We start from the raw sequence: 57,671 nt of genomic DNA, 5'->3' as shown, positions 1-57,671 counted from the left end.
CACAAAATAAACGAATTGCTGGACTTAGTAGCTACGTCAGAATTTTATACAAATCAACAGGGAATTTATGAAAGAGCATTATTTCAAATTGAGAATTTGCTAGATAAAGCTGAAGAATTACAACAAGTGTACGTTGGCTTTATCAGAGAAATGTTGATTGGCAGACAAATTGCAGGATATGACCCGAATTTGCTTCCCGATAAAGGCTTGGCTATTGATAATCAGTACAAAAAAATTAAAGAAGAATACCAATATATGAAGGATACAGCGACAGCCTATGCTGATCTGTTAAGCACCAGCCAAATTTAGCCTATTGCGATCGCATCCCTCATCAAGGCAATTCTATCATCTTTGTGAGGTGCGCTCTTGGTTGCTTACCGTATCGCTCTAGATTGCTTCTGATGTTCCAAACTCCGTAATCAAGAAACTTGTCACCCTTGACCTTGACTCGTTATTCTTCAGATAGGTGTTATGCTCTTAGGGAGAACCTCAAATGTCAACCAATACTTCTCTGGAAGAACGTCTTGCAGCTGTAGAAGCGGCAGTGACGGAGTTACAACAACAAGTAGCAGTTTCTCAACCAACAAATTGGCTGCAACAAATTACAGGTTCTTTCAAAGATGAGCCGGCGTTTGAAGAAGTACTCGCTTATGGACGTGCGATTCGTCAAGGCGATGAATCAATCATCGATGTTCAGGATGAGCCATGAAATATTTGTTGGATACAGTGCAGATTAGAAATGACTTGATTGTGCTTATTGAATAGACAAGTTAACCTCAGCTTATTCACTGCTAATAATCCTTTTACAAGTTCCACATAAATCTAAATTTTGCGCTTCGGCTTCTTTAATAGTTTTAAAAAACAAAATTTTTGCTTGATGTTCAGGCTTTTCTACACGAGGGTAATGGCTGCAACCATTAGGGAGATGGTAACAATACCTTCCACGTTTAGCTCTAACCGGATAATCTTTATAAATAGGGTCTTCGTTAACATCCATACTCAAGTTTCCAATACATGAGTAAACCCAATTCAGTAGACGTGATGTTTGAAACAAAGTTTTGAGCCTGGGATTTTTTGCCATTTTTTCGTCCAAGACTTCCAGCATTTCCTCTATATTTTCTTTGGAAGGCTCTTGATTTATATAGGTAATAAGCAAATCAGTTAAAATTTTCTCAATTCTTTTGAAACTTTTTTCTCGCCTAATTGCTTCAAAAGTAAAAATTGCGTAGCACGAATGCCAAGTATCTTGAATTTTATTTAATAAGCCATAATGTTTTCTTTTAAGAGGATTTAACCTATCAAGAATAAAATCTCTTTGTTCGTCTAATTCAGTTAACTTCCAATCAACTAAATCCCTGTCAGTGGTATTCACACCTACTGTAAGTAACTCAATAGCTCTCAGAAGTAGCCAATACTCTGAGTCAAGTTGGTTTAGTTGACTAGCTTCTCTCTTATCTGCCGTAGCAATTACTGACTCAGAGGTAGGAGTATGATGAAGTTTTGCTCTAACTTCTTGCCAGATTGAGTTAAGAGAGTGATCTACTGCCTTATTTAACTGCCATTGGTATGCCTGAAATCCACTAAATAAATAGTTGGTGAGAGATTGAATAAGGTCTATAGGAAAAGCATGACTCGCGGTGAATCCAAGAAAAAACCATACAAAAAATACTACAAAAAAGAATAGTAAAGTTGTTATATAGTTCCACATCTTCCTCCAAAATGACTTTAATCTTAAGTATTGAGGAAGCTCTGTTGGAGATGATTGAGAATTTGAAGAGAAATGTAAGTGAAGCTCTTCAGCCCCGAAAGTACTGATCTCCTCCTGCTATATATCCTGTATTTTGTGGAGCGTTAATATTTGAGCCAGAACCAGTAGAAATCTGATTAACAGTTCCACTATTTTGATTTCCCTCAATCTCGAGCAGTTTACTAACGACATCTTCTAGTTCTTCACGAAAAGTGATATTTGTCGGAGCCTCTGCTATGATTGCTTCTTTCAATACTCCTAGATTTTGTGTAGCTTGCTGAATTTCTTTTCTACCAGCGAAGTGAGTGTATATGACACCCACTAACTTTTGAAGGTAGTCTTTCGCATCCGCCCCTAACTTTTGCAAAGCTCCACCTGAAACTTGCAGTGCAAAATACTCCACAGCCTTGGTTGCTAAAGTTTCTAAAAGCATAGTTTGGGTAGATTTCTTAGATTGTGAACAAGAGTATTGGTTGTGATTATACCTTACTCTTTAAGTGTATTATTGTTATTTTTAACACAATAAGTGGTTGGATGGCAATATAAAATTCGTTCACCTTAGTCAGTTTTGGCAGATTATGTGGTTATAGCGCATGGAAGCAATGATCTAACTGCTGAGTTTCAGGTTGCTTGCTGTCACTAAACCGAGCCTTTATAAAGTTAGTTTAGGTTTGAGATAGCCCAGATGGATAATTCCTGCTTGCTTTTGCCGATTGCATTCCCCATCGCATTATCTCACCTCAAACAATTGACCCTTTGCAAAAGCCTTAATTTTTGCGAACTTCTTTGCGCCTTTGCGTGAAACAAAAAATATTTCAGAAATTAATCTAAAAAATGTCATTTAAAATGGTTTTTTATTTAACAATTTTAATTTAAGACTCATGCAAGCAAATTCTCAAAACCAGACAGAATAAGAGTTATATTGTTTAAAGCATCAGAAAAGATTGTTAGTCGATAACCCTACAACTTGCATTTAGGCTAGAAAAACAGTCTATTTTCTCCTGCCGCAAAAAAAACCTGGTTGCATCGCGAGTTCTAAGGACAATTGCTAGGTTCGGAGTAATCCCAAGAGTGCATTTGACGGAAAGGAAGACCCATCTTTTGGAAGACATACTTCTCTTTCACACCAGAAGCAATCAAATCTGGCTTGAGTGCTTTAACAAACTCTTCAAATTCGTAAGCGGTAACGTCGTCATAAACGATGGTGCCGTTTTCGATGTAGTGAGTGGTACGTTTGTAATCGTCATTATGAGCGAACTCATAACCTGTACCAATCATCTTCATACCCAAATCTTGGAAAGCGGGTACAACGTGGCGAGGACGCAAACCACCAACCATCATAGCGACGGTTTTACCTTCCAAACGGGGGCGATACTTCTTAACGATCGCATCCATTGTTGGCTGATACTTAGCAATAACCTTCTCAGCGTTTTCTTGGATCTTCGAGTCAAATTTAGAAGCAATTTCCCGTAAGGATTCAGCAATCTTGGTGGGGCCGAAGAAGTTGTATTCCAACCAGGGGATACCATACTTCTCTTCCATGTGACGGCTGATGTAGTTCATCGACCGATAGCAGTGGATGAGGTTCATCTTCACATTGGGGGTCATCAACATTTCGTTGATAGTACCGTCACCAGACCACTGAGCGACTACGCGCAAGCCGATTTCTTCTAAGAGGATGCGGCTAGCCCAAGCATCACCACCGATGTTGTAGTCACCAATGATGGCTACATCATAAGGAGTAGAGTCAAACTTGAGTGTGCCATCTTTCTTGGCTTGATCTGCTCTGGGGAATACCCAGTCACGAATCATGTCGTTAGCAATGTGGTGACCCAAGGACTGAGATACACCACGGAAGCCTTCGCAACGTACAGGTACAACAGGCTTGTTAATTTCTTTAGCTGCTTTCTTAGCAACTGCTTCGATGTCATCCCCAATCAAACCGATGGGACATTCAGATTGAATGGAAACACCACGGCTGAGGGGGAATAGAACTTCGAGTTCTTGAATCAGCTTGAAGAGTTTTTTGTCACCACCGAAAACGATGTCTCTTTCTTGGAAGTCGGAGGTGAAGTGCATGGTACCAAAGGTGTCAACACCAGTTGTACCAATGTAGTAGTTACGACGACCAGACCAAGACCAGTAACCGCAACCTACAGGCCCGTGGCTAATGTGGATCATGTCCTTAATCGGACCCCAAACCACACCCTTAGAACCTGCATAAGCACAACCACGGGCGGTCATTACACCAGGAAGGGATTTAATGTTAGACTTAACGCCGCAGTCGGACTTACCTTCTTCGTATACGTTTAAGTGCTTTTCCCGTTTTTTCGCTGCTTTTTCGGGATAGGCATTAAGAACTTCTTTAATTAGTTCTTTTCTTTCTTCAATGATGTTTTGATTTTCTGGAGGAGTCATCTTTAGTCTCTCTTGCTCCTAAGGAACCGGGATAGTTAGGGAAGGGGATTTCCCCTATGGGGTTGGGGACTCTAAGTCCCCGTGGGGGATAAAAATTAGATCAAAGGTAAAAGGGAATTGATGCAAGTGTTCCCTTTTCCTAAAACATAGTTTATTTAGCAGAAGCTCCTGCTGGTTTACCAATGATGTCTGCGTGCTTGGTATCGTCATCAAGGATACCGTACTCGATCAATAATGCTTCGAGATCATCCATTTCCATTGGTGTAGGAATGGTGAGATTGGTGTTGTTGATGATCTTCTTAGCTAATGCACGGTATTCATTACCTTGAGCGCTGTCAGGTGCATACTCGTTAACAGTCATCCGACGCAATTCTGCGTGTTGAACGATGTTGTCGCGAGGTACGAAGTGAATCATTTGGGTGTTCAAGCGTTCAGCCAAGGTTTCGATTAGTTCGATTTCCCGGTCAACTTTACGGCTGTTACAAATCAAACCACCCAAGCGCACACCACCAGAGTGAGCGTACTTGAGAATACCGCGAGCGATGTTGTTAGCAGCATACATCGCCATCATTTCACCAGAGGTAACGATGTAGATTTCTTGTGCCTTACCTTCACGGATAGGCATAGCAAAACCACCGCACACAACGTCACCCAACACGTCGTAAGATACGAAATCTAGGTCTTGGTAAGCACCATTTTCTTCCAAGAAGTTAATGGCGGTGATGATACCACGACCGGCGCAACCTACACCTGGTTCTGGACCACCAGACTCCACGCAACGAACATCACGGAAGCCGGTGAGCATTACTTCTTCGAGTTCTAGGTCTTCTACAGCACCGCGTTCTGCTGCTAAGTGCAGCACGGTGGTTTGAGCTTTACTGTGGAGCATCAAACGGGTGGAGTCAGCTTTAGGGTCGCAACCCACAATCAAAACGCGCTGACCCATTTCTGCCATAGCGGCGATGGTATTTTGGGAAGTGGTGGACTTACCGATACCGCCTTTACCGTAGAAGGCTATCTGTCTAATATTTTCGTCAGTCATGGTTCGTGTTTCCTGCAATTGGTTGGTTGGTGGGTCTTTTGCTTTTGTCTGTTGGGTCTCACGCCCGTTGGAGCTCGGAGTGAGTTTCGTGTAGAACGTCGCTTTTGGCGTTGGTACTAAGTATCAGCCGGGGGCGCGCGCTCCACAGCAAAAACTATCGGTAGTAAAGACATCTATGTTCCTCGTTCAAATTAAATTTTTTTTCTTTTATTCTTTGTTAATAGCCATGAAAATGACTATTAACAAAGGTAATTACGCACTTTACAAATACTTGTGAGTCAGAGATAAACACCTGGTAGGAGTTGACTGAATATCTTCGTCAACAATCAATCTCAAAGTCCTGTTACTTGTTCACAATAGAGCCTTTCAAGTTGGCGACGCGAGCCATTGCAGCGCTAGCATCAGCAGCCGGAACTCCACTTGCAGCCATTGCATCGCTGAGGTGTTTAGCAACAGCATCAAAGTGTTGGGGCTGTAAATTCATCCCTGTGTGGGTTTTGTCCATTGGGCGACCTGCATATTGCTTTGGCCCTTCGAGTAACTGAGCTACGAAAGCAACAAAGTGCGCACGTTGCTTCGCCATATCTGTTTTAGCGAAGAATGTATTAACACTGTTGTCTGCTAGAATCCGTTTGTGCAAATCCGCAACTACTTTCTCGATAGTTGCTTGTCCGCCAATTTTGTCGTATAGTGCGCTCATATCCTCATTCCTTTGAAGCGAGTTGGATTAGGGAATTCGCAATTAGGCCTTGAATACTTGCCTATGTGCTTTAGCTGTTTGTTGTCGGTAGGACTGAATTCATTGATGCGAAGTGAATTGTCTCAGTCAAATCCTACTGTCTCTTAGTTGATGCACATTAGGTGTATTTGTGCAGTGCGTAAGTTTTATAGCAATGGCTCGACCGCTTCGACTACAAGGTTCTTGCTGACACGATCCTGCAACCTGGCTTCTATGGCAATCTTGAGAGTTGCTGTGCTGCTAGAACAAGAACCACACGCTCCTTGAAGCAGAACCTTGACGCGATCGCCATCTACATCATAAAGTTCAACATCTCCGCCATCAGCAATTAGAACTGGTCTGACTTCTTCATCTAACACTTTTTGAATCAGTGCAATTTTTTGCACATTAGTCAGCGGACGTTGTGATTGTTTAGCAGTAGCAATATTGGTTGCAACTTTCACGCCATAGTTGTTGAGTGCAGGTGTAGCGGTCTCTTGTTGAACTTCTTTTATAATATCATCGATATTGGCTAAACAGGAACCGCATCCGCCACCAGCTTTGACATAATTTGTTACCTGTTCTGCATCCGTGAGGTTATTTTCCAAAATCACGCGCCGAATTTTGGATTCGCTGATGCCAAAGCAGCTACAAATTAGCGCTCCTTCATCATCGTCATCATGGGTAGCTAGGGGAATGCCACGATAATTATAAATAGCCGCTTCTAGCGCTTCTTGCCCCATCACAGAACAATGCATTTTCGCTTCTGGCAATCCACCCAGGTATTCTGCAATGTCTTTATTGGAGACATTGAGGGCTTCATCCAAGGTTAAACCCTTAATCATTTCTGTCAAAGCGCTGGAAGATGCGATCGCACTCGTGCAGCCAAAAGTTTGAAAGCGTGCATCGAGAATCTTATCGCTGGCGACTTCAACTTTCAGGTGTAGTCTCAAAGCATCACCACAAGCAATGCTACCTACTTCCCCAGTCGCCACCTTCACCCCAGCGTCATCAGCTTCTTCGATAACTCCCTGATTTTTGGGATTGTAAAACAATTCTAATACTTTATCTGTGTAGTCCCACATGGCCGATTTTAGATTTTGGATTTTGGATTTTAGATTGGGCATTGGGCATTGGAGAACAGTCAACAGTCAACAGTCAACAGTCAACAGTTAATTGTCCCCCTATTCCCCAGTCCCTAACGATGAGCCAATGTTTGTTCCTGGGCTTGCAGCCAACCCGCTTCATCATTTTTAAAGGGTGAAAGGGCGCGCAAACGTTCGACAATTTCCGGCATAACCGCAATTACTTGATCGATTTCAGCATCTGTGGTGTAGCGACAGAGGCTAAAGCGGATGGAACCGTGTAAAGTGGTGTAGGGTAAGCCCATTGCCCGCAATACGTGGGAAGGTTCCAAAGAGCCAGAAGTACAAGCAGAACCGGATGAGGCACAGATACCGTATTTATTTAACAGTAGCAGAATGGCTTCACCTTCGATATATTTGAAGCCGATGTTGGTGGTGTTTGGCAATCTCTGCGTAATATCACCGTTAACTTCACACTCAGGAATCTTGGCGAGTAAGGTTTGTTCCAGGCGATCGCGCAGCTTTCTTTCTCTTTTCGTCGCCTCTTCTAAATGTAACATTTCCAGTTCGGCGGCTTTACCGAGAGCAATAATCCCTGGAACGTTCTCTGTTCCCGCACGCCGCCCACGTTCTTGGTGTCCACCGATTAAGAAGGGACGGAATCTGACACCGCGCCGTACATACAAAGCGCCCATACCTTTGGGAGCGTGTATTTTGTGACCGGATAGAGTTAGCATATCTACGGTGCTATTCTTCATATTCAGAGGGATTTTACCCACTGCTTGCACCGCATCGACGTGGAATAAAGCACCATGCTCTTTCACTCGCAAGCCAATCTGCTCGATTGGGAAAACCACGCCTGTTTCGTTATTGGCATACATAATTGTCACCAAGGCGGTGTTACCTGTCAAGGAAGCTTCTAGCTCATTGAGATCTAATTGTCCTTGACCATTTACCGAAAGATAAGTAACACTATAACCTTGGCTTTCTAGTTGTTTGCAGACATTCAGTACTGCGGGGTGTTCAACTTGAGTCGTAATAATGTGTCGCTTTTCTGGTTGTGCCAACAGTGCAGCGCGAATCGCCGCATTATCACCTTCGGTTCCACAACTAGTGTAGACAATTTCCGACTCATCTGCTCCTATCAGGGCTGCAAGTTGTTCTCTTGCTGTTTTTACGGCTTTGCCAACTTGTCCGCCAAAGGTATGCATACTAGAGGGATTGCCGTAATATTCAGTTAAATAAGGCAGCATCACCTCTACAACTTCTGGGTCTACCTTCGTGGTGGCATTATTATCGAGATAAATGCAGTTGCTTTGCATTGGTTTTAAATTTATGAATTATGAATGAGGAAGCATGAAGGGTGAAGGGTGAAGGATGAAGGGTGAAGGATGAAGGGTGAAGGGTGAAACTCCCAGTTCCAGGTTCTCGGCTCGAAGTTTCCAGTTCTCAGCTCGAAGTTTCCAGTTCTCAACTCGGAGTTTCCAGTTCTTAACTCGAAGTTTCCAGTTCTCAACTCGGAGTTTCCAGTTCTTAACTCGAAGTTTCCAGTTCTCAACTCGGAGTTTCCAGTTCTCAACTCGAAGTTTCCAGTTCTCAGATCGGAGTTTCTAGTTCTCAGCTCGGAGTTTCCATTTCTCAACTCGAAGTTTAATACTTCATCCTTCATCCTTCATACTTCATCCTTCATACTTTATCCTTCATACTTCATTTGGGGTTGACGCTTTTGCAACTGCTCAGAGAATTTCTGAGAATAACAGTTAAACCAACGATCCCAATAATCTTCTTTGTTTGTTAACTTCGCTAAAACGCGGTTGTAGTTGGCAAACCAACCTTCCCAATAATCAGTGGATTGCTTAACGCAACCATCGCAAGTGGGGCAACCAGCTTTACATTGAGGTACTGTATGAATACTACCGACGCAGTTTGTGCAAAGTTCGGGGTCAATCCAGCGATTACCATCAACTATTTTAATAGCACCGGTAGGACATACAGACAGACACAAATCGCAGGAAATACATTGGCTAGTAATTGTGTAAGCCATGACTATTCTCCTTTGTGGGCATGGGGGAGGCAGTGCGTTGGGCGGCTTTGCCGACTTGTAGCAACTGCCGTCATGGGGCATGGGGGAGGCAGTGCGTTGGGCGGCTTTGCCGACTTGTAGCAACTGCCGTCATGGGGCATAGGGGAGGCAGTGCGTTGGGCGGCTTTGCCGACTTGTAGCAACTGCCGTCATGGGGTAAACTCTTTCTAATCTCTAGTCCCTAGCCCCTAGTCCCTATTTCCCTAGTCCTTCGACATATTGCTCGTAATATTCCAAAGCAACCTTCTCAATGACGTCGTAAGCTTCAACAGTCTGTATGCCAGCTTTGTGCAATTCTTCCTTGGGACAGTTCCCAATTTTGGAGACTAAAACCGCTTTGCAATCTGCGATCGCTTTAATAATATTGTCTAGAGTGGCTTCTTCTCCAAATCCACCTTGGCAATAGTGGTCTATTTTGCGGTGACTGATAAAGCGTACTTCATTACCATCCACTTCGTAAACCTGGAATTCCTTGGCATGACCGAAGTGTTGGTTAACTAATCCACTACCCTTGGTTGCGACTGCAACGAGGATTTTCGGATTGCTAGCAAATTTCTTGCCAGTTAGCGCCTTTTCTTTGGCTGCTTTAATTTCTTGTTTAAACTTCTCAATACCTTCGTGAACTTCTTGGCGTTGTTCTAGGTTATATTCCGGAGCCATTTCTAGGAATTTATCTTTGGTAAATTCTTGGCTGCGGTCTTCTCCTAATAATCCTACAGCATCGGCGCGGCATTGACGACAGTGTCGCATCATTTTCATGTTACCAGCGCAGTTATCTTGAACTTCTTTGAGTTCTTTGGTGGTAGGGCCACGCTGACCGGTTAAACCGAAGTGTGTGCCGTGTTCTGGCGCAGAAATCAACGGCATGATGTTGTGGAGGAATGCGCCGTTTTCACGAATAAATTTATTAACTTCTACCAAGTGCTGGTCGTTGATTCCCGGAATCATTACCGAGTTGACTTTGCACAGGATATCGGCTTCTTTGAGGGCTTGCAATCCTTCCATCTGCTTTTCGAGCAGAATTTTAGCTCCCTCAACACCTCTATAACGTTTACGCTTGTAGTGAACCCAAGAATAAATCTGTGCGCCGATTTCTGGGTCGATTGTGTTAAGGGTAATAGTAACGTGATCTATATTGAGTTGTTTGATGCGATCGACATATTCGGTCAGCATCAAACCATTGGTTGATAAGCACAGTTTGATATCTGGTGCTTTGTCTGCAATCAACTCAAAGGTGCGGAAAGTCTTTTCTGGATTCGCCAATGGATCACCAGGACCAGCAATTCCCAAGACTGTCATTTGGGGAATCTTACCTGCAATCACCAATACTTTATGTGCTGCTTCCTCTGGGGTGAGTAATTCGCTAACCACACCAGGACGGCTTTCGTTAGCACAGTCATATTTCCGGTTGCAGTAATTGCATTGAATGTTACAGGCAGGGGCGACTGCAACGTGCATTCTAGCGTAGTGATGATGTGCGTCTTCGCTATAACAGGGATGCTGGGCAATGCGTTCCTTGAGTTTTTCGTCCATTTCCACGGTGGCGCTGCTTTTGCTGTCGCATCCGCAACCACCTGATTTGGCTTGGGTAGTGGTCGGTTCCTGATTGGAGGAGGTGAGGAGTCCTGTAGACGGTAGTGTCATTGAATTTCGCAAGGGTCGGTGGACTGGCTTGCCATTGTGAGAGATGCCGTTGCTACTCTTGATGCCCAGGAATCGAAGTCGCAGCTTATACTCATATTGCTCGCAGGAACTTACTCTTGGGCGGAGTCATACAGTTAATACATCCGATTTGAGAGTAGGGCAGGCTGACAATCCTTGATTTTCGGCTGGTGTGTGTCAACGTTAGGGTCGTGGGTAGAATTTGTGCGTAAGCAGCGACTTCTATTCACTTCAGGCATGGTGCTATCTCATCCCTCCACTCACTTTTGGCTTTTGTTTTGTTTAGAAGCGTTAAGTGATTGGCGATATATGATTTATATCAGCCGTTTCTGAGGTCGGCGGATGTATGTAGAGGATAGAATTTATTGGATTTATTAAGCTTGTACTCAAATTTTCAAACCCTGAATCATTAGGCATTACAATAATTAAAAAAATTTTCTTCGGGTAGGGGTGCTAGTATTTTTCGATTGGGGTACAAGTATTTCTGGAGTGGGGTACAGGATTTCTTTGTACTCAGGCAAAATCCAGTCCCCACAAGAATTTGGGCGCTTTTTTATCTGATTTTTAGACTTTTTGGTATGTACTCAAACTTCCCCCAAACCTCACCCAAAGCCAGTAGTGATAGGGGATTGAGGGGGGAAAAACTGGAGTAGGCTACGATGTTCTACTCCAGATACGTGCGAAATTCAATTCTGTATCCAACATATCATTTTTTTTTAGGGAAAAATGTAATTCATAATTTTTTAATTTTTCATTAGAAATGATAGTCAAGAGCGCTGATAAAGCTTGCTATATAAGGCTTACAGATTAGTTATCACAACTCTATTAATGCAGATAATTTTCAAAAAATTTAATTTTTACTCAGAATTTTTGTTTTTCTCAAGAACTTAAAATAAGTATTTTGACTGCGCTTTGCGTGTCAATAGTCATTTGTCATTTGTCAATAGTCATTTGTTATTTGTCCCCCTTGTCTTCCTTGTCCCATTTCTCCCCAGACTCCCTACACTTCCCGCATCTCCCTAGCCACACAGCGATCGCATATTTTTTTAGTTGGAAGTCCCTAAGGCTGGGAATTCATTAAGTTAACGATCGCGCTGACGAGATTGTCTGGCTCGACTGGTTTAGAAAGATGCTGTTGAAAACCCACATTTAGTGCCTGCTTTTTGTCTATTTCCCCAGCATAGGCAGAAAGGGCGATCGCTCTAATCTGTCCGCCTTGCTCTGGTGGTAAGGCTCTCACCTGCTGCATTAGCATATAACCGTCCATTTCGGGCATTCCAATGTCACTAATTAGGACATCGGGTGGGGATGCGCTTAAGGCTTGCAATGCTTCAGTTGCACAGGTACAGGCAATTACTTTTGCCCCTGCTTGTTCCAATAAAAACACCATAAAGTCTCGTGTATCAGTATCATCATCTACTACCAAAACTTGAATTCCTTGCAAATTCAAGGATGATGCCGACACTTGAGAATCTGAATTGATACTTGGCTGAGTAGCCATAAGTGGCAGCTTCAGGGTGAATGTGGCTCCCAAACCTTCGCCCTGGCTATCCGCCTGAATCATGCCACCGTGTAGCTCGACTAAGTGACGCACGATCGCCAATCCCAAACCTAGTCCACCAAACTTACGAGTGGAGGCGCTATCTGCTTGCCGAAAATAATCAAACACATAAGGTAGGAAATCAGGAGAAATACCCTTGCCTGTGTCACTCACAGTAATTTGCGCCTGATTTTCCACCTGTGACAATCGCACTTCAACCCGACCGCCTGCGGGTGTAAATTTCACAGCATTGGAGAGCAAATTCCACATAATTTGCTGTAAGCGGGTTGAATCACCCAAAACCATTCCGATTTTAGGGTTCAAGTTTACTTCAATCCCAATGGACTTGGCTTCTGCTGACAGTCGCACAGTTTCCAGCGCCGCATTAATAATTGATCCGAGATTAATCGGGCTGCTGGTGAGACTGAGCTTACCTTGGAGAATCCGAGAGACATCTAAAAGGTCTTCAATCAGTTCAATTTGCAGTTTGGCATTACGCTCGATAGTTGTGAGCGCTTGTTTTGTTTTCGCTGCGTCTAGTTTGCCATTTTGCAGGAGCCGTGACCAACCCAAAATAGGATTCAGGGGCGATCGCAATTCATGGGACAGTACGGCTAAAAATTCATCCTTAATCCGGTTGGCAGCTTGGGCTTCTTCTCTTGATGCTTCTGCTGCTGACCTGGCTTGTTGTTCGGCTGCGTATAACTGGGCATTTTCCACGGCGACAGATGCCATTTGCGCTAACTGCATCAGGATGGCTTCGTCAGCTGGGGTAAATTCACCTTCATATTTGTCTGAAAGCTGAATCAACCCAATGTTTTGTTCGTCTCGCCCTACAAGGGGAGCAGCCAACCAGCCTCGCATCGGCGGATGGTTTTTTGCTTCTTTGCCAAAGCCTTGCCAAAGAGGATGTGCCTCTAGTTCGGCTTGAGTCATCCGCATGGGGCGATTCAAATGGCACACACAGGCATAAATACCAGACCCATCAGGCTGTTGATCGTAATTCTGCCTTTGAGCGTACTTCTCAGACAAGTAGATGGCGGTAATTGCCTGTGCCCAATCCCGATCAATTGTCATGCTGGTGACAGATTGGTGCGTACCAATAATTGATGCTGCCTGATCCGTGATTACCTGTAACACTTGTTCCACAGAAAAGGCAGAATTAATTGCCAGGGCGGCTGTGGTCAATCCCTGCAATTGTTTGATGTAGTGACGTTCACGAACTAGGAGGTGTTCCCGTTCGAGTTCAGCTTGTTTGCGAGCAGTAATGTCAGCCGCAAACACAGTCAATCCATCGGGTGAAGGATAAACCCGATGTTCATACCAGCGATTCCAGGCGGTGTAAAGATGCTCAAACTGGACAGGTGTTTGTTCTTTTAATGTGTGCTGAAATTGAATATAAATGTCAGTGCCAATAATATCGGGAAATAATTCCCAAATGTTTTGCGAAAGAATCTCTTGGCGCTCCATGCTCATGATCTCGCACAAGCGATCGTTGACATAGGTAAACCGCCAGTCGCGATCCAGGACATAAAACCCATCATTGATGCTTGACAAGATAGTTTCCAGATTCTGCTTGGCAATTTCTGCTTCTCGTCGCAGCATCTGCTCCTGTTGCATCGCATCCCGTCGCAGTTGCGCCAGCTTCAAAGTTGCTTCGACTCGCGCTAACAATTCCCGGGCAGAAAATGGCTTGATCAGATAATCATCGGCTCCAGCGGCTAATCCTTCGACTTTAGCTTCTTCTCCGGCTCTGGCAGAAAGCAAAATGATCGGAATTTCGCGGGTGCGATTCTCACTCCGCAACGCACTCAGCAGACCAAAGCCATCCAGACGGGGCATCATCACATCCGTCAGCACCAAATCCGGCAGATGATTGGCGATCGCTTCTAATGCTGCCATGCCATCAGTGGCAGTCTCTACCACATAATACCTACTCAGCAATCGCTTGACATATTCGCGCATATCGGCATTGTCATCCACCAGCAGAATATAGGGTGGGGAAGCTGAGGCGACTGGTGAGGAAAAAGAGTTACTGTCAAATAAATCTTCACTCCCCACACTCCCCACACTCTCTTCTGGTAGCCAGCGTAAGGCTTCCTCAATGTAAGGAGCCGCACCTAAAGCGGTGGAAACTAACTTTCGCGTTGCCTGAATTCGCTCAGGCGGTAAATGGGCTGTGCCAATGGGAATGGTGATGGTAAAGGTGGTGCCTTTGCCTTCGATACTTTCAACCTGTACCTGACCACCATGTAGCCGCACCAACTCCTGCACTAATGCAAGTCCAATGCCCGAACCTTCTTGAGTTCTACCCCGCGCTCCCTCGACTCGGTGAAACCGCTCAAACAATTGGGGCAATTCTGTTTGGGGAATGCCAATTCCGGTATCGCTGACTGTCAAGACAATCTGCTGCTGTATTTGACGCTGTGTCAGAGCGATCGCTCCTGTAAAGGTGAATTTAAACGCATTCGAGAGCAGGTTGAGGACAATCTTTTCCCACATCTCGCGATCAACATACACTGGTTCGCTCAGGGTTTCACAGATGACAATAAACTCTAACCCAGCCTGTTCTATGGCTGAACGAAAGACACTGGCTAATTCGGCACTGAAGGCGGCTAAGTCTGTAGGTTCATAAACCGCTTGCACCCGTCCGGCTTCAATGCGAGAAAAATCTAGTAGTGTATTCACCAGCTTTAACAGGCGTAACCCATTGCGCTGCATCAAAGCTAGCTGTTGCCGTTGTGTTGCATCAAGGTCATCTGTTGCCAATAGCTCTTCTAACGGACTCAACATCAGAGTTAGCGGAGTCCGAAATTCGTGGGAAACATTGCTAAAAAAGGTGGTTTTGGCGCGATCTAGTTCGGCTAATGCTTCTGCGCGTTTACGTTCTTCCTCATACGCTTGAGCGTTGGCAATGCTGGCAGCAATTTGCGCCGCCACCAGGTTCAGGAATCCTTGGTAGTTATCATCGAATAGCCGGAATGGGTTTAAAGCTGCCACTAATACGCCAGCTTTGCCCGTTCGTCCTGAGGGTGCGATCGGTACCACAGCTATTTGATGGGGCGATCGCTCCCAGGCTCCGGTTGGCAGATCGCTAAATTGCGATGCTAAATCAGAAATCACATAGGGTTCATGGGTTGTCAACACCTGTGCAAAGTGCCAGAGCGAATTATCATCAAGCGCAACGGTTTCCGGGACAGCTAAGTGTCCGCGCTCAATTCCGCAAGTTCCAGCTAAAGCGACGCAATGCTGCTCCGGCTCCACCAAATAAATCATTGCAAATGGCAGATCGTAGGGGTTGGTTGCCAAACATCTGATACTTAAAGTACAGGCTTCATCAAATGTGCGTGCGTCTGCTGTTTTGGCTGCTAGTTCCTTTAACAGCGCCAATTGCCGCTCCCCAATGATCCGGGGCGTATCCTCAGTATTAGCACAGATAATGCCACCGGTGCTGCCGTCATCATTGGGTACAGGGCTATAGGAAAATGTGTAGTATGTTTCTTCTGGGTAGCCATTACGCTCCATAATCAGCAGCAAAGCTTCATCGTAAGTGCCCTGATTTTGGAACAGCGCTGTTTCTGCACGCGGCCCCACTTGATCCCAAATTTCTCGCCAGACATCCGCAGCTTTTTGACCGAGAGCTTCTGGATGTTTGCCACCGAGAATGGCTCTGTAGGCATCGTTATACAGGTTGATCAGGTTGTCACCCCACCAAACAAACATGGCTTGGCGAGAGGTGAGCATAATGCGCACGGCTGTTTTCAAGCTCTGTGACCAAGTTTCGACTGCGCCGAGCGGCGTTTGCGACCAGTCGTGCGATCGCATGAGTGCCGCCATGTCACTGTCGCCGATAAAAAGATTTTCCGAGATTTTAGAGTTTATCTCATGGGTCACAGTTACAGCCCCCGAATCAATGTGCAAAGCATCGGTTGATCCAGAGCTATCGTCTTTTTAGCCGTAGCTATTAATAGGAAGCCGATATATTATATAGTGCCACATTGTATACGTAGCATAGATTTTCTGCCATTAGCAGAGACTAAGTAATCTATCCGTAGAGTGAAGTTTAAGTATTAAGAAAACCTACACCAATTTATCAACGGCTAGAGAGTTTTTTCCAAATACTCATTTATTTTTACTAATATTTACTGGGTTAAATCTGCAACATTTGTTTGTTACTTAAATATAAAAAATCAGGGATGTTAACAATTAAAGCTCACATCCCTGAACATCAGAAAATATCTTTATTTACCTTTAGGGACTTCCAAATAAAAAAATATTCCAATCATTAACCTACCAAACCCGCAACTTGTAGGGGCGGGGTTACCCATTGGTGTCAACTTAAGTCAAAACGCTTATTCCACAGGCATTTTACCCCACCCCTCAATCCCCTCCCCGCAAGCGGGGAGGGGAGGTTTTGCGCCAGCAAAACTGGGGTGGGGTAACGCGGATCTTGATGGTAGGTGATTTAATTCAAAATTAAGTCTTGATAAGGGTTTCACGTTAAGTTGACACAGGTGGGGGTTACCCCGCCCCTACAATTTGGCATAATTTATTTTTTGGAGTTCCCTTAGTTGATGCAAAATTCGACCGTTGGGAGAAGTGTGAATATTTAACGCCGTCTACCACCAAAAGCTGGTGCGCGACGACCACTACTACGTCCACCGCTACCAAAGCTACTACCGCTAGGAGTGCGTCTGGGCGATCGGGAATCATTAGAAGGTTTCAGTTCACTACCGCCAAAACCAGAACCACTAGGACGGTTAGTATTGGTACGACTTGGTGTAGTCCGTACCGACGATCCGCTAGGATATGTTCTTCTAATTGTTCCTGTAGTGCGGAATGCAGTGCGATTTCTCACGGCTGCTGGTGGTTCATTATAACGGCTGCGGTAGCTGGAAACTGCTTGGTCATAGTTGCTGCCATATCCACCATAGCCTCTCAAAACTTGTCCAGATTGGTAGACAGGCGGTACATAATACTGGGGTCTAAACAATAAACTACCGATGGCTTGACCCGCTATATTACCAGCCACAGCCGCAGCAAAGGGTGTCCAGAAGTTATTTTCTTGGCGGACAACAACTGTTTCTTTTTGTCCGGTTTGGGGATTAGTTCTGTTTTCTGTAACGTTATGGACGTACTCAATTTTAAAGTCTTCTGTTAAGTATAAGACGGGTTGTCCATTTTCTACTTTTAAGTAACTTTTCTTACCTTCTTTTATTTCTTCATCTGTCAGCCGAGCCATTTGTAAGTTCTCGGTGACAAAGGTTGGGGGCTTACTGTTAATCAAAAACAGCGTGTACTCTCCAGTACCATCATCGTAAGTTGCTTGCTGTAATTGATACTGCCCATCACTTAGCTTGGTAACCGTAGATGTTTGGCTAACGTTTCTACCTGAAGGGGTTGTTTGCTCGGAACCACCCCCACAAGCAACTGTTGTCAAGCACAAACTCATGGCTAAACAAACGGCTGTAAATCGACGCAATATGGTCATGATCATTGCACTAGTATCCTCATTTGAGCTTAACAATTTTTCACTACATGTAGTAAGTACGGACTACCTCACTGTCAATAGGAGATAGGGACAAGGGAGACAAGGAGGACAAGGGAGACAAGGAGGACAAGGGAGATAAATAAGAAATGCCCAATGCCGAATGCCCAATGACAACTTACAAAGGAATTAATTCTGGATAATATTGCAACAGCTGATCGTTAGTGAGTTCATCACCTAATTGTGCTGGTGAGAAATGTACCTGCACTGCCCGTAATTTATGGTTGTAGTGCAAATTGACTAAGGCTTTTAAACCTTCTTTCAAGGCTTGAATGTTGGATAAATCGGTTTCTAACTGCGGTACTTCTCCTTCAACAGCCACTGTAATCATCACAATAATATTGCGTGTTACAGGTATAGATAAAGGTTCATTAACTCCAGAATCAGAACTTAAATCCAGGTCAGCACCGTATCTTTCGGCTGAATCGCTAAAGAGTTCATTGACATAATCTCCCGCTTCGCCTTCGCTCCAAAATACATCACCTTCATTGGCGGCAGACAGCCAGTAATCGTCAGAGCGCAACAGGTTTTCACAGATTTCTACCAAGCCTTCTCCTAAAACTTGTAAGTCTCCTTCAGCATCGATTGCTTCTCTAGCAACACGATTAAATAGCCCTAAAATTGGCGCTACGTCCGAACCACCTAAATGCAGAAACAAGCGGCAGACTACATAGCGAGTCCGCCCAATCATTCTATTAAAAGTATCACGCATCTGTATCCTCCACAAATTTCTCAGTGATTGATGAACGATTATTTGACTAATAATTGTTCATTCTTCAATAAAATGAAAGCTTTTAACAAACTCTCTAATCATGTTTACTGAAGGTAAAAGATATTGGGTAGATTCATTGGTTATATTATCAAAAAATGTGCCATTGCTTTCGGGTTGATTAATAAATCGTTTACCGAAATAGGGATTGTCATACATAATCAAAGTTTGCGCACTAGAATTTGTTAATATTGTCTGGGTAGGAGTTTTAAAAAATTTTAATTTTGCAGCCAACTCCAGAGTCTTTTGAACTTCCTTAATTGACTGAGCCTGTATTCTAGCTTCTTCGATCGCCGCCCTTAATTTCCTCACCCGATGGGGTATTTTTACACCCAGGTGAGATATATCTTCGCCTTTGATCATATCCAACACATCCTCAATATTTTGTTGGGTGTTGCTGGCATCCCGAAATGGCAGAATAGCTATATAAGCAATGGGAAATAAATCTTCGTCGCGATCGACTCGGAATGTGAACACAGTCCGGCGGCGACCAATTTCCATAGCGGGTGGTTGTTGAAGTCGCCGATATTGCCGCCAAATGTGGTAATATGCGCCAGCCAGGGTAAAGTTGGCTTCATGTTCGAGGGGGGCATCGACGATAATCCGGATAATGGGCGAGGTTTCATTAAAAAAGTCCCGTGCATCTTCAGCATTAAACTTTTGAATGATGGAGCGATCGCCTGTGGGAGAAAGGTCAAGCCACTCACAAGTTATACCTTCAGTTTTTAAACCAAACCTAGAAGTGGCATAAAGTTTAGCGCCAGTGAGTACCGCTGCTGTCAAATCGGCTCCGATCCATTCTGCTTTAATTAATTTTGCTTGAGTTAAATCGGCGTGTACTAAACTAGCATTTGTTAAATTAGCATTACTTAAATCTGTGCTGATTAACTTAGCTCCACTTAATTTAGCGCCGCTTAAATCAGCCCAGCGGAGATTAGCCCCACTCAAATCAGCCCAGCGGAGATTCGCTCCACTTAAATCTGCGCCGCTGAGGTTTGCACGGCTCAGATTTGCTTTTCTCAGTTCAGCATCTCGCAAATTTGCGCCACTGAGGTCTGTGTGTACCAAATCAGTCCCGTGGAGATTAGCCATCTCTAAGTTTGCTCCCGTTAAGGAGCAACCCCGCAAAATCGCGCCACTTAAGTTGGCTTTGCGTAAATTTGCCTGTCGGAGTGTCGCTTCTCGCAGATCGGCGTTGGTAAGGTTAGCTGCAAACAGATCTGCACCACTCAGATTGGCACGAATTAACTCAGCCCTAATCAATGAGGCTTCTCTAAGTTGGGCATGATTGAGGTCGGCTCGAATTAAATTCGCAACGTTGAGACTAGCTTGGTTGAAAATTGCCTGAGCCAGATTCGCACCACTTAATCTTGCTACATTGAGTATGGCATTACTCAAGTTAGCTTTGCTGAGATTCGCACCGCTCAAATTTACCACACTCAAGTTAGCTTGAGTAAGATTCACACCAACAAGTTTGACCCCACTTAAGTTGGCTTCCGAGAGGTCAATACCGCTAAAGTCAAAAACTCCTGCCGTGTATTTTCTTAACAATTCTTCTACAGTCATAAATACTAACCCTCAGATACCAACTTTAATTAGGTGGTCAAGTACGCAGAAAATACTTAAAAGATGAACTAACAAAATCAAAAATGAAAATTGGGATTTTAGGACTCGGACTAATCGGTGGTTCTTTGGGCTTCGATTTGCGATCGCAAGGACATCATGTTTTTGGAGTTAGTCGTCGTGAAGCAACCTGCCTTAAGGCGGTATCTCTGGGTAGCGTTGATCAGGCCTCAGTAGAACTGAGTCTCTTAGCTACAGCAGAGATTGTATTTATTTGTACACCTATAGCTCTTATTGTTCCCCAAGTTCAGCAATTAATTGCGCACTTATCTGCTACCACAGTAGTCACTGATGTTGGATCAGTAAAAGCACCGATAGTTCAGGCTATATCTCCTTTATGGCAGAATTTTGTCGGTGGTCATCCAATGGCAGGAACCGCAGATAGTGGTATAGAAGCAGCACAGCGGCATTTATTTGTCGATCGCCCTTATGTACTGACACCAACAGATACAACACCAAATGCAGCAGTTTCAGTATTAGAAGAAATTGTGCGATCGCTTGGCTCAAAAATCTACCATTGTCAGCCAGAGCAACACGACCGCGCTGTCAGTTGGATTTCCCATTTACCCGTAATGATCAGTGCTTCCTTAATTGCCGCTTGCATGGGTGAAACCGACCCCGCAGTTTTGCAACTAGCCCAAAACTTAGCTAGTTCCGGTTTTCGCGATACCAGCCGCGTCGGTGGTGGTAATCCAGAGTTGGGAGTAATGATGGCGCAGTTTAATCAGCAAGCCTTGCTGGGTTCACTACAACAATATCGCCATCAGCTTGATCAAGTGATTCAGTTAATTGAGCAGGAAAATTGGACGGCTTTAGAGGAGAAGTTGCAGTCCACTCAAAAAGTACGACCAAAATTTGTTGAGTAAGAGTCCATACGTGTCAACTTAACGTGAAAGGCAATGTTTATCAAGATATTTGATCCCCCAACCCCCTTAAAAAGCTTGCTCAGATTCTAATTCCCCCCTTGGAAAGGGGGGTTAGGGGGGATCGAAAGTTTATGGTGCTAAGACAGAGATCCCCAAAGACTTACGCTGTATACATCTAAGCTTAAGTTGACACCAATGGTAAGAGTCAGCCCCCAACGCACTACCTCACCCGCATTTCTCACAAGCTTTAAGCGTTTGATGGAGCAGAGGGGCAGCACTTCGGCAAGCTCAGTGACCTAGGGGAAAGAACTTGTACAAGAACTCTCCCCTGCACAAGCGCAGGCTTTGAGAGGTGTGGTGAGAAATCCAGGCTCAACTTTGTCAGAGAGGGGCTTGTATCCTTGTGTTGTTCACAGAACTTACGCACTCTTATCCCCCAATCCTTTTCACCAGAGGCCTTTAGACCTTCCCCCCTTGTCAAGCTTGGGGGGATCTAGGTTTCAGGCTGAGAGTGCGTAAGTCCTATTTCAGTCAAAATTATTACCTTTAAATAAGTAAAACTAATATGAGTGATTAGTTTTACAAAACTATAAGTACTTGATTAACTTTTGTAAATGAATGTAAAGTACTATTACAGGCAAAGACAAACACGCCTGATTCATACATAACCAAACGCAATCATAAAACCATGACAGCAACTCTACAACAGCGCTCCAGCGCTAACGTATGGGATCGCTTCTGCGAATGGATCACCAGCACCAACAACCGCCTATACATCGGTTGGTTCGGAGTCCTGATGATTCCTACCCTCCTCGCCGCCACCGCTTGCTTCGTTATCGCCTTCATCGCTGCACCTCCAGTAGACATCGATGGTATCCGCGAACCAGTTGCAGGTTCTTTACTTTACGGCAACAACATCATCTCTGGTGCAGTTGTTCCTTCTTCTAACGCTATCGGTTTACACTTCTACCCCATTTGGGAAGCTGCTTCCTTAGATGAGTGGTTGTACAACGGTGGTCCTTACCAATTGGTAATTTTCCACTTCTTAACCGGCGTATTCTGCTACCTCGGTCGTGAGTGGGAATTGTCTTACCGCCTAGGTATGCGCCCTTGGATCTGCTTAGCATTCTCTGCACCAGTAGCAGCAGCTACCGCAGTATTCTTGGTATACCCCATCGGTCAAGGTTCATTCTCTGATGGTATGCCTTTGGGTATCTCTGGAACCTTCAACTTCATGATTGTGTTCCAAGCTGAGCACAACATCCTCATGCACCCCTTCCACATGTTAGGTGTGGCTGGTGTATTCGGCGGTTCCTTGTTCTCCGCAATGCACGGTTCTTTGGTAACTTCTTCCTTAGTTCGTGAAACCACCGAGAACGAATCACAAAACTACGGTTACAAGTTCGGTCAAGAAGAAGAAACCTACAACATCGTTGCGGCACACGGTTACTTCGGTCGCTTGATTTTCCAATACGCTTCTTTTAACAACAGCCGTTCACTGCACTTCTTCTTGGCTGCATGGCCTGTAGTCGGTATCTGGTTTACCGCACTGGGTGTCAGCACAATGGCGTTCAACTTGAACGGTTTCAACTTCAACCAATCTGTGATTGATTCCACCGGTCGTGTAGTTAACACCTGGGCTGACATCATCAACCGCGCTAACTTGGGTATGGAAGTAATGCACGAGCGTAACGCTCACAACTTCCCTCTAGACTTGGCTGCTGGTGATGTTGCTCCTGTTGCTCTGAGCGCTCCTGCAATCAACGGTTAATTTATGAGTGCAATAATGTAGTTTTTGGGTGAATAAAAAGCGCCCTCCCAATTGGGAGGGCGCTTTTTATTTGAAAAATCTTATCCCTTCCTTTTGCCATCTACACCTCTGTGTACCCGGTCACCGAGACGAGCCGAGGTACCGCCTGATTTTCAAGACGGTGTTGTGTAAAAATTTTCAGATGTATTGCACAATTCAACAAAACATCAACTTTAGTAAACAAAGGGTTGTAGCTAATTGTCTTAGTGTTAGATTAATATTCATAGGACACCACACAAAGTAAAACCAAACCAAAGGGTAAATGACCAGGTGTCTCCCGTCATCCACCCAAGCAAGTTTCAGCATCTTAATAGTGAAGTGGCAATAAAGTCTTTTAAACAAAGGCCAAGCCAAATCCCAAAGCGGAAAAACAAAAAATGCTGAAGTTGTTAGTTGTTATGTCCACCCTAGTTGTTGATTTTTGCAATCACTTAACAAGTTTAACGATTTGAAAACTGTGAATTCGAGCGAACCTGGTCACCATTGACCAGGTTTTTGAGTTTGATAGTGGCGATTTTCACAAGCGATAATGAGTACCTAAATTTACGCTCGTACTAAAGTCCTTACTACGAACTTATATCTAGTGATAAAAATATAATTCTGACTAAGTTTATAACCAGGAATACAATAGGATAGTACAATATTTGACTGTTCAATTTGAATGATTATTAATTGTTTTTGGAATAAAATTACTACAGCTATTGTTATCGCTACACTTGCTTTTTCTTGTGAGTCAACTGACAACAGAAATATAGAGCAGACAAAAGCAAATACCACTGGAAAGCCAAATCAAAAACAGAATATTAACTATGGCGACTTAATTATTAAAGAGCAGTCAGATTATTTGATGATTCCAGTTACTTCCACAGAAGCAAATCCCGATAAAGATAGTAGTTATGGGCTTTCGCGTTCTTCTGGAAGAGATTACAAAATATATAATTTTATATTTTATCAGAAACAAGATGGTGAGACTCATCTTTTATTAAAGAAAAAAGCAATTATCAATTCCTTTGATTTCTTAGAAACAAAAGTTGTCGGTAAAACACCTACAAGATTGTGGTTATATAAAATTATTGAACAAGATACAAACGCCGATAAAAAGCTTAACTTTGAAGATGCCATACTTGGCTATATATCTGATTTATCAGGTAAAAATCTTGTACAAGTTACTCCGAATAATACTAAAATTCTCAATTGGGTGATTATCCCCAGTCAGAACGCCTTGTTTTTGAAAATAATTAAAGACTCTGATAATGATAAAAAATTTACAGAAAATGATCAAACTAATTTTATTAGGGTGAATCTTGACAAACCTGCTATGGGAACGGAAATTATTAGCGATTCCATAGAGCAAGAAATTAAGTCCCTGCTTTTTAAGTAGTAATTTTCAAGGGGAATAGAGGATTATTATTTGATTTCTGAAGAACAGGTAGGGTGTGTTACCGATGAGGGTACGGCAGCATTTTCAAGGTTTTTGTGCCTGAGAATAAAGTCATAACGCACCCTACAAGTACCTAATTTTATTCAAAATTTAAACCGAATTTTTATATGATTGTTATCAACTCAACTAAGAATAATCATATTCGCAAATTTGTAGAGCTTTCTTCAAGATGATTATGATGGTACGTTAACGGAGTGTAACGCACCATACGATTGAACGGTTCAGTTTTTAGTAATTGCTAATACCCAATCTCGTAAAAGAGAGTTTACTTGATCGGGTATTTCATCATGAGGACAATGACCAGCTAAGAGAAAATGTTCTTGTATTTGTTGATAATATTGGCGAAACTTTTGAGAACGTTCTCTAGCATTCATCCAAGGATCAGCTTCTCCCCACAACAACAATAAATCACAAGTTAATTGCTTCAGCAATACATCAACTTTTTCGCCTTGGGGAGTGCTAAACACTGAGACAAATACATCGAATGCACCAGCATCGTAAGCAGGTCGATAAATTTCTTCCACTAACTGGTCTGTAATTGCACTCTTATCCAAATAAACTTTCTCTAGAGTTTGGCGAATTACCCAACGTTGGCGCACGTATTGAAATAATAAAAACTGGGCTAAAGGTTGCTGAAACATCCACTTCACGCCATCACCTAGCAACTTCTGCAATCCCGATTCTTGTTTGGGAGGCTGAATTTGTGTTTGTAAAGCTTCTGGTTCTGATGTTGGCTGTTCGTTAAAAGGGCCTGCACTGTTCAACAAGACTACACCAGCTGTATTATCTGGGTATTGTGCGGCAACACACAAGCAAGCATAGCCACCAAGAGAGTTACCTACTAAAACTGTTTTTTGACCAATTATTTCGTTAATAAAATCATAGAGTTGGTCACGCCACAAGTCGCCGCTGTATTGCAATTGCGGTTTGGCTGAACGTCCAAATCCCAATAAATCGATGGCAAATACTTGAAAATCTTGGCATAGTCCTGTGATATTCTTGCGCCAGTGGTCTGTGGAAGCACCAAACCCATGCACTAGTAGCAAAGGCGGACGTTGCGGTTGCTTTTCCCCTGCTTTGACATAGTAAACTTTGTGCCCTCGCCACTGCCAGTATTGTCCAGGAATTGGGTTTGTAGACGGGGCGATAATTGCCTGCATGATTATAAACAAATGTGAAGTAGCTTTAATAATTGTAATGCAGTATATTTTGGTGCTACATCTACCTCAGAGCATTTTTGAAGATTGAACCACAGATAATTTTCGTTTGCCTGAAATACCGTCTAACACCGAGACACAAGGACAAACAGATGTGGGGCTTTTTATGAGACATAACAATAAGTATGGAATTATACTATAGAGACTCTATTTACGTCTTATATCTAAAGATAGAGAATAATGGTTAACTAAAATTTGGGAATTATTACCTGAGAGAGGTTCATTCCCAGATGGAACTGCTCAAGAAAAACCAGCCTATCTATTAGTGCAACCGAGGTCAGATGAAGCAACCTTTAAATCCAGTCACCGAGTGGGAACAACGTCGCGATCGCGCAACCCGCTACTACAAGCGGGGGGAATTTCAAGAATATCTCGCACTTGCAACCGAAAATTTAAAGTTGGCTCGAATCATCCCAGACCGAGCTAGAGAAGGTCATGCATTAAACGACATTGGTTTAGCTCACCTCGGTTGTTGGCAACCTCAAAAAGCATTAGACTGTTTTGCTCAGGCACTGACTGTTGCTCAAGAATTTGGAAATCTGCGGGCTGAAGCAACTGCATTGAGCAATTTAGGTTCTACTTACAGCCGCTTAGGAAAGTTTTCGCAAGCGCTAGAGTCTTTTGACGCAGCACTGCAAATTTTCCGGAAATTAGAAGACCCTGAAGGTGAAGTTGCCACACTCAATGATGTAGCACTAATTTATACGCGGTTAGGAGAACCAAAACGCGCACTGTTGCTGCAAAACCAAATTTTGCGGATGCGGCGATTGCTAGGAGACTTTTCTGGCGAAGCCACGACGCTCAATGGTATTGGGTTTGCCTACAGTACTTTGGGCGAGTTTGAGCAAGCTCTAGAATATTTTCAAGCAGCATTGCCAATTCAACGAGCTGTCAAAAGTTTAGTTGGCGAAGCTACCACCTTAAATAACATTGCCTCTATATACAGTGATTTAGGACAACCTAAACAAGCATTGTTGCTCTACTATCAAGTACTGTTGACACGGCGGGCAATCAAAGATCGCGCCGGTGAAGCAACAACTTTAAACAACCTGGGTTTTACCTACAATACCTTGGCAAATTACTGGCAAGCACTGAAATTATACAAGCAAGCTTTGGCAATTTATCAAGAATTGGGCGATCGCTTGGGAGAAAGTTCAACTTTCCTCAATATGGGTAGCCTATACGCCAAAAGAAGACGCAAAAAATTGGCGCTATCATGCTACCAAAACGCTCAACAATTAGCTCAGCAAATCGAATATCAACCACTTGTGGTCAAGGTACAACAGTTCATTGATGCATTGTCGTGAGATTATTAGGTAGAGCTAACTAGACTCCGCCACATTAATTTTGTTGAATTGCAATATCCCGACTTCTGAAAGAAGTCGGGTATATAACCATAGCTGAGTTCTCGAATATCAAACATTAGATCGAAACTTTCTCTGACTTTTCACTGGATCTCCTTGTCCCCCTTGTCCCTCATCCCCACCGCCAATGAATCATTTCTTCGCTGCTGCTTTCTGATACTTACCGGGATATTTTCGGTGAAAATATTCTTCCATAATTTCTAAAATCATGGGAGCAGCAACGCTACCGCCGCCACCACCGGAATGTTCGGCAAAGGCTACTATTAATAACTCTGGCTTATCGGCGGGAGCATAAGCACCAAACCAAGCGTGATTTTGTTTCACACCACGTTTCCAGGCTTCGGCTGTACCACTCTTACCAGCTACAGGGGGAATTGTTGGTTGATTTAAAGCTTTACCTGTACCTTCAGCTACCACCTTTCTCAGTCCTTCTTGAAGCACTTTAATAGTTGTCGGCTTCATATTTAACGATGAACGCCAGTTTTTTGCTTCTTCATTGTCTTTGAGTAAATGCGGCTGGACTCGATACCCACCATTAGCAGGTACAGCAAACATGATCGCGACTTGTAAAGGTGTGGTTTGTAAAGCACCTTGACCAATTGACATATTGATACTATCGCCTACAGTCCAAGGCATTTTCCAAGCTTTCTGCTTCCATTTCTCATCGGGAACTAAACCTTTTGTTTCTTCGGAAGCAAACTCAAAGCCAGTTTTTTGACCAAATCCATACTTACGAGTCCACTCAATCAAAGTCGGGCCACCGACTCCCCTACCAATTTGATAGAAGAATGTATCACTACTCCACTGTAATGCTCCGACAAAACCCAAAGGCCCAAATCCGGCGTGGTTCCATTCTCCAAAAGTAGTACCGCCAAAAGTTAAGGAACCGTATGTTTGGAGGACTGTGTTAGGAGAAAATTTACCCGATTCCAATCCAGCTGTGGTGGTGACAATTTTGAAGGTACTAGCAGGGGGAAAGGCGCTTAAGGCACGATTCACCAAGGGATGTTCTTCCCCTTGCACTGTTTCCCAGTCTTTTTGGGAGAGTTTCTGTTTAGAAAAAATATTCGGATCAAAGGTGGGGTGAGATACCATTGCTAAAACAGCACCATTTTTGGGATCAAGTGCCACAATCGCACCATTGCGATCGCCTAAAGCTTGTTCTGCTTTCTTTTGCATCTCCAAATCTAGGGTTAAGTGCAAATCGTTACCAGCCTTTGCCTGTTTTTCTCCCAAAACCCGTAGTGGACGACCAGCACCATCCACTTCTACCTGCTGACCGCCCCACTCGCCCCGCAGTGTTTGCTCATAAGCTTTTTCGATCCCCATCTGACCGATGACATCTCCCAAGCGATAGCCATCTTGCTTCTTTGCTTTTAACTGTTCCGCCGTCAGTTCACGAGTATAACCCAGTACATGCGCTAGTTCCTTTCCGTGGGGATAATAACGCACCGCTTCCAGATGTATTTCGACATCTTTTAGTTCGTTATGATACTCCTTTAACGCGGTAATATCTTCATCATTTATGTCCCGTGCAATCCTGATCAGTGATGAAGAATTTCTACCTGCTTCTTCTAGCTTCTTTTCAATTTCTGCTTGGGGAATATCGAGAATTTTGGCGAGACGCGCCCCCACCACTGGCCAAGAAGGTTTGGTGTGAGCCATTGGCCATAAATATACCGAACGCGGATAACGAGTACTAGCTAAAAGTTTGCCATTGCGGTCAAAAATATTACCCCTTTCTGGCTGTTTAGGAATCATTCTAATCCGGTTAGATTCAGCCCGCTGGCGATGTTTTGCACCTTCCACAATTTGCAAATAGGCCAAACGCCCACCTATGGCACTTGTCATTAACAGAGTAAATATAATCAAAAATATTGGCTGAAAGCTTCTGCCAACTGTACGTGTATCTTTTTGTCTTCCAATTGGAGTTGGTTGCAATAAGGCCATAGGACAAATGATTACTGCCAAATTAATATAATTTATACAATTATGCTGATGTTTTAACCAGCATTCCATCACGATTTCCGGACGAAACTATGAGGATAAATGATGACTTATAAGTCCATAGTCAATAGTCAATGGTCAATAGTCAAAAATTTCTTGACAAATGACCAATGACCAATGACAAATGACCAATGACCAATGACAAATTAGTCTCCAGTGCTACCTCCGTTCTGAGTTTTACCTTCAGACTCAGATTTTTGATACTTACCGGGATACTTATGGTGAAAATAAGCTTCCAGTACTTGTAACACTATGGGGCCACAAACCGTACCACCATGATCCCCAGAGTTTTCACCAAACCCCACCACCACAATTTCAGGCTTGTCGCTGGGTGCGTAAGCACCAAACCAAGTATGATTTGGACGACCAACACCGGCTTCAGCAGTACCACTTTTTCCGGAAGCGGGCGCAATTGTGGGTACATCCAAGCGTTTCCCTGTACCTTCAGTTACCACTTTGCGCAATCCATCCCGGAGAACTTTGATAGTTGTCGGCTTCATATTTAATGACACGCGCCAGCTTTTTGCTTCTTCATGGTCTTTGAGTAAATGGGGTTTGACTCGATAACCACCATTAGCTGGGACAGAAAACATAATTGCTGATTGCAGAGGTGACACCTGCAAAGCGCCTTGACCAATTGACATATTGATACTGTCACCTACAGTCCAAGGCATTTTAAACACTTTCTGCTTCCATTTCTCATCTGGTACTAAACCTTTTGATTCTTCCGAAGCAAACTCAATCCCAGTTTTCTGACCAAAGCCATATTTGCGACTCCATTCGATCAAACCAGGGCCACCGACTCTTCTACCCACTTGATAGAAAAATGTATCACTACTCATGGCGATCGCTCTGGGAAATCCCAAAGGCCCAAAGCCCGCGTGGTTCCATTCACCAAAGGTCACCCCACCTACAGTCAGAGAACCAAAGGTTTGTAAGATGCTGTCCGGGGAAAATTTACCTGTTTCTAATCCAGCTGAGGTGGTAATAATTTTGAAGGTGCTTGCTGGGGGAAAAGCACTCAAAGCCCGATTAACCAAAGGATGGTCTTTACCTTGTACACTTTCCCAATCTTTCTGTGAGAGTTTTTGCTTAGAGAAAATATTCGGGTCAAATGTGGGGTGAGAAGCCATTGCTAACACAGCACCATTATTCGGGTCAAGGGCGACAACCGCACCTTGATATTTCCCTAAAGCTTGGTCGGCTGCTAGTTGCAAATTTAAATCTATGGTCAAGTGTAAATCGTTACCAGCCTTAGCTTGCTTTTCTCCCAAAACCCGGATCGGACGACCAGCGCCATCGACTTCTACCTGCTGACCGCCCCACTCGCCTCTCAGAATTGTTTCATAGGCCTTTTCGACTCCCATTTGACCAATTACATCTCCCAGTCGGTAACCTTCTTCCTTTTTGTCTTTTAACTGTTCGGGAGTTAATTCTCTGGTATAACCCAGTATATGTGCTAATTCTTTACCTAAAGGATAGTAGCGCACGGCTTCGGTATTAATTTCGACATCAGGGAGTTCGTTAGCATACTCTTTTAATGCCGTGATTTGTGCTTCACTGATATCGCGAGCAATCCGGACGAGTGAAGAAGAATTAGCACCCGCCTGTTTGAGCTTATTTTCCATCTCATCTTGGCTGATGTTGAGAATTTTCTCCAGACGGGGCGCTACAATCGGCCATGAAGGCTTAGTGTGCGCCATCGGCCACAAATATACAGAATGAGGATAGCGAGTACTAGCTAGAAGCTTGCCATTGCGGTCAAAAATATTACCTCTTTCTGGCTGTTTAGCAATCATGCGAATGCGGTTAGACTCGGCTCGTTGACGCAGTTTTGGCCCTTCCACAATTTGTAAATAAGCTAGACGAGCATCAATAGCCGCAGTCATCAATAATGTAAATCCAATTAAAAATATTGATTGAAAACCACGGCCTACTGTACGTGTATCTTTTTTGCTACCTGGTAGAGATGAAGGTAATAAAGCCATAAAAAAAGATGATGATAACGAAATTTAGTATTAGTTGTATACACGAGCCTCTAGACCGCTACTCAGTATAAATTTGTCAAATAATTGCGAGAAGATATTCCCAATCAATAGTTTTTGACGGATACAATGAACCAAAGTGCCAGAGGTAGACTGGTTAATAGACTACCTGAATGTGGCACAATCACGTAAGCTCACGGCATTTTACTGAGGATTATGGCTCAAACTGTGACGCAGAATCAGGGGGAGATAATGGCTTTGCAGCCGCTAGATGTTGAGCTGCGTAACGTGTTCAAGTTTTTTAACCAAGAACCAGCAGTCAATGGTGTAGACCTAGAGGTGAGACAAGGAGAATTCTTTAGTATCCTCGGCCCATCTGGTTGTGGCAAGACAACAATATTACGTTTGATTGCTGGATTTGAACAAGCGGACGCGGGTAAGGTATTGATTCAAGGTCAGCCTATGACTAATGTCCCGCCTTACCGCCGACCTGTCAATACAGTATTTCAAAGTTACGCATTGTTCAATCACCTGAATGTTTGGGATAACATCGCCTTTGGACTGCGCTTGAAAAAATTGCGCAAACCAGACATCGATCGCCGAGTCAAAGAAGCTTTAAAGCTGGTGAAAATGGAGAGTTTGCGATCGCGCTTTCCCAATCAACTTTCTGGGGGACAACAGCAACGGGTAGCCTTAGCTAGGGCTTTAGTTAACCGTCCCTCGGTGCTGTTACTCGATGAACCCTTGGGCGCATTAGATTTAAAGCTGCGTAAGGAAATGCAGGTTGAGTTAATCAATTTACATAAAGAATTAGGCTTAACCTTTATTATGGTCACCCACGACCAAGAAGAGGCGTTATCGTTGAGCGATCGCATTGCTGTGATCAATCAAGGCAAAATTGAGCAAATTGGTACTCCCAGCCAAATTTACGAATTTCCCCGGACTTCTTTTGTCGCTGATTTTATCGGTGACACTAATTTATTCAGCGGTGAAATAACTGCGGTAGAAGTCTCTACCGTCCACATTGAAACCAAAACAGGACTGACAATTGTCGTTAACCGTAATCAAGAAACACCTACAGAAATATCCCAACCAGTAGTAGTTAGCATCCGTCCCGAAAAAATCCAACTTTCCCTTTATCCGCCTAATTTGCCCAATAACTGCTTTGAAGGGCGATTAGTCAACATCATGTATTTAGGAACTCACGTTAATTATGTCGTCGAATTGCTCAACGGTATTAGCATTAACGTCTTGCAGCCTAACACCATTGGTAGCTTACCAGACCCCGATACACCTATTTATGCTTGGTGGGCAGAAACTGATTGTTTAGCTATTGGTCAATAGTTATTTGTCATTTGTCATTTGTCATTTGTGATTAGGTCATGATAAAGAAATAACTATCAATCATAATTGATGAACAATATATAAGGTATTGGCTACTCATAAATGGTAACAAAGCGTTTCCAGGAATTACAGGTTTATCAATTATCAGAACGATTAGCAGATGACATTTGGAGAATAGTTGACGGATGGGATGTTTTTGCCAAGAGTACAATTGGTCAACAGATTGTACGTTCAGCCGATAGTATAGGAGCAAATATAGCAGAAGGCTTTGGGAGAGGTAGTTATCAAGAAAATAAACGTTTTGTCAAGATAGCTAGAGGCTCATTAAATGAAACTCAACATTTGTTAAGACGGGCTTATACTCGTCATCTTTTAACTCCTGAACAAATAAAATCAATTCAAATAATCATTAATGAACTAGCACCAAAATTAAACTCATATCTCAACTCAATCGGTCAGCTACCACATAACAAATGACCAATGACCAATGACTAATGACAAATCACAAATGACAACCAGACGCACATTTTTACAACGAATCACAGCACTTTCTAGCTTATCTTTAGCTGGATGTGGCTGGAGACTGGCTGATGTCCGTGCTAATGCTAAAACTTCTGGTCAACGTGACCAACTTTATATTTATACCTGGACGCAATACACTGACAACCAATTACTCAAAACTTTTAGTACCCAAACCGGGATGAAAGTACTAGCAGATGTCTATGAATCCAATGATGTCATGCTAGCTAAATTACAAGCTGGAGGCGGTAGTAATTACAGCATTATCTACCCGTCTGACTATATGGTACAGAAGATGGTAGAGAAAGATTTATTAACAGAAATAAATCACGATCGCGTCATCGGTTTAGAGAATTTATTTCCGCGTTTTCAAGATCCTACTTATGATGTCAAAAACCGCTATAGTATACCCTTCAATTGGGGAACAACAGGAATAGTTTACAATTCCGAAATCCTCAAAGATGCACCAGAAGATTGGGATTATCTTTGGCAAAATCAAGAGCAACTAAAAAAACGCATGACTTTGCTGAATGATGTCCGGGAAGTGATGGGTGCAGTGTTGCGGATGCTAGGTTATTCATACAATTCTCAAGATGAAAATCAACTTCAACAAGCTTATGAAAAATTGAAAGAAATTAAACCCAAAATTACTGCTTTTGACACGGAAGCTTGGCAAAATCAAATTCTCGCAGGAGATTTAGTCTTAGCAATGTGTTACTCAGCAGATGCAATCCGAGTCAGCAAAGAAAATCCTAAATTAAAGTATGTAATTCCTCGCAGTGGTTCTTCATTATGGACTGATACAATCGTCATTCCTAAAACTGCTATCAACCCAGATGGAGCCTATGCTTGGATTAATTTTATTTTACAGCCAGAAGTAGCCGCCCAAATTAGCCAACGTCTTAATATTGCAACTCCTAATCTGGCTGGATTTGAACAATTACCAATCAACTTACAACAAAATACTAGTTTATTTCCTCCAGAGTCGGTTCTAGAAAAATGTGAACGGATTACTCCTTTAGGGAAATTTGATGAAATTTACGATCGCTACTGGACTCAATTAACTAGTAGTTAAAAATTTCTAGGAATTTATACAGATGCTAGAAAATATTTGCATTTACCTAAATTTAACTCAATATTAACTATGTCTAATCACCCTGCTGAAACTCAAATAAATTCATCAAATAATTTGGCAAAAAGTTCCAAATCATATTATTTAAATTTGAGTATTTTACAACCTTTAATATTACTAGCACCCGCTGGTATTTGGTTATTACTGTTATTGGTACTACCAACATTGATCATTTTCGAGTTGAGCTTAGTACCGGATATCCGTCCTGGAGATTTAGTCAATCCTAGTGGATTACAAAATTATATGCGGATATTTGATCCGCTTTATCTGCAAGTAATCTGGCGTTCAATTGGGTTAGCAAGTGTGACAACAATCATTTGTTTAATTCTCAGCTTCCCTGTTGCGTATTGGATTGCCCAAATTGCGCCAAAACGCTGGCGCAATTTATTATTATTAGCCTTTGTCTTGCCATTGTGGACTTCTTCCTTACTTCGTTCCTATGCTTGGATTACGATTCTTCGTCCTACTGGTTTATTAAATACTTTATTAAAAACTTTACACTTACAACCTTTAGAATTACTCAACCGGACACCATCTGTATTGATTGCAATGAGTTATAGCTTACTGCCTTACATGGTTTTAATTTTATATGCTTCTTTAGAAAAATTAGATACACGTTTGCTAGAAGCTGCTGCGGATTTAGGAGCAAATCCTACACAAGCTTTTTGGAAAGTGACAGTACCGCAAATATTCCCAGGAATTACTGCTGGTTCCATACTAGTATTTATTACCGGATTAGGAGATTTTGTTAATCCAGAATTACTCGGTGGTGCTTCTAGTATGACCGCAGCAAGATTAGTATACAACCAGTTTCTTGGTGCTACTCAAAATTGGGGGTTTGGTTCAGCTTTGAGTATGACATTAATTATGCTAGTCAGTATTGCGATCGCACTGGTAATTAAGTTTGACAAAGCTACACCAAAGCGTTAATTATTGAGCTTGCTTTGTCGTAGTCAGGGCTTTAGTCCTATTTAAATTATTACTCAACAACAAGATACCCGACTTCTTGAAGAAGTCGGGTATCTGAGCCTGACGCACCCTAATACTAATGACTCATAACTAAATTAGTAGAATGCCCGCTTTGTTTGTTAATTAACTCTTCAACAAGGGAGATTAGCTGATACTCTAAATAAGGCTTAGTTATGTAAGCTGTTGCTCCCAAAGCCTCAGCAAGCTGGCGATGTTTTTCCGCATTGCGGGAAGTGAGAATTACTATAGGTATTTGGGCCAACTTTTGAGTTTGACGGACATTAGACAATAGTTCAAAACCATTCATTCTTGGCATTTCTAAATCAGAAATTACAACCTGAATTTCTGGATGCATCTGCAATTTTTCTAGAGCTTCTATACCGTTTTGTGCTTGTAATACTTGATAGCCAGATTTTTGTAAAGTCAGAGAAATAGTTTGGCGGAGACTAACAGCGTCATCAACCACTAAAAGCACTTTTGATGACTTTTGACTTGGTAATAAAGTCTGAGTTAGCTGGGTTGGTGTCGTCTTTGTGGGAGTAGGAGGATTAGAAGCAGCTAGTAACGGTGTAGAGTTAGACTGCAAAGCAGGTAAAGCTAAGGTTTGTTTATTTTCCAGATAATCTGTTGATGGTCTAGCACTCTCTAGTGTTGCTTGCATCTCGTAAGAGTTTAACAACAACGTCGGATCGATAACTAAGATGAGATTACCACTAGCTAAACTACTGCAACCATAAATATATCTTGGCGGTGCGATCGCACTTCCTAAAGGCCTAATTACTAGTTCTTGTTCACCAATAATTTGGTCAACTTCTAAACCGAAAATTTCTTGATTGTGGCGTAATAATAATACAGGATTTTGCGTAATGCCTGTGTCATAAGCATTAGCTAGATTATTTAAACTAGTATTATTCAACGCTGAAGTATGGTAATAAACTAAATCGGAAATGTGACGGAGAGTAACTATATTTTCATTGCCAGAAGCTTTATAGTATAATGCTTTTTTTCCTTCAAATTCTTTGATTTGTTGCTCTGTAGGAACCACTATTTTTTCCAAATTATCCAATAGTAAGGCGTAAACAATACCCCCAGCTTGGACTAGCATTAATTTGTCTGTAGTCATAGAGAAAGGAATTTTTAATATAAATGTTGTGCCTTGATTAGGCAAGAATTTTACTGACAAAGAGCCGTTTAACGACTGGATTTGAGAACGTACAATATCTAAACCCATACCACGTCCAGAAATTTCATTCACCTGCTCAGTAGTGGAAAATCCAGGTGAAAACATCAATTCTAAAAGTTCTGCTTCTGTAGGTTGAGAAACATGTGGTATGAGATTTTGCTCAATAGCTTTTCTGCGAATTTTATCTAAATTCAAACCCTGACCGTCATCACGAACTTCAATAATCGTTTGACTACCTTGATTATAAGCGCGAATTTCGATTAAAGCTTGTTCTGGTTTACCCAAAGATTGGCGAACTTCCGGCGATTCAATACCATGATCTAAAGCATTACGTAACAAATGTAATAGAGGTTCGTAAAGTTTTTCGGCGATCGCTTTGTCTACTAGTACCTCTGTACCTATAAGTTTCAAGTCGACAATTTTGGCATAAACATTTACCATGTTTGTTACCATTTGGGGAAAACGATTGAGGATGTTTCCTAAAGGCGACATCCTTGCTTCTACTAAATTATCAATAATATTCAGAGTTAATTTCTGTTCTTTGTCACTAATTTGAGTAGCTTGGGTCAGCACTAAATCAAGAGATTCGGTGATTTCTTGTAATTGCAGAGTTTCTTCTATGGCTTCATGCAACTTCATCTGAAATTCTGTATATGCATCCATTTCTAAAGCATCAAATTTTACGGATGCAAATTTTTGGTTATATTGTAAAGCAGAATTTTGCATTTGTAAGGGTAAATCACCCAGTTGATTTAAAATTAATTGTTGTTTACCCAATCGCTGTATTAATTGCTCAATTATTGCTTGAATTTGTTCATCCTGCAAAATGCGCTGTTTTTGCTTAATAAGTAGCTCGCCTGCTAAGTAATTAAGGCGTTGCAATCCCTCTGTATCTACTCGCACAAATGAATGGTGTCGAGAATTTTTATGAGTAGAATTTGATAACTGCTGTTTGATTGGGGAATGAGTTTGAATAGCCGAATTAAGGATATCTACATCTGCTGCTTCCGTGACAGCTAATGATTGATGATGTTCTGGTTCGGGTTGAATTTCCTCAATTTCATAAATCTGGTTGTAATTATTCCCCCAAATTGTCTCTAAGAGATGATTTGTTTCCTCAGGAAGAGTATTTTCTTTGAAAGCTAATATTTTTTTTAACTTAGGGCGCTCAAGCCAATTCTTTTCTTGAGATGTAACAGGAGTAAAATTTTTATATTCTTTAGCTAATTGACCAATTTGCTGTTGCAGTGTTTGAATTACAGCAATTTCTCCATTCGCTTGCTGATTTATGTAATGAAATTTCGTCACAGCAAGGATGATTGTCAATATCACACCTTGGCGATATAAACAAAGGCTTTGGCTATCTTCTGGTTCTTGTATAAATGAGAAAAATTTACTTAACCAATTTTCAATATAGTCTATAGCATCTTCTCCATCAGGAGTAACCAAAAGAGCCAAATTCATGTTGTCTTTGCTAATTTTCATCTGGTGATTAAACCATCCGAAAATGTGGCGAATTACTTTGATATAAAACTTAGCTTTGGCTGGTTTCAGGGGCTGATTTTTCGTGTTACCAGATTTAGTTAAAAAGATATAAAATTCCTTGATTTCATCTCGCAATAAAGTACTAGCAACAGATTTTTTTCGCACAGGAGATAATTCATCTGTTACTAATTGAATGAAACTTTGCAAACTAGGGGAAGGTTCACCACCAGAAGTGCGATCGCCTGCTAATATACATGCTTGCGCCTGCTGTAAATTAGCGAGAGCAACTTTCCCAATTTGATGCGCCTGCTTAGGGTTAGCTTTGAGTGCGTCCAGAATTGTTTGGGCGATCGCACCAAATCCGGGTAAATTTAAAGACTCTGCTAAACCAATAAATACTTCAGCTTGAGAGTTGAGTATCAGAGCAAATTCAGTTGCATCAGGTGTGTTTTCCAGAGCATCAGCAATAGTTTCTAAGCGTTGCTTGACTCCGACTTCAAATATAGACTTGACAAGATCAAATCCTAAGTCTTCTGAAGTGGGGATATAAGCTTCAGCACCAAAAGCATCACCCAGTTTTTCTTGCAAATGAGCAAAGACTGAAGCTGCTCTTTGCAGCATTTCTTCACCATTAATAGCACTACCTGTCAGTTCTGAGGTTATTGCTAAGCTCAAGCATTCATAAGCTTGTATAATGAGTGTTTGTAATTGATCGTCAATCACAACACTTGGGTTATACAAAGCATTAAACACATCTTCTAAATAATGGGCAATCGAGCTAATTACTTCCAGCCCAACGTTAGCAGATCCCCCTTTAATTGTATGAGTAGCCCGCATTAATTTATGGACTTTAGCAGTATTACATTCGGCTGATAGAGTAAATATTTCTTCTTCTATCGTTTGGATTAATTCTGGAGCTTCAGCCAGAAAATAGATGTAACCCTGTTTGCGAATATCAATGTCTGTAGTCATAATTTTTGAGGTTTAATGATTTTTTTTATTTAGATGCTTATTTTTCTATATGTTTCATCAAGAATTAGGCAAATAGATATTATTTTTACATAATTTCCATCCTCTTAAATCTCGAAGCACCTTCAAAATGGGAAAAATCCGATAAATTTGCTCCACCTTAATTACGAATCACAAATTAAAAGATGCACACAGATAAACACTGATATTTATCTGTGTGCATCTGTGTTTATCTGCGGCGCAATCTATGTATCAATTGACTTTGAACTTATCGACAGTTGCTAATAGTTCTTTTGCCATTCCTGATAATTCTTGGAAGACAACAGCAATTTCATGAGATTGATCAACAGTTTTGTGAGAAATTTCTGCGACATCTTTCATACTTGCAGTTACCTTAACAGACTGATCCATTTGGTTTTGGGTTGTTTCGGTAATCTGCTGGATTAACTGACTTATTTCCGCAGTGGCGCTGACAATTGCGTTCAAATTATGTCGCGCATCATTCACCAGATTTGTTCCTTCTACCACCTGTTGGATACCTGTTTCCATAGCTACTGCTACTTCCCCAGTATCTAATTGAATCTCTTGGACTAATTTTTCAATTTCGATCGTAGCTGCGGCGGACTGTCGGGATAAAGAACGGACTTCATCAGCTACCACTGCAAAACCTTTGCCATATTCACCAGCACGAGTAGCTTCAATGGCTGCGTTGAGAGCTAGTACGTTTGTCTGTGTAGCAAAATTACTAATCAAATTCACTACTTTCGAGATTTTCTGCGAAGATTCACTAAGGCGTTTAATCTTTTTACTAGTTTGAGCAACGGTTTCGCGAATTCCTTGAATAGCTTGTACAGTCAGGTTCATTGCAGTATCACCAGACTCGACAGTCTGATTGGTTTGTTTAACTGCTACCTGTACCAACTCAGCATTAACTACTACAGCTTGTGTCGAATCAACCATGTGTTGAATTTCGTTTAAGGCTGTGATCATTTCTTGGGATTGTTGTTTTGCTAGGTTGGTTAGCTCAGCCAATGACACTTCACTAGTCCCAGAAGTTTGCACAACTTGTTGCGCAGCTGTTTGTACTTGGATGACTATTTGCCGGAGTGCTTGCAGGGTATTATTATAAGCATCAGCAATTGTTCCTAGCTCATCTTCTGTAATTGGCGCACGTACTGTCAAGTTGCCATTCAAGGCGGGTCTAACGGCTGTTAAAAGTTGAATTGATCGCTGCTGCAATAACTCTTTAGCTGCTTTTTCTCGCGTTGCTGCTTCTGCTAATTGTGCTGATTTGGCCTGAACTTGTTGCAAATACTCTGTTTGTTGTAATGCTATTCCTAACTGGTCGGCAATTCGGCCGATCAAGTTAATTTCTGATTCTTCCCAATCACGAGTTCCAGAGTTTTGATAAGTTGCCAACAATCCCCAAAGTTTGTCTCCAAAAAATATGGGTACTGTCACATAAGCTCTCACATCATATTTCTCTAATGTTTCAATGTGGCAGATAGAATGTCCAGCATTGTAAATATCATTGGTGAAAAAACTGTTACCTCTTTGATATTTACCAATTTGAGCACACTCTTGTACTTGGGTATCTTTCCAGATAGTTTTTTTATCGGGACCTACCAATTTTACCCAACCAAAACCTACTGACTCAGCCACAAATTCGCCACTCCAGTCAGGGTTAAAGCGATAGATAACCGCGCGATCGCATTTGAGTAATTGCCGCAGGTCTTGAGTGACTGTTTTGAAGATTTCTTCTACATCTAAAGATTGGCGAATGCGATCGGCTAGTTTTGTTAAGGCTTTTTCTTGTTCGGCTATCTGCGCTAATTTTTCGGATTTAACTCGCACTTGGTCAAAATATTCTACTTGTGATTTAGCTATGCTAAATTGCCAGCCGATTTGCGCTAAAAAGTTAACTTCCCAGTCTTGCCAGTTACGAGTTTCTGTGTGTTGAAAGGCTGCTAACAAACCCCATAATTTTTCTCCGAAGAAGATCGGAACTATGATCAATGCTTTAATTTCTAACTGCTCATACATATCCTGATGACAACTAGTAAACCCAGCTTGGTAAATGTCATCAATAACTAAATTTTCGCCTTTAGCATATCTACCGCCATGAGTTTCTTGCAAATAGGTATCGTGCCAGGCAGTTTTCATCTCAGGGGTGACAAATTTTCCCCAACCATGACCTACGGATTCGGCGATAAACTCACCACCCCACTCAGGATTGAATTGATAGACACCGATGCGATCGCAGCGCAGAGATTGACGCACTTCTTGAGTAGTGATTCTAAAAATGCTTTCTGTATCAAATGACTGGCGGATGCGGTTGGCTATTTTTGTTAAGGTTTTTTCTTGTTCAAGTATTTGAGTGAGTTGCTCATTTTTTGCTTGCACTTGTGCTAAAGATTCTGATTGGGAGATTGCAACACCAAATTGCCCGCCAATCTCCTTGAGAAAGTTCTCTTCCCAAGATTGCCAATTACGGGTTCCAGAATTTTGATAAGCTGCTAGTAAACCCCATAATTTTTTTCCAGACAAGACGGGAACTATGATGTAGGCTTTGATTTCAAACTGCTCTAAAATCTCAACATGGCATGGAGAGTGACCCGCTTGATAAATATCATTAACAGTTAAACTTTCATTATGCGCATAACGTCCGCCTTGGGTTTCTTGCAGGTGTGTATCTTCCCAAACAGTTTTGATACCAGGTCCTACTAGTTTGACCCAAGTATTACCCACTGATTCTGCCACAAATTCTCCACTCCAGTCTGGATTGAAGCGATATACAGCTACGCGATCGCAGCGGAGAAATTGCCGGATTTCTTGAGTAGTGATTTGAAATACTTTATCAATAGATGATAGGTGAAGAATTCTATCAATAACTTTGGTAATTGATTTCTGAGCTAGTAATTCCTGCTGATTTTGTACTGCGGATGTATAGCTCTCTATTCTGTAGGCTATTTCTGTGGTAATTTGCGACAGTAAGGTAATTTCTAATTCCTGCCACTGCCTGGGAGAACTACAATTATTTACTACCAGCAAGCCCCACACTTGCTCATTGACTAAAATTGGTAAACTTAAACTGCCTTTGATTTGAAATTTGTCTAGCAGTTGTTGTTGATAAGGTGTAACTTTTATCTGTGTAATATCATCAATCACCACAGGCTCGAAATAATCTTGATTTGTAGAGGAGCCAAAAATGATAATTGGCAGGTTTTCCTGAAGAGTCGGAGTCCAACCGATGGTGATAGATTCGGCTATAACTGTACCAGAATCAGCAGTTTTTAACTGATAAATCAAGGCGCGATCGCTAGCAATTTTTTCTCTGACCTGTGTGACGCTAACCTTGAGCAGTGTATCAATGTCTGGGGCTTGACGTATGTGATTGACAATTGCTTTTAACTGCTGCCGCAAGCTTTTATATTCCTGCTCTATCACATTTAATGTAGATAATTCATCACCGGGAATATTTGCTATATTAAGACTACCATTTTCATTTTCTATGGCATCAATCAGATGATTCTTTTGTTGAGCCTTGTTATACACAATCGCCATTGTACACCCCTGAATAAATGTTAAGTACGAAAAAATAATTTTTAGAGGACTGCTGTTTGATGTCTGCTACAAAATCTATACATCTGAGTCTTCTATATTCCTTTGTTGATTTATGATCTGTTACTTATTTAATTGGTCTGTTCACAAATCAATTAAGATGGCGAGCAGATCATTTACCAAATTTTTAATTATGATGTTCCCACATCGGAGATTGGATAATCGCCAACGCATCTAAATTAAATACGATTTCTTCTTCAGGATTGATAAAGTAACTCTCGATAAAAGGTGACATCGCTGAATAAAATAGTTCAGCGGAGGGTGCTTTCATATTCTCAGTATCTAGCCACTCAATATCTATCAGTTGCCGTACCAATAGCCCTAAATATTTACCATCATTTTCTAGGACGAGGGCCATCATTTTTGAAACTAAATTGGAACCCTGTAACAAGGGGGGATAACCTAGCATCTCTTCTAAATCGACTAACCACAGCATTTCGCCACGCCAATTGTAGATACCTAAGACACAATTAGGCATTTGTGGCACACCGCAGATCTCTGCCAATGATACTTGTAATACCTCTGCAATGTTCTGTAACTGAATTACAGCTAAGTCTTTGGTTCCTAAATTAAAACTTAAAAATTTTTGCTTGGTCTCCAAAGTTATTTGTCCTTGATGATAGATGTTTCCCTGTAGTCACTTTCGTTGCGTAATTGATGACCAAGTTGTGACTATGATTTTGCATCGATGCTTGGTATCGCTAATGATTAATTAATCGCTGTAAAGTCACAACCAATTCTTCCTGATTAATAGGTTTCGATAAATAAGCTTCGGCACCGAGCATATTGCCCCAAATTTTATCAACATCACTGTTTTTTGTTGAACAAAAAACTACTGGAATTTGACTGGTATCAGGGTTGCTTTTGAGTTCGCGACAAATTTCATAGCCACTTTTACCTGGCAAAATGACATCGAGAAATATCACATCTGGCTTAGCTACGCCGATTTTGTCCTGCGCTTCTTCACTACTTTTAGCGCTAATTACGTAATATCCGGCTTGTTGCAAATATCTACTGATAATTTCCATATCAGTCAAACCATCCTCAACAACTAGAGCAGTGTTCATGGTAATTACCAATTAAATTTCTATCTAACTTTCAACCCAAACATAGTTTTGTATTGAGGACTTACGCAAGTGTCATATATTTCTAGTTGAGGCTGTCATTGGTCATTAGTCATTCGTTGGTCATTTGACTCCGGACTATGACTTTTGACGACTCTCACCTTTATTTATTATTACAATTGCGTAAGTTACAGTATTGATATTATCGTGATTGATTTCTGCTTTTTTCACCTCAGAAAAAGCACTTAAAAACCAAAATTTTTATCAAGTTTTCAAAAAATTTATAATTCTTTGAATTATCAACTGTTAATTTTTGTAGGGGATCTCTTGATTGATGCGGCTGGGATAGGTAAATACTTACGTACTATACCCATTACCTTATCACTAGCTACAGGTTTAGTTAGGTAATCCGTAGAACCAGCTACTTTAGCGCGAACTCTATCTAAAAGGCCATCATGGCCAGTCAGGATAATCACTGGTGTGTTAGCAAAGCTAGAAATTCGTCGCAGCTGAGTGCAGATTTCGTAACCACTAGCAACAGGCATGATCAAATCCAAAAAAATTAAGTCTGGCTTATTTTGAATTAAAGTTGGTAGAGCTTGGACAGCATCTGGAATCTTGATGAATCTTAACCCATGTGAGGTAATAATCTCCTCCATGATTTTACAGATTTGGGGACTGTCATCTATACAGGCAATCAATGGCGCAATTGGAGACTGTGTTTTTGTCGCTGTGAGATTTTTCTCGGCTTCAATGACTGCTAAAGGTAAATCTGGTATTTCTATCAGTTCAATAATGCCTTTGAGGATATATGGCAACAATGAACGCGCTACTGGCATAACATTCTGCTTCATTTTTACTGCTAAATCTCGCAGCGTTAATTTGCCATTAATCAAAGTGACAAAGTTGTTGTAAACAGATGCACTTACCAATTGCTGGAGTTGTTCTGGTTTGCGCAGGATTGGTGCTAAATCAGGATATAAATTACTCAAACCTGCTTCTGACCAAAGTTTCCACGAGTCTTGCATCTGCTTTAAAGAAATATCTGCACTCGTGAAGCTCATTGGCATGTCTAAAATCATTTGTTGGCTGCGATTACAAGTTACAGAAGTAAAATCAGCCTCTTGAGCTAGATCAAAAAACAATTCTGCTATTGTGTTCTCTACAATAGCGTGGATTTGCTCTCGTTGAATTTTTTGTTTTTTATATAAGATTTCTAGGAGACGATAATCCCAATAATCCATTGATAGGTCATGAGAACTTAAACGGATTTTATCTACATCTATTTGCGGGCAATGTTGTGACATCTGTCTACGCCAACGCCGGAAAGGATGAATTCCTCCTGATGCCCAAACTATTCGTCCTAGCCGATAATAAAAAATCCATTGGTGTCCTTTAGAACTTTTAATTGTTAAATTGCCACTGTATTGTAGTTGGGTACAAGCTTTAAATTCATCAATTAAATTATTTGTTAACATCATTTCTTGGTAGAGCATACATTGTCCTGCAACTAATAAGTCAGCCATTGACAAAGCTAAATTATCTATTTAGTAACTAGAAAACATCTCTAGCTTCTCAATAGATTTTGCAAACATTGCCGGATGCTTGCTATTTATTATGTACAACTTAGATGGACAGCTACTAAGTCATTCAATTTTGGATTTTAAATCTTGGATGGCGGGATTTGTTTCATCCAATTGTATTTTAAATTTTGGATTTTAGATGAGGATAAAATTTCCATCTCAAATCGGCAATCCACAATCTAAAATTTTGCTTGGCAGGAATCGAAATAATCACAAATTTCAAATTATGGTAAAAATATTGTTATCAGAAGAGCGATTTAGAAATTAATTCTCCTTCTTTTAACTCTATGCTCTACCAAAGATTAACTAATCAGGTGAAATTGATATATTCTCACATGTTAGTGGTTCGAGTTGTGATATATTATATTATCCATTTTTCCGGTCAATAATAATCGGGATTTATACGGAATTATTAAAAAATAATTTAATTCAAAAGTTAGAATTCAAATTGTTAATTTTGATTAATTTGTTTGTTTTGTCCGCAGAATTTTACTAATTGGTATTAAAGCATTTATTATCGATTAAAAATGCTTAAAAAGTTCATTTTTGCCCTTCGCCGATGGAGAGATAAGGTTTATACAATCTTCAAAAACCAGATCCCGCTTTCATTTGCTAAGGTGCGTTAGCTTGGAGCTAAACACACCTGAGTGACTTATTGTTGAGAGTTTTTTATGAGGACTATTTGATATTGTAGCTGGCAATAGCTGCCCTCAAATTACCATGATGTTCTGACAAAAGTTGATCGCCTGCTGGTTTGTCTAACCCAGTCCAGTGCATTAATAGAGCTAACTTCACCCAATTACCGCTACGATCTAGTAATAAACCGGCATCTTCCCGACTTAAGTCTGTGAGATCTTGCAGAATTCGCAAAGCGCGATCGCGTAATTTTTGATTAGTGACAGCAACATCTACCATGCGATTGCCGTAAACTTTACCTAGTTTGACCATCACTCCGGTAGAAAGAATATTGAGAGCTAGCTTTGTGGCTGTCCCAGCTTTCAGGCGAGTTGAACCAGCGAGGATCTCGGGGCCAGTTAACAGCCGAATATCAACATCGGCATCAAACTTTACCTGTTCAGCAGGCACACAGGCCATAAAAATTGTGATGGCTCCCCGTTGGCGGGCTGCGTTCATAGCTCCGTGAACAAAAGGCGTTGTCCCACCGGCAGTTATCCCTACTACCACATCTAATTGTGTAATCTGGCGTTGGGCGATCGCAGCTTCTCCATCTTGCGCACGGTCTTCTAAATCTTCCGAACTACGCACTAATGCGCCAGCACCGCCAGCTATAATCCCCTGTACCAATTCTGGTGGTGAACAAAAGGTAGGTGGACATTCAGCAGCATCTAATACTCCCAATCTCCCACTTGTCCCCGCACCAACATAAAATAACCGTCCTCCCTGGCGCAAACGCTCAGCTGTACAATCAATCGCTTCAGATATCTGAGTTTTAGCCGCCGCTACTGCTGCAACTGCGTTGTGGTCTTCGTTATTAAACAACTCTACCAATTCCAGAGAACTGATCTGATCTAAATTCAGACTATTAGAGTTAACTTGCTCAGTTAAAAGATAGCCGCGTTCCTGGAAATTTGTCATTGATTTTTGTCCTGTGTCATTTGTTATTGGTCATTAGTTCAGATGTCATCTAACACCCCCAGGCGACTCCCGCCACAGCGACAGCTTGGCGGTGAGAGGAATGGGGAGTCCGCTTGAGCTTCACAATGAAGCCGAATTGCTGCAAAGCAACAACAGGTGACGGGGTGAGCGACGAGTGAGTAATTAAGTTTTGGCACATAGCGAATTGTACGTATTTCACCCTTCGGGTTCGGCAGTTCGGACTCGACGGAAACCGCTCCTGTCTCCGACTGCCTCACAGATTTAGTGATAAAATGTGAAGTATGGAAAAAGCCTATCGTTACAGAGTGTATCCAACTGCCGAGCAAGAACAGATATTGCGCCGGACAATTGGCTGTGTACGATTGGTTTTTAACAAAGCTTTGGCAGCTAGAACCGAAGCTTGGTATGAGAGGCAGGAGAAGGTTGATTACGTTCAGTCTTCTGCTATGTTGACGCAGTGGAAAAGACTTGAAGACCTCCAGTTTTTGAATGAGGTTAGTTGCGTGCCACTGCAACAAGGCTTGAGACATCTGCAAACTGCTTTCACTAATTTCTTTGCTGGCAGGGCGAAATACCCCAACTTCAAAAAGAAGCGTAGTGGCGGTAGTGCAGAGTTTACCAAGTCTGCTTTCCGGTGGAAGAATGGACAAGTCTACCTGGCTAAGTGTTCTCAACCACTGCCAATCAAATGGTCTAGGCAACTGCCAAAGGGATGTGAACCTAGTACCATCACAGTGAGACTTGAGCCTTCTGGACGATGGTTTGTCAGCTTGCTCCTTAACGATCCAGCTGACGAAACTTTGCACTCTGGTGATAGTGCTGTGGGGTTGGATGTTGGGGTTAGTTCTCTTGTTAGTCTGAGTACAGGAGAGAAAATTGCCAATCCCAAAGTGTTTGACAAGCACTACCAAAAATTGAGGAAAGCACAGAAGTCTTTGAGTCGTAAGCAAAAAGGTTCTCGTAACCGAGATAAAGCAAGACTCAAGGTAGCTCGGATTCAAGCTAAAATCTCTGATGCAAGGATTGACCATACCCATAAACTGACAACTCGACTGATTCGTGAAAACCAAACGATAGTTGTTGAGGATTTGGCGGTTAAGAATATGGTCAAGAATCCAAAACTTGCCCGCGCTATCAGTGATGCTGCATGGGGCGAATTGGTGAGACAACTGGATTACAAAGCTCTTTGGTATGGTCGAAACTTGGTAAAAATTGACCGATGGTTTCCCAGTTCTAAACGCTGTGGCAACTGTGGGCATATTGTTGATAAATTGCCGTTGAATATCAGGGAGTGGGACTGTCCCAACTGCGGAACACACCACGACAGGGATATTAACGCAGCCAAGAATATTTTGGCGGTGGGACACACCGTTGCAGTCTGTGGAGCGAGTGTAAGACCTGATAACCATAGTGTTAAAGGGCAACTGCGAAAAACCCGTAAGGGAAAGAAACAGAAACCTAAGTTGTGAATCTTAGGAATCCCTCGCTACACCCGCAAGGGTTAGCGGTGGGAGGATGTCAACAAAGCACCCACAAGCATCCCCTGATAAGTGTAGGTTTTTTGACAACAAAGCGAGGAAAGGTGATGTGCTTCTCTTCTCCCAAGGGGAGACGCGCAAGGGACGAGAGGCTGCGCCCTAAGCCTTGGCGCAGCCTCTGGCAGAGAAGCTATACCGCAGGCTTTACGCTCAGCAACCGGGGGATGAGAGGGGACAAGGGAAGGGGGACAAAGGGGAGGGAGATACATCAGAAATGCCCCATGCCCCATGCTTCATGCCCAATGACTAATCACCAATGACAACTGACAAATTACAATAATCCTTCCAATTTGCGACGGATCTTTTCTAGTTCAGCATCAGATAAGTCTGGTTTTGTTGGGTCTGGTGGATTAGGGCGCAATGTTTCTTTCGTTTCCTGATCGGTTTCTTCTGTTTGCCCATCTGGCTTCCAGTCGGTTTCTTCTACATTTAGTTCTGGGGGAGTCACGACTATACTACTGTTTTCGGTGACTAGTTCCCAGTCATAATTGGCGCTTTGACAAAATTCTTTGATTTCTTCGTCCTCAATCTCTTCTACTGATGGTACTGGGAAATCCTGAGCTTCTAACATTAAAGCGTAGCGGGTTGCGTCATCTTCTGATTCAAACATGAGAATTTGATTGCGATCGCCTATCCGCACGCTGTGAATCCCCTCATTTTCAGTTCCTACATTGAAAATCAATACAAAAACACGCATAAATGTCACAATCTATCTTTAATGGTGGTTCTCTGGTCTATATCTTATTAAAGTTCTAGGTTGTACCTATCGGCTAACCTTTGATTTATTTTCTTCAGCTGGAAATATTTCTGGAACATGACTAAGGTACTGCCGTCTACGATAATTATGTGTTTGTCTGAGTTACCAACTTTCCTGAAGTACAATGGCATTCGAGCTGGAGTAGAAGTTGTTGCTATTGCGATCGCCTTAATCACTCAAGCGTGCCATCTCTAGTTTGTATATTGGACTACGCTCTCGTGAAACACTGCCAGTAGAGAAATTTTTCAGCCCACAGTTTGCGTAGTTTACTTGATTACGGTATTCCTGACAATGCCAATATTATTGAATAGAACAATTTCCTCGACTCCAGCAATCAAGCCTGAGGTTGAGTTGACGTATTCTAAATAATGGCAGAGCCATCTAGTACTAATTGACATCGGCAGTAAGTCAGCTAAAGTCGCCAAACAAAGAGTGAAAGCCAATGATTCAGCGTCCCAATCAAGTTAATCACTCCAATTCCCGAAATCGTCAACGTTTCTGGTTGCTGGTGTTGTGTCGCGGTGGTATTGCTTTAGGCGGACTATTACTGCTTTCCATTGCAGGCGGTATCTGGTGGTTACAGAGTTTTATCCAAAAAGACTTAGCGCCTTTAGCAGAAAAAAATCTCACGACAACAATCAACCGTCCGGTAAAACTTGGGGTCGTTACAGAATTTTCTTTAATGGGAGTAAGGTTTGGGGCTTCGGAGATTCCAGCCACCGCCACAGATCCAGATAGAGTAAAAGTTGAGGCGGTGGAAGTGGGTTTTGACCCAATACAGTTAATTTTGCACCGCAATTTAAAACTAGATGTCAGTTTAGTCAATCCAGATGTTTACATTGAAAAAGATGAGGAAGGGCGTTGGCTAAATACTCGCATTACTCTTGGTGGTAAAGGCGGCCCGATTAAAACCGATTTGGAGAAAATTCGGTTCCGCAATGGCAAGCTGGTTTTGCTAGGCTTGTCCAAAACCCCAGAACAACAAAAATCCACAACGCCCCAACCCCCCAACTTACCTGTGGGATTTTCCCAACTCAACGGCACTGCCCAACTGTTGGATAATAACCAGGTGATAAGGTTTGATATTGCAGCTCAAGCCGATAGTGGTGGTAATGTGGCGCTGAAAGGAGATACACGCCTGAAGACACAAGCCGCTGATTTACAGATTCGCGGACAAGATTTGCTAGCTGCTGATATTACTCGGATTATTCAGCTACCACTGACTTTACAGGCGGGTCGAGTTAATGGTGATTTGCAAATTCAACTGATACCACAGCAACAGACTTTACTGTATGGCAGTGCCTTTTTGCAAGGGGTAGCACTGCAAATACCCCGTCTACCTCAATTATTGAACAATGCCCAAGGAAAACTCAGTTTTCAAGGAACGGAAATTAAGTTAGAGAAGCTAGCTACTAATTACGGCAAAATTCCTTTAGTGGCTACGGGTATTATTGACAGACAAACTGGCTATCAGCTAACAGGACAAATCAATCAGGTAGATGTAAATACAGCCTTGGAGACTCTCAAGGTAAAACTACCTTTGCCTACCATTGGAGAAGTCAAAGCCGATTTACAGCTAGCCGGCGCACCGAATAAACCAATTCTTACAGGTACAGTGGCGACGCTGAAACCTGCCCGCATTGACAAAGTTGATTTTCAGAATGTTAGTAGTAAGTTTGAGTTTTCTACTAGCAATTCCCTGATTAGTCTCAAAGATATTCAAGGTACACCGACAGTTGGGGGTAAGGTCACCGGTGCAGGTAATATTCAACTAGGGAAAACGCCGCAACTAAATTTTAATTTTACTGGTGAGAATGTGCCAGGGGATGCGATCGCCCAAATTTATAACACTACTCCTTCGTTTCAAATCGGCAATGTCTCCGGTACAGGGCAGCTAACTGGTATTGCTGGTAACATTCAAACTGTCGTCCAATGGCAAGCCCCTAGCGCCACCTACCCAGCAACTGGTACAGTTACCATAGCAAGCGATCGGACTGTATTCTTCCGCGATGTTGTTGCTAATGTTAGTAGCGGTAAGGTGCGGGGTTCTGGTAGTTACGCCAATCAACGTTGGCAAGCTGTAGCCCAAGCTGCTGATGTCCAGGTAGAATCCTTTGTAGACAAAACTAAACTGGAAAATGTCTCTTTGGCTGGGGCAGAATTTAACGGTCGTTTACTGCTGGCTGGGACAACATCACCATTTAAAATTGCTTCCATCCGCACTGAGAATGCGGGTGTGCAAATCGGTGGGGGTACGGTTGCAGTTTCTAATATTCAACTACAAGACCAAAACTTTGCAGCCCAATTAGTCGCTAATAATGTGCGATTGGGGCGGATACTCAAGAATGTTCCCCCGGCTTTAACTGGGCCGTTAGCTGGTACATTCCAAATAGCAGGTAGCCGGGATAATTTTAGTCTGAAAACTCTGCGCGGTACTGGCGAGGGTAGCTTGGCTGTTGCTGGTGGGACAGTCACGGCGAAAAATATTCAACTTGCTGATGGTGTGTATTTAGCGCAACTCAAAGCCAATAATCTGGCTGTGCAAGAATTAGCACCCAATATTAAGCAATTTCCCGGCAGTTTAAATGGTGATTTCGACGTTGCTGGGTCAGTTGAATCCTTTAAAGTGGAAACTATTGCTGCTACTGGTCAAGCAAGAGTGAAGGTTGCAGATGGCACAATTACAGCCTCGAAGATTCAACTAGCTAACGGTCGCTATCAGGCGGCGGTTGCGGCTGAAGGTGTGAAGTTAAAGCAGTTAAATCAGCAGTTGCGGGGTCAGTTTGGCGGTCAACTGCAAGTAGATGGTACGGTACAATCAGCTAAATTAGCTGATGTGCGTGCGGCGGGTCAGGTAAAGTTTTCCCAAGGTATTGGGGCGATCGCACAACCTTTGAGTGCCGCGATCGCCTGGGATGGTCAAAGGCTGAACATCGAAAAGGCAACTGCTACTAATTTAAATGCCAGTGGTTACATCTTAGCCAATGCTCAAGAACCAGGCGTACCCAAAATTACAGATTTAAATCTGAATGTGCAAGCGCAAAATTACGACTTGCAACAGTTACCGATTAAGCTACCCAATGCGGTTAATCTAGCGGGGAAAGCAGATTTTGCGGGACAAGTAACAGGGAACTTACCTGTGCCAAATATCCAAGGACAACTCAGGTTACGGAATTTGGCGGTGAAGAACTTGGCCTTTGAGCCAGTCTTAAGTGGAAATATTCAGACCAAGCAAGGACAAGGTACTAATTTAGACGTTGCTGGAAACAGCGATCGCATTACTTTAAATCTTAATGCCAACAATCGCCCCAACTCTTTCTTAGTCAAGTGGAAAGAAGCATCAGCGGTTGGTGAAGCTCAAGGCGAAAATTTGGCTTTGAAATTAGATAAGTTCCCATTACAGGTATTAAATTTATCTTTACCTGCTAACACTCGCCTTGGTAATACTGCATTAGCTGGGGCGTTAACGGGGGATTTATTGGTAAATCAGGATACATTAGCAGCCAGTGGTAATATAGCGATCGCTAATCCGGCCATCGGACGGATCAAGGGTGAACTTTTGACTGCGCAATTTCGTTATAGCGATCGCACAGCTAACATTACAGATAGTGCATTTGTCAAAGGTAAAAGTCGCTACGCTTTTACAGGTAATCTCAGTACAACTACTAAAACTCCTCAAATTCAAGGTAAACTCAACATTAACGAGGGTAATGTTCAAGATATCTTGACCGCAATACAAGTATTTGATTTACAAGATTTGCGCGGTGGTTTGCAAGCGCCAACCTACGGTACGGCTGCGGATCTGGTTACTGTCCCCCAAGGATTAACCAATGAGCCATTATTAACTCAAATCGAGCGTGTTTATCAAGTTGATGCTTTATTAACCGAACAACAACAACAGCGGCGTGACGCAAATCCAGTACCAGATTTAGCCGACTTACAAGGAACTTTCAACGGCGAAGTTGCTTTAGATACTGCTAACGGAATAGCCGCACAATTTAATTTAGCTGGTCAAAATTGGACTTGGGGTAAAGAAACAGAAAAGAACGAACCAGGTCGTTTTTATCTTGCAGAACAGTTAATTGCCAAAGGAAGTTTTGAAAACGGTGTTTTGAGGTTATTACCTTTACGAATTGAGTCTAAAGATAGGCTGATTGCTTTCAAAGGTTACGTAGGCGGTAACGATCAATCTGGTAATTTAGAGGTCAAAAATTTCCCCATCCAAGCACTAAATAATTTTGTCAAACTGCCAATTGGAGTCACAGGTAATCTCAACACTACCGTAACTGTAGCAGGTAGCATCGCCAATCCCAAAGCTATAGGTACATTACAAGTCACAGAAGGAACAATTAATCAGAAAAAATTAGAATCAGCTACAGCAAGTTTTAGTTATGACACTGGTCGGTTAAATTTTGATAGTAAATTTATAGTTAATGGACCTGAACCTGTAAACATTAATGGCAGCATACCCTATAAATTACCTTTTGCTTCTGTCGCTCCAAACAACGAGAAAATTAACTTGGCTATTCAAGTTAAAAACGAAGGATTGGCGCTGTTAAACGTATTTACTAACCAAGTAGCTTTTGACAATGGACAAGGAGAAGTAGACGTACAAATAAGTGGCACAAAACAACAGCCAATAGTCAATGGAGTTGCCAAACTTAATAATGCTACATTTTCGGCTCAAGCTTTACCAGAAAAGCTGACAGAAGTTTCGGGAACAGCAAAGTTCAATTTTGACCGCATCATAGTCGATAATTTGCAAGGAAAGTTTAGCCAAGGAAAGGTAGAAGCGGCTGGAGAAATTGCGATTGCTAATGACGAAGAAGTCACAATCGAAAATCCTCTCACAGTCAACCTTAATCAGTTAGCCTTAAATCTCAAAGGACTTTACCAAGGTAATGCAAATGGCAATGTGCAGATTACTGGTTCGGCACTACATCCCATCCTTGGGGGCAAAGTAGAATTATTTAATGGTCAGGTGTTGTTGGCAGAATCAAGCAATACAAATAAAACAGAAGATAGTGATTCCACCGAGTCATTTATAAAAGCTGATAAACAGAATAAAGATGAAGGTACAAGTGCGACTACAAGATTTAATAATCTAGCGTTGGTGTTGGGAAAAAATGTCCAAATTACCCGTCCACCAATTTTGAATTTTCAAGCTAAAGGTACACTCACTGTTAATGGCTCCTTAAATCAGCCAGTACCAGATGGTAAGATTGAACTAGAGAACGGAGGAGTCAATTTATTTACTACCCAATTTAATTTAGCCCGTGGTTATGAACACACAGCAACTTTTAGAAAAGAACAACCACGCGATCCTAATTTAGATATTAGGTTATATGCCAAAGTACTGGATGGAAATTTAACTAGTGATATTAGCAAGCTCAACACCACAGGTTTATCAACTTTGGAAACTATCAGAGTTGAAGCCACAGTTAAAGGGCCTGCTAGTAAATTAAACGAAAATCTGCAACTGTCAAGCAGTCCCTCACGCGGACAAACAGAACTGGTAGCACTTTTAGGCGGTGGCTTTGTTGATACTCAAGGACGAGGCGACAGTACTTTAGGGCTGATTAATATCGCAGGTTCAGCTGTATTTAACAATTTTCAAGGAGCATTTAACCAAATTGGTAATGCTTTTGGGTTAAGTGAACTACGTTTATTTCCTACTGTTATTTCTGATAATCCTGAAGCAGGAAAAAGCAATTCAACTATAGAATTAGCAATGGAAGCTGGGGTTGATATTTCTTCTAAGTTTTCGATTTCTGGCATCAAAATTTTAACAGCAAACGACCCATTACAATGGGGTATTAATTACCGTATAAATGACAGCTTTCGCCTTCGCGGTTCCACCAATTTAGACGATGATAGTCGTGCAGTAATTGAGTATGATAGGCGGTTTTAATTGTCAATGGTCAATAGTCAATGGTCAATAGTCATTTGTCATTCTCCTTGTTGGGAGCATCCCAATACAAGCAAATCTAGCAAGATGATGAGTTGTCATTGCGAATGAAGCAAAGCGGAATGTAGGCGAAGCCTTCCCGCAGGGTAGCAATCGCAACATCTGTACTTTGCGATTCCTTCCCTTCACTACGTTCTGCTCGCAATGACTATTGTTTTTACACATTTTATATCAAAATTTTTATTCAATTTCATTAATCCATGTTTGAATAGCACTGAGTAAATTAGGCTGGTGAGGAGTAAAACCTTTCAAAGGTATTTCTAATGGTTGGTCAGTGATAAATGCAATATGAATTTCTCGCGTATTTGCTAATACACGACATATATTGATTAGTGTTTCAGTTGGTTCAAATTCATCAAATACTAAAGCTAAGTATTGTTTCTCTAAATATTCTTCTGTCATTACCAGAAGTTGTCGTTCCAAGTCCGCTACACCTGAGATTATTGGTATACTTCTCGCAGGTAATTTTAATCCTTCTCTACAAATTCTCGTGCAGAGTAGTTGGGCTATTTCAGATTCATTATCACTGTGAAGATTTGCAGTTTCGATGATGGAAATACAGCCTGTTTGTTGAGTAGGCTGGAGTTGAGAAAGAATGGAATGAGTATCTGTAAATTGAGCTTCTAAGCTTTGAAGTGATAATGAGCCGCTATGCCAAACGTGATAAAATTCTCGATAACTCATATTTTGAGCGCAATGCCATATATCTTCATGAGATTGTTTTCTATCTGTAGATTGTGAGTTCAAAAATTTATTTCTAGAATTTATATTAATTCCTGCTAAAGCTAATTTTCCTAAAGCTTGGTGTAATTCTTGCTGTAACTCATGAGAGCCAATCAAATCTTGAGGCACTAACTCAGGTTTCCAATGGTAAAAGTAACGGGTATATATCTGAAAAATTTCAGCTTTAGTTTCAGGTAATTCTCCTTGTTTATTTTGATAAAAAATTTGACACAATAAAGATAATCTTAGAGGATTGGTAACTAATTCACGAATCCGCTCTTTTCCCGGTTCTGTTAACTTCGCTTTTAGTTCTTTCCCACGCTGTATATTTTCAGCACAATTAAACCATTTATCAATAAATTCATCAATTTGGTTTTGTTGAAAATCCTGGGTTTTATAAGTATCAAAACCGGGCAATATATTATTATTTAGACTTGCATCCCAAACATTTGCTCGACAAGTCAAAACCACCCGCGCTTGTTCTAACCAGTTTGTCAGTTCTCTAGAAATTTTATTTAGTGCTTCTACATGTGAATATTCCCCCATTTCATCTACAGCATCTAACAACAACCAAACTCTACTTTGATAAAAGCACGTAATTAGTTTATTTTCTGTTTCTGAACTGGGGATAAATTGAGGATTAACTAATCTTATGGCATCTGGAAGCCATTTTTTGAGTAAATAATCTTCTAAGCTCATCCCTTGCAAGCTACCGAGAGATATAAAGATGGGTAGGTTTTGGGTATTGTCTTTGATGTGTGAAGCGATCGCACTCAGTAAAGTAGTCTTCCCTGCTCCTGGTTCTCCAACTATAGCAGCGTGCTTGTTTTTTCCTGTCGAACGTTGAGTGATTACCTGTTGCAAAAACTCATCATGTTGATATGTTTTGCTAATAACTTCTTTCTCTAGCTTATAAACCTCTTCTCTATCAACATTCTCATTTCGTCTTTGTTGCTGTTTGCGTTCTAATAAACCCAGTGGAACATGAACATTTACTTCAAATCCCATTGCAGTTGCTTTGCGCCTGATTCGCTGAGATTCTTGCTGCTTTTCTAGCATGGTGTGGCAAACTTGCTTCCAGTTAATATCATCTGTATTAACTGAGCATTGATTTGGATTTAAAACAGGTGCAGGCTGAGAGCTAATAACTACTTCTGGTGAGTTTTCAATCTGTACCACTGACGGTGGTGAACCCAACTCATCCTTTAACTGCTTCACTTCTTGGGCTGCTTTATTGGCATCAATAGCAGTTAGAAGGCGCTCCATGATGTACAGTGAGTGCCGAGTGTAATCATAATCGAATGTATCTATATTATTATGCTTAACCTTATTGCGTACATCCAGCAATTCACTCACTAGGTTACGCTCAGAATGATCAAATCTTTGTAGTATACGAAAAACATCATTCCAATTATCCAAAATTATTTTAAGTACCACTTGAGGGTCGTTCCAGTTGGGAGCATTGTCTTTAATGTGGTATTCCTGTAAAGCAAATCTTGCTTTCTGCAACCAATTTTGTCCGTATTTAGCCTTCATTTTGCGCTGAATAAAAGGTTTAAGCGCTGGTGTTAAAATTTCTCCTAAAGCTTTATCTACTCTATCTTTATTAATATTTTTTTGGCTCTGCATATTTTCAAAGTTAACTTTGTAGTTAATTGTGTGGTGTAAAATCAAATTTATTGGCATACCAGGGGTACTTACAGCAGATTGCAACAAGCGTGAGGTACAGATAATTGTAAGGGCACAACAATGTTGCCCCTACCTGTGTACCTCATTTAGCTTAAAAACGCTGTATATTACCCTGATGTATTTAATAAGCCCAAAATCCACGGGGAAATATCAAAAATTTTCCGACTGCTGAATGTATCCCCCTAATTTCCTTTCTCTACTCCCTGTTGCTCTTGTTTGCAAGTTCCACCAGTCAGGGTATAGTTGTCTACTTGAACCCAGCTATCTTGACCTACAGCCCAAAATCCGGTGAAGATGTTGTATTCAGATTCATTACCTGTGACGAATCGTAGTGTTAAAGGAATGTATTGCGATAATCTACCAAACTTAAGTTCTACAAATGCGTTTTGATTAGCATCTCGCACTCCAAAATAACCATCTGTGACATTTTCAGATGTGCGCACGTAGGCTTTTAACTCATACTCGGTGTTAGGTTGTAGCTTAATCCGCTGGCTAATACTATTCCATCCAGTCACATTTCGCATCGAAACGTTGTTTTGACCAGAATTGCTATTTCCCATACCTCTATCAATGTCAGTTTTACCT

Annotated in this window: 39 protein-coding genes and 1 pseudogene (2 of these 40 running past the window's edge); 13 read left to right on the top strand and 27 right to left on the bottom strand. The window is 41.8% G+C overall.

Annotated features, from left to right (window positions below):
- A protein-coding gene (locus AACU32_RS17635; protein ID WP_339378016.1) for a hypothetical protein crosses the window boundary here: on the top strand, positions 1–309 show its 3' portion. Its footprint begins 294 nt before the window's first position; 309 of the gene's 603 nt are visible here — the last part of the coding sequence; the start codon falls outside the window, past its left edge; it ends in the stop codon at positions 307–309.
- A 184-nt stretch (positions 310–493) separates the two neighbouring features.
- Entirely contained in the window at positions 494–709 is a 216-nt protein-coding gene (locus AACU32_RS17630) for a hypothetical protein (protein ID WP_096601719.1), read from the top strand.
- 72 nt (positions 710–781) lie between these two features.
- Here AACU32_RS17630 and AACU32_RS17625 read toward each other — a convergent pair whose 3' ends face one another.
- From AACU32_RS17625 to AACU32_RS17560, 14 genes are all read right to left on the bottom strand, one after another.
- A complete protein-coding gene (locus tag AACU32_RS17625) occupies positions 782–1,708 on the bottom strand; it encodes a hypothetical protein (protein WP_096601716.1) in 927 nt (308 codons plus the stop codon).
- 88 nt (positions 1,709–1,796) lie between these two features.
- Positions 1,797–2,180 (bottom strand): hypothetical protein, encoded by a 384-nt coding sequence (locus AACU32_RS17620; protein WP_096601713.1) that lies wholly within the window; start codon positions 2,178–2,180, stop codon positions 1,797–1,799.
- Positions 2,181–2,782: 602 nt separating this feature from the next.
- Positions 2,783–4,165, bottom strand: a complete 1,383-nt coding sequence (nifD, locus tag AACU32_RS17615) for a nitrogenase molybdenum-iron protein alpha chain (RefSeq protein WP_096601710.1) — start codon at positions 4,163–4,165, stop codon at positions 2,783–2,785.
- Positions 4,166–4,316: 151 nt separating this feature from the next.
- A complete protein-coding gene (nifH, locus tag AACU32_RS17610) occupies positions 4,317–5,207 on the bottom strand; it encodes a nitrogenase iron protein (RefSeq protein ID WP_096601707.1) in 891 nt (296 codons plus the stop codon).
- A 343-nt stretch (positions 5,208–5,550) separates the two neighbouring features.
- Complete coding sequence (locus AACU32_RS17605; protein WP_096601704.1) at positions 5,551–5,907, bottom strand: group I truncated hemoglobin; 357 nt, start codon at positions 5,905–5,907, stop codon at positions 5,551–5,553.
- Positions 5,908–6,092: 185 nt separating this feature from the next.
- Positions 6,093–7,010 carry a Fe-S cluster assembly protein NifU gene (gene nifU / locus AACU32_RS17600; RefSeq protein ID WP_096608057.1) on the bottom strand — a complete coding sequence of 306 codons (918 nt, stop codon included), beginning with the start codon at positions 7,008–7,010 and terminating at the stop codon, positions 6,093–6,095.
- A gap of 113 nt (positions 7,011–7,123) precedes the next feature.
- Positions 7,124–8,332, bottom strand: a complete 1,209-nt coding sequence (gene nifS / locus AACU32_RS17595) for a cysteine desulfurase NifS (protein WP_096601702.1) — start codon at positions 8,330–8,332, stop codon at positions 7,124–7,126.
- Between the two features lie 11 nt (positions 8,333–8,343).
- Positions 8,344–8,679, bottom strand: coding sequence for a hypothetical protein (locus AACU32_RS17590; protein WP_339378013.1), 336 nt, complete (start codon positions 8,677–8,679; stop codon positions 8,344–8,346).
- A gap of 24 nt (positions 8,680–8,703) precedes the next feature.
- Positions 8,704–9,054, bottom strand: coding sequence for a 4Fe-4S binding protein (locus AACU32_RS17585; RefSeq protein ID WP_096601699.1), 351 nt, complete (start codon positions 9,052–9,054; stop codon positions 8,704–8,706).
- Positions 9,055–9,288: 234 nt separating this feature from the next.
- Complete coding sequence (gene nifB / locus AACU32_RS17580) at positions 9,289–10,737, bottom strand: nitrogenase cofactor biosynthesis protein NifB (RefSeq protein ID WP_096601696.1); 1,449 nt, start codon at positions 10,735–10,737, stop codon at positions 9,289–9,291.
- A 1,078-nt stretch (positions 10,738–11,815) separates the two neighbouring features.
- Positions 11,816–16,189: an ATP-binding protein gene (locus tag AACU32_RS17575; protein ID WP_339378012.1), complete on the bottom strand. Its 4,374-nt coding sequence runs from the start codon at positions 16,187–16,189 to the stop codon at positions 11,816–11,818.
- A gap of 715 nt (positions 16,190–16,904) precedes the next feature.
- Entirely contained in the window at positions 16,905–17,792 is an 888-nt protein-coding gene (locus AACU32_RS17570) for a hypothetical protein (protein ID WP_096601690.1), read from the bottom strand.
- A gap of 169 nt (positions 17,793–17,961) precedes the next feature.
- Positions 17,962–18,555, bottom strand: coding sequence for a DUF1517 domain-containing protein (locus AACU32_RS17565; protein ID WP_096601687.1), 594 nt, complete (start codon positions 18,553–18,555; stop codon positions 17,962–17,964).
- Between the two features lie 57 nt (positions 18,556–18,612).
- Positions 18,613–20,178, bottom strand: coding sequence for a pentapeptide repeat-containing protein (locus tag AACU32_RS17560; protein WP_096601684.1), 1,566 nt, complete (start codon positions 20,176–20,178; stop codon positions 18,613–18,615).
- 68 nt (positions 20,179–20,246) lie between these two features.
- Here AACU32_RS17560 and AACU32_RS17555 point away from each other — a divergent pair.
- The 3 genes and pseudogenes from AACU32_RS17555 to AACU32_RS17545 all read left to right on the top strand — a co-directional run.
- Positions 20,247–21,101 (top strand): annotated as a pseudogene (locus AACU32_RS17555) (prephenate/arogenate dehydrogenase); the annotation flags it as partial.
- A gap of 688 nt (positions 21,102–21,789) precedes the next feature.
- Complete coding sequence (gene psbA / locus AACU32_RS17550; RefSeq protein WP_096601678.1) at positions 21,790–22,872, top strand: photosystem II q(b) protein; 1,083 nt, start codon at positions 21,790–21,792, stop codon at positions 22,870–22,872.
- Positions 22,873–23,572: 700 nt separating this feature from the next.
- Positions 23,573–24,292, top strand: a complete 720-nt coding sequence (locus tag AACU32_RS17545) for a hypothetical protein (protein ID WP_096601675.1) — start codon at positions 23,573–23,575, stop codon at positions 24,290–24,292.
- Between the two features lie 281 nt (positions 24,293–24,573).
- Here AACU32_RS17545 and AACU32_RS17540 read toward each other — a convergent pair whose 3' ends face one another.
- Positions 24,574–25,512, bottom strand: a complete 939-nt coding sequence (locus AACU32_RS17540; RefSeq protein WP_096601672.1) for an alpha/beta fold hydrolase — start codon at positions 25,510–25,512, stop codon at positions 24,574–24,576.
- Between the two features lie 338 nt (positions 25,513–25,850).
- Here AACU32_RS17540 and AACU32_RS17535 point away from each other — a divergent pair, with 338 nt between their 5' ends.
- Positions 25,851–26,876, top strand: coding sequence for a tetratricopeptide repeat protein (locus tag AACU32_RS17535; RefSeq protein WP_096601669.1), 1,026 nt, complete (start codon positions 25,851–25,853; stop codon positions 26,874–26,876).
- Between the two features lie 189 nt (positions 26,877–27,065).
- Here the strand turns inward: AACU32_RS17535 and mrdA (AACU32_RS17530) are convergent, their stop codons facing one another.
- Together mrdA (AACU32_RS17530) and mrdA (AACU32_RS17525) are read right to left on the bottom strand one after the other, a co-directional pair.
- Positions 27,066–28,883, bottom strand: coding sequence for a penicillin-binding protein 2 (gene mrdA, locus AACU32_RS17530; protein WP_096601666.1), 1,818 nt, complete (start codon positions 28,881–28,883; stop codon positions 27,066–27,068).
- 203 nt (positions 28,884–29,086) lie between these two features.
- Positions 29,087–30,928, bottom strand: coding sequence for a penicillin-binding protein 2 (gene mrdA, locus AACU32_RS17525; protein WP_096601663.1), 1,842 nt, complete (start codon positions 30,926–30,928; stop codon positions 29,087–29,089).
- A 213-nt stretch (positions 30,929–31,141) separates the two neighbouring features.
- On the opposite strand from mrdA (AACU32_RS17525), the gene AACU32_RS17520 reads away from it, so the two are divergent.
- From AACU32_RS17520 to AACU32_RS17505, 4 genes are all read left to right on the top strand, one after another.
- A complete protein-coding gene (locus tag AACU32_RS17520) occupies positions 31,142–32,269 on the top strand; it encodes a polyamine ABC transporter ATP-binding protein (protein ID WP_096601662.1) in 1,128 nt (375 codons plus the stop codon).
- A gap of 102 nt (positions 32,270–32,371) precedes the next feature.
- Complete coding sequence (locus tag AACU32_RS17515; protein ID WP_096601661.1) at positions 32,372–32,746, top strand: four helix bundle protein; 375 nt, start codon at positions 32,372–32,374, stop codon at positions 32,744–32,746.
- A 31-nt stretch (positions 32,747–32,777) separates the two neighbouring features.
- Entirely contained in the window at positions 32,778–33,863 is a 1,086-nt protein-coding gene (locus tag AACU32_RS17510; protein ID WP_096608056.1) for an extracellular solute-binding protein, read from the top strand.
- A gap of 69 nt (positions 33,864–33,932) precedes the next feature.
- On the top strand, positions 33,933–34,850 hold the full coding sequence (locus AACU32_RS17505) for an ABC transporter permease (RefSeq protein ID WP_096601659.1): 918 nt from the start codon (positions 33,933–33,935) through the stop codon (positions 34,848–34,850).
- 115 nt (positions 34,851–34,965) lie between these two features.
- On the opposite strand, the gene AACU32_RS17500 is transcribed toward AACU32_RS17505, so the two are convergent.
- The 7 genes from AACU32_RS17500 to AACU32_RS17470 all read right to left on the bottom strand — a co-directional run bounded on the left by AACU32_RS17500 (position 34,966) and on the right by AACU32_RS17470 (position 46,589).
- Positions 34,966–38,529 (bottom strand): hybrid sensor histidine kinase/response regulator, encoded by a 3,564-nt coding sequence (locus AACU32_RS17500; RefSeq protein WP_096601657.1) that lies wholly within the window; start codon positions 38,527–38,529, stop codon positions 34,966–34,968.
- Positions 38,530–38,778: 249 nt separating this feature from the next.
- Complete coding sequence (locus AACU32_RS17495; RefSeq protein WP_096601655.1) at positions 38,779–42,090, bottom strand: GAF domain-containing protein; 3,312 nt, start codon at positions 42,088–42,090, stop codon at positions 38,779–38,781.
- A gap of 184 nt (positions 42,091–42,274) precedes the next feature.
- Positions 42,275–42,748, bottom strand: coding sequence for a chemotaxis protein CheW (locus tag AACU32_RS17490; protein WP_096601652.1), 474 nt, complete (start codon positions 42,746–42,748; stop codon positions 42,275–42,277).
- 100 nt (positions 42,749–42,848) lie between these two features.
- Positions 42,849–43,214, bottom strand: coding sequence for a response regulator transcription factor (locus tag AACU32_RS17485; RefSeq protein ID WP_096601649.1), 366 nt, complete (start codon positions 43,212–43,214; stop codon positions 42,849–42,851).
- 296 nt (positions 43,215–43,510) lie between these two features.
- Entirely contained in the window at positions 43,511–44,707 is a 1,197-nt protein-coding gene (locus AACU32_RS17480) for a response regulator (RefSeq protein WP_339378691.1), read from the bottom strand.
- A gap of 765 nt (positions 44,708–45,472) precedes the next feature.
- Positions 45,473–46,390: an N-acetylmuramic acid 6-phosphate etherase gene (murQ, locus tag AACU32_RS17475; protein WP_096601646.1), complete on the bottom strand. Its 918-nt coding sequence runs from the start codon at positions 46,388–46,390 to the stop codon at positions 45,473–45,475.
- Positions 46,391–46,439: 49 nt separating this feature from the next.
- Positions 46,440–46,589 carry a hypothetical protein gene (locus tag AACU32_RS17470; RefSeq protein ID WP_339378011.1) on the bottom strand — a complete coding sequence of 50 codons (150 nt, stop codon included), beginning with the start codon at positions 46,587–46,589 and terminating at the stop codon, positions 46,440–46,442.
- A 103-nt stretch (positions 46,590–46,692) separates the two neighbouring features.
- Here AACU32_RS17470 and AACU32_RS17465 point away from each other — a divergent pair, with 103 nt between their 5' ends.
- A complete protein-coding gene (locus AACU32_RS17465; protein WP_096601643.1) occupies positions 46,693–47,880 on the top strand; it encodes an RNA-guided endonuclease InsQ/TnpB family protein in 1,188 nt (395 codons plus the stop codon).
- Positions 47,881–48,220: 340 nt separating this feature from the next.
- Here the strand turns inward: AACU32_RS17465 and AACU32_RS17460 are convergent, their stop codons facing one another.
- Positions 48,221–48,658, bottom strand: a complete 438-nt coding sequence (locus AACU32_RS17460; RefSeq protein ID WP_096601640.1) for a DUF3110 domain-containing protein — start codon at positions 48,656–48,658, stop codon at positions 48,221–48,223.
- Positions 48,659–48,763: 105 nt separating this feature from the next.
- On the opposite strand from AACU32_RS17460, the gene AACU32_RS17455 reads away from it, so the two are divergent.
- Complete coding sequence (locus tag AACU32_RS17455; RefSeq protein WP_339378010.1) at positions 48,764–48,901, top strand: hypothetical protein; 138 nt, start codon at positions 48,764–48,766, stop codon at positions 48,899–48,901.
- Between the two features lie 247 nt (positions 48,902–49,148).
- On the top strand, positions 49,149–54,617 hold the full coding sequence (locus AACU32_RS17450) for a translocation/assembly module TamB domain-containing protein (RefSeq protein WP_096601637.1): 5,469 nt from the start codon (positions 49,149–49,151) through the stop codon (positions 54,615–54,617).
- Between the two features lie 237 nt (positions 54,618–54,854).
- Here AACU32_RS17450 and AACU32_RS17445 read toward each other — a convergent pair whose 3' ends face one another.
- Both AACU32_RS17445 and AACU32_RS17440 read right to left on the bottom strand, forming a co-directional pair.
- Entirely contained in the window at positions 54,855–57,083 is a 2,229-nt protein-coding gene (locus AACU32_RS17445) for a Swt1 family HEPN domain-containing protein (protein ID WP_339378009.1), read from the bottom strand.
- A gap of 185 nt (positions 57,084–57,268) precedes the next feature.
- Positions 57,269–57,671, bottom strand: the 3' portion of a protein-coding gene (locus AACU32_RS17440; RefSeq protein WP_096601631.1) for a hypothetical protein. The gene runs 167 nt beyond the window's last position; 403 of the gene's 570 nt are visible here — the last part of the coding sequence; its start codon lies off the right edge, out of view; it ends in the stop codon at positions 57,269–57,271.

Origin of the sequence: Calothrix sp. NIES-2100 (assembly GCF_963875285.1) — a bacterium.
Classification (GTDB): domain Bacteria; phylum Cyanobacteriota; class Cyanobacteriia; order Cyanobacteriales; family Nostocaceae; genus Aulosira.
Note: the sequence above shows the minus strand (reverse complement) of the source record. Positions and strands in the feature narration are given on the sequence as shown.

Bases quoted from the DNA above. Each gene is read 5' to 3' on its own strand.
- nifD (WP_096601710.1), bottom strand. From the start codon at position 4,165: ATGACTCCTCCAGAAAATCAAAACATCATTGAAGAAAGAAAAGAACTA.
- AACU32_RS17465 (WP_096601643.1), top strand. From the start codon at position 46,693: ATGGAAAAAGCCTATCGTTACAGAGTGTATCCAACTGCCGAGCAAGAA.
- nifS (WP_096601702.1), bottom strand. From the start codon at position 8,332: ATGCAAAGCAACTGCATTTATCTCGATAATAATGCCACCACGAAGGTA.
- AACU32_RS17565 (WP_096601687.1), bottom strand. From the start codon at position 18,555: ATGCGTGATACTTTTAATAGAATGATTGGGCGGACTCGCTATGTAGTC.
- AACU32_RS17480 (WP_339378691.1), bottom strand. From the start codon at position 44,707: ATGCTCTACCAAGAAATGATGTTAACAAATAATTTAATTGATGAATTT.
- nifB (WP_096601696.1), bottom strand. From the start codon at position 10,737: ATGACACTACCGTCTACAGGACTCCTCACCTCCTCCAATCAGGAACCG.
- nifU (WP_096608057.1), bottom strand. From the start codon at position 7,010: ATGTGGGACTACACAGATAAAGTATTAGAATTGTTTTACAATCCCAAA.
- AACU32_RS17540 (WP_096601672.1), bottom strand. From the start codon at position 25,512: ATGCAGGCAATTATCGCCCCGTCTACAAACCCAATTCCTGGACAATAC.
- AACU32_RS17545 (WP_096601675.1), top strand. From the start codon at position 23,573: ATGATTATTAATTGTTTTTGGAATAAAATTACTACAGCTATTGTTATC.
- AACU32_RS17535 (WP_096601669.1), top strand. From the start codon at position 25,851: ATGAAGCAACCTTTAAATCCAGTCACCGAGTGGGAACAACGTCGCGAT.
- AACU32_RS17585 (WP_096601699.1), bottom strand. From the start codon at position 9,054: ATGGCTTACACAATTACTAGCCAATGTATTTCCTGCGATTTGTGTCTG.
- murQ (WP_096601646.1), bottom strand. From the start codon at position 46,390: ATGACAAATTTCCAGGAACGCGGCTATCTTTTAACTGAGCAAGTTAAC.
- AACU32_RS17450 (WP_096601637.1), top strand. From the start codon at position 49,149: ATGATTCAGCGTCCCAATCAAGTTAATCACTCCAATTCCCGAAATCGT.
- mrdA (WP_096601663.1), bottom strand. From the start codon at position 30,928: ATGGCTTTATTACCTTCATCTCTACCAGGTAGCAAAAAAGATACACGT.
- AACU32_RS17620 (WP_096601713.1), bottom strand. From the start codon at position 2,180: ATGCTTTTAGAAACTTTAGCAACCAAGGCTGTGGAGTATTTTGCACTG.
- AACU32_RS17455 (WP_339378010.1), top strand. From the start codon at position 48,764: ATGACTAAGGTACTGCCGTCTACGATAATTATGTGTTTGTCTGAGTTA.
- AACU32_RS17625 (WP_096601716.1), bottom strand. From the start codon at position 1,708: ATGTGGAACTATATAACAACTTTACTATTCTTTTTTGTAGTATTTTTT.
- AACU32_RS17605 (WP_096601704.1), bottom strand. From the start codon at position 5,907: ATGAGCGCACTATACGACAAAATTGGCGGACAAGCAACTATCGAGAAA.
- nifH (WP_096601707.1), bottom strand. From the start codon at position 5,207: ATGACTGACGAAAATATTAGACAGATAGCCTTCTACGGTAAAGGCGGT.
- AACU32_RS17470 (WP_339378011.1), bottom strand. From the start codon at position 46,589: ATGTGCCAAAACTTAATTACTCACTCGTCGCTCACCCCGTCACCTGTT.
- AACU32_RS17570 (WP_096601690.1), bottom strand. From the start codon at position 17,792: ATGATCATGACCATATTGCGTCGATTTACAGCCGTTTGTTTAGCCATG.
- AACU32_RS17560 (WP_096601684.1), bottom strand. From the start codon at position 20,178: ATGACTGTAGAAGAATTGTTAAGAAAATACACGGCAGGAGTTTTTGAC.
- AACU32_RS17500 (WP_096601657.1), bottom strand. From the start codon at position 38,529: ATGACTACAGACATTGATATTCGCAAACAGGGTTACATCTATTTTCTG.
- AACU32_RS17505 (WP_096601659.1), top strand. From the start codon at position 33,933: ATGTCTAATCACCCTGCTGAAACTCAAATAAATTCATCAAATAATTTG.
- psbA (WP_096601678.1), top strand. From the start codon at position 21,790: ATGACAGCAACTCTACAACAGCGCTCCAGCGCTAACGTATGGGATCGC.
- mrdA (WP_096601666.1), bottom strand. From the start codon at position 28,883: ATGGCCTTATTGCAACCAACTCCAATTGGAAGACAAAAAGATACACGT.
- AACU32_RS17485 (WP_096601649.1), bottom strand. From the start codon at position 43,214: ATGAACACTGCTCTAGTTGTTGAGGATGGTTTGACTGATATGGAAATT.
- AACU32_RS17630 (WP_096601719.1), top strand. From the start codon at position 494: ATGTCAACCAATACTTCTCTGGAAGAACGTCTTGCAGCTGTAGAAGCG.
- AACU32_RS17590 (WP_339378013.1), bottom strand. From the start codon at position 8,679: ATGAAGGATGAAGTATTAAACTTCGAGTTGAGAAATGGAAACTCCGAG.
- AACU32_RS17510 (WP_096608056.1), top strand. From the start codon at position 32,778: ATGACAACCAGACGCACATTTTTACAACGAATCACAGCACTTTCTAGC.
- AACU32_RS17445 (WP_339378009.1), bottom strand. From the start codon at position 57,083: ATGCCAATAAATTTGATTTTACACCACACAATTAACTACAAAGTTAAC.
- AACU32_RS17495 (WP_096601655.1), bottom strand. From the start codon at position 42,090: ATGGCGATTGTGTATAACAAGGCTCAACAAAAGAATCATCTGATTGAT.
- AACU32_RS17515 (WP_096601661.1), top strand. From the start codon at position 32,372: ATGGTAACAAAGCGTTTCCAGGAATTACAGGTTTATCAATTATCAGAA.
- AACU32_RS17520 (WP_096601662.1), top strand. From the start codon at position 31,142: ATGGCTCAAACTGTGACGCAGAATCAGGGGGAGATAATGGCTTTGCAG.